This is a genomic window from Streptomyces liangshanensis, assembly GCF_011694815.1.
Taxonomy (GTDB): Bacteria; Actinomycetota; Actinomycetes; order Streptomycetales; family Streptomycetaceae; genus Streptomyces; species Streptomyces liangshanensis.
On the sequence record NZ_CP050177.1, the window covers coordinates 3,295,671 to 3,350,000 of the forward strand.

Here is a 54,330-nt window from a genome sequence, read left to right on the forward strand (position 1 = left end):
TACGCCAGCTGTACGTCAGCGGCGCGGCGCCAGCACCTCACGCAGCACGTCGTGCACGTACGTGTTCGGGTGCTTGCCCGAGAAGCGGTCCGAGAGCGGGCCGCTCGCCGTCACCGGCACGTCCACGCTGGTGTGGCCCGACGTCGTCCAGTCGATGGTGAACGTACGGTCGCTGCCGCGGATGCTGAACGGGCCGTCCTCGGCGGAGATCGCGTCGCCGGACTCGTCGGTGGCGTCGTTCTCCTCGACCGAGAGACCGCCGGTCTCGTGGTCGCCGGTCACGACGAGCAGGGTGTCGGGGTGCGTCGCCACGTAGGCGCGGGCGACCGCGACGGCCTTCTCCAGCTGCTGCACGGACTGGAGGACGCGGGCGCCGTTGTTGGCGTGCGCGAACTCGTCGGTGCCCTCCTCCTCGACCATGAGGAAGAAGCCCTTCTTGTTCTTGTCCAGGCTGCCCAGCGCCTTGCTGGTCATGGTGCCGAGGTCCACGACCGGGCTGTAGACGTCGCCCTGGCCCTCGGGGCGCTGCTGGAACAGCTCCTCGTTGGCGAACAGGCCGAGGATCTTGCCGTTCTTGGCCTTCTCCAGCTCCTTCGCGCTGGTGACGTACGAGTAGCCGGCCTTCTTGGCCTTCTGGATCAGGTTGCCCTTGGTGCCCTTGCTCGCCTCGGACGTGTCCTCGGCGGGCTTGTCCTGGAAGGCGCCCGGCGTGCCGGCGGGGAGCCACCAGTCCTCGCCGCCGCCGAGGATGACGTCGGGCTTGCTGACGTCGAGGTACTGGCGGGCGATCTCGTCCTGCTTCGAACGGTCGGCGGAGTTGGCGAAGAACGCCGCCGGCGACGCGTCGGTGACCTGGGCGGTGGTGACCAGGCCGGTGGCCTTGCCGGCCGCCTTGGCCTGCTGGCCGAGGGTCGCCAGCGGGTTGCCGTCCACGTCGACGCTGATCGCGCCGTTGTACGTCTTCTCGCCCGTGGCCCACGCGGTGGCCGCCGCGGCGGAGTCCGTCACCACGGCCTTCGGGTCGCGCGGGGTGGTGGTGAGCTGGCCGGACGCGGTGAGGCGGTCCATGGCCAACTGGCCTTCCAGGCCGGCGAGGTGCAGGCGCCCCGCCTCGCGCATCGAGGCGCCCATGCCGTCACCGTTGATGAAGATGACGTTCTTCGCGGTCGGCGTCTTCGCCTTCGCCGCGGACTGCGGAGCGGCGGCCGACGCCCCCAGCGTCGGGTTGAGCACCATCGTCGCCACGGCGGCGGTCACGGCCGCGGCGACGGGCGCGGCCCATCGCGTACCAAGCACGCGTGTGTTCACAACAGCTCCTCAGGAATCGCACAGCTTTCGCCGAGGAAGCTAAGCGGACGGACCGTCTCCGCAGTGACGGGTAGGTGGCGGCGGGGGAAACACGGGGCGGACGACGCCTGGTCCGTACAGCTACCCGGCCCGCCCGCCCCGCACTTACGTCCCGTACCGGCACACGTCGGCACACAAGGCGCCCGCCGGCGCCCGCCGGCGCTCAGTCCTCGGCGCCGTTGTCCTCCAGGTCGCCCTCGGTCTCCAGGAACACCTGCCGCAGCGCGTCCAGCACCGCCGGGTCGGGCTTCTCCCACATCCCGCGCGACTCGGCCTCCAGCAGCCGTTCGGCGATCCCGTGCAGCGCCCAGGGGTTGGCCTCCTGGAGGAACCGCCGGTTCTCCGGGTCCAGGACGTACGTCTCCGTCAGCTTGTCGTACATCCAGTCGGCGACCACGCCGGTCGTCGCGTCGTACCCGAAGAGGTAGTCGACGGTCGCGGCCAGCTCGAACGCGCCCTTGTAGCCGTGGCGCCGCATCGCCTCGATCCAGCGGGGGTTGACGACCCGGGCGCGGAAGACGCGCGAGGTCTCCTCCAGCAGCGTGCGGGTGCGGACCGTCTCGGGGCGGGTCGAGTCGCCGATGTACGCCTCCGGGGCGGTGCCCCGGAGCGCGCGCACGGTGGCCACCATCCCGCCGTGGTACTGGAAGTAGTCGTCGGAGTCCGCGATGTCGTGCTCGCGGGTGTCGGTGTTCTTCGCGGCCACCGCGATGCGCTTGTACGCGGTCTCCATCTCGCCGCGCGCCGGGCGGCCGTCGAGGTCGCGGCCGTACGCGTACCCGCCCCAGACCGTGTAGACCTCGGCGAGGTCCGCGTCCGTGCGCCAGTCGCGGCTGTCGATGAGCTGGAGGATGCCCGCCCCGTACGTACCGGGCCGGGAGCCGAAGATACGGGTGGTGGCGCGCCGTTCGTCGCCGTGCTCGGCCAGGTCGGCCTGGGCGTGGGCGCGGATGAAGTTGACGTCGGCGGGCTCGTCCAGCGAGGCGGCGAGGCGGACCGCGTCGTCCAGCAGCCCGATGGCGTGCGGGAAGGCGTCGCGGAAGAAGCCGCTGATGCGCAGGGTGACGTCGACGCGGGGGCGGCCCAGCTCGGCGGCGGGTATCGCCTCGATGCCCGTGACGCGCCGGGACGCGTCGTCCCAGACGGGCCGGACGCCGAGCAGCGCGAGCGCCTCCGCGATGTCGTCGCCCGAGGTGCGCATCGCGCTCGTACCCCACAGGGAGAGGCCGACGGAGGTGGGCCACTCGCCGTTGTCCGCGCGGTACCGCTCCAGGAGGGAGTCGGCGAGGGCCTGGCCGGTCTCCCAGGCGAGGCGGGAGGGGACGGCCTTGGGGTCGACGGAGTAGAAGTTGCGGCCGGTCGGCAGGACGTTGACCAGGCCGCGCAGCGGGGACCCGGAGGGTCCCGCCGGGACGAACCCGCCGCTCAGGGCGTGCAGGACGTGGTCGATCTCGTCGGTGGTGCCGGCCAGGCGCGGGACGACCTCGCGGGCGGCGAAGCCGAGGATGTCCGCGACCGCCGGGTCGTGCCCGGCGGCGATACGGGGCGCGGCGGCCGGGTCCCAGTCGGCGTCCTCCATCGCCTGCACCAGGGCGCGGGCCCGCTCCTCGGCCTCGTCGGCGGTGGTGCGGGTGGCGGCGGACTCGTCCAGGCCGAGGGCCTCGCGCAGGCCGGGGAGCGACGACGTGCCGCCCCAGATCTGGCGGGCGCGCAGGATGGCCAGGACCAGGTTGACGCGCGCGGGTCCGGTGGGCGCGCCGCCGAGGACGTGCAGGCCGTCGCGGATCTGCGCGTCCTTGATCTCGCAGAGCCAGCCGTCGAGATGGAGGATGAACTCGTCGAAGCCCTCGTCCTCGGGGCGGTCCGCCACCCCCAGGTCGTGGTCGAGCTTGGCCGCCTGGATCAGCGTCCAGATCTGGGCGCGGATCGCGGGCAGCTTGGCCGGGTCCATGGCGGCGATCGACGCGTGCTCGTCCAGGAGCTGTTCGAGGCGCGCGATGTCCCCGTACGACTCGGCGCGCGCCATCGGCGGCACCAGGTGGTCCACGAGGGTGGCGTGGACGCGGCGCTTGGCCTGCGTGCCCTCGCCGGGGTCGTTGACGAGGAAGGGGTAGATCAGCGGGAGGTCGCCGAGGGCCGCGTCGGGCGCGCAGGAGGCGGACAGCCCCGCGTTCTTCCCGGGCAGCCATTCCAGGTTGCCGTGCTTGCCGAGGTGGATCATGGCGTCGGCGCCGAACCCGCCGTCCTCCTGGGACGCCTGGATCCACCGGTAGGCGGCCAGGTAGTGGTGCGAGGGCGGCAGGTCGGGGTCGTGGTAGATCGCGATGGGATTCTCGCCGAAGCCGCGCGGCGGCTGGATGAGGATGAGCAGGTTCCCGCGCCGCAGGGCGGCGAGGACGATGTCGCCGTCGGGGTCGCCGCCGTGGCCGACACGGCTCTTGTCGAGGAACATCGCGCCGGGCGCCGGGCCCCAGTGCCGCTCGACCGCTTCCCGCAGGTCGGCGGGGAGCTGCCCGAACCAGCGCCGGTAGTCGGCCGCGGGTATCCGGACCGGGTTGCGGGCCAACTGCTCGTCGGTGAGCCACTCCTGGTCGTGGCCGCCGGCCTCGATGAGGGCGTAGATCAGCTCGTCGCCGTCGCCGGACTCCAGCCCGGGCACCTCCTCGTCGCCGAAGTCGTACCCGTCGTCCCGCAGCTCGCGCAGGAGGGCGACGGCGCTGGCGGGGGTGTCGAGCCCGACCGCGTTCCCGATCCGGGAGTGCTTTGTCGGGTAGGCGGAGAGCACCAGGGCGAGGCGCTTGTCCTGGTTCAGGATGTAGCGCAGGCGCCCGTGCCGGACGGCGATCCCGGCGACGCGCGCCGACCGCTCGGGGTCCGCGACGTACGACGGGAGGCCGTCCTCGTCGATCTCCTTGAACGAGAACGGGACCGTGATGAGCCGGCCGTCGAACTCCGGCACCGCGACCTGCGACGCCGCGTCCAGCGGCGACAGCCCCTCGTCGTTCTCCTCCCAGGCGGCGCGGCTGCTGGTGAGGCAGAGGGCCTGGAGGATCGGCACGTCGAGCGCGGCGAGCGCGCCCGCGTCCCACGACTCGTCGTCCCCGCCCGCCGAGGCCTCGGCGGGCCGGGTGCCGCCGGCGGCCAGCACGGTGGTGATGATGGCGTCCATGCCGCTCAGCGCCTGGAGCAACTCGGGCTCGGGGGCGCGCAGGGAGGCGACGAAGATCGGCACGGCCCGGCCGCCCGCCTCCTCGACGGCCTCGCTGAGGGTGTCGATGAACGCGGTGTTGCCGCTGAGGTGGTGGGCGCGGTAGTAGAGCACGCCGATCCGCGGCCGCTGCCCGAGGGCGTCCAGCGTCTCCACCCGGCGGTGGACCCGGCCCCAGGTCGGCGCGGGCTCGGGCGGCTCGAAGCCGTGCCCGGTCAGCAGGACCGTGTCGGAGAGGAACCGCGCCAGCTGGTCGAGGTTGGCGGGACCACCGTGGGCCAGATACGCGTGCGCCTCGGCGGCTATCCCGATGGGGACGGTCGACGCCTCCATCAGCTGTGCGTCGGGGGCCTGTTCGCCGGTGAGCACGACGAGGGGCCGGCCGTGGGCGAGGAGGAGGTCGATCCCCTCCTGCCAGGCGCGCAGCCCGCCGAGGAGCCGAACGACGACGAGGTCGGCGCCGTCGAGGAGCGCGGGCAGGTCGTCCAGCGCGAGCCGGGCCGGATTCGCGTACCGGTACGGGACCGGGCCGGCGGCCGCGTTGGCGGCGCGGGCGCTGAGCAGGTCGGTGTCGGAGGTCGACAGGAGCAGGATCATGCGGCGTCTGGCCTTCCTCGGGGTCCGCGCCCCGGGCGGTGGGAGGACGGCGGGAGTTCCTGACTCACCCGGCTGCTGCCGGGCTCACAGTGGCGGGACCGCGCCGGATTCGCACCGGGCTTCCTCCCCTGACGCCGTCGCTGACGGTGGCGGACCTGGCGGGCCGCCGTCTGCATACGTCTGCATAGTAGGTGGTGCAGGTCACGGGCGGGGAGGGCGCCTGAGCGAGCACCCGGGCGGCCGGGCGCCGACGGACCCCGCGCTCGGGGCCGGCCCCCGGGCACGTGGGTATGCTCGCCGCCATGCCGCCCACCTCGCCAACACCCGTGAACCGGGACGAAGCTCCCGTGCGGGAGCGCGGTGACGCCTGCCCGGGCGCGCTCCGGCTGCACGCCGCCGACGACGGCCGGCTGGCCCGTCTGCGCCTGCCCGCAGGGGTGCTGACGCACCACCAGGCGGGGGTCCTGGAGGCCGCGGCGGAGCGCCTGGGCGACGGGCATCTGGACATCACCTCGCGGGGCAACGTCCAGCTGCGGGGGCTGGGCGAGAGCTGTGGCGGGCAGCTCGCGCGGATGCTGTACGACGCCGGACTGCTGCCGTCCGAGGCGCACGAGCGGATACGGAACATCGTCGCCTCGCCGCTGGCCGGGCTGGACGGCCGTGACCGTGACCGCGACCTGGACCGGGCTCGATCGTCTGCGCACTCTGTGCAGTTGTGGTCGAAGGAACTGGACGAGCTGCTGTGCGCGAGCGCGGCCGCGACAGCCCTCTCCGGGCGCTTTCTCTTCGCGCTGGACGACGGCCGGGGCGATGTGGCCGCCTTGGGTGCGGATGTGACCTTGCTCGCACAACGCTACGACACCGCCACCCTGCTCATCCAGACAAATCCGTCAGGTTGGCGAGTGCCCGCCACCGACGCGGCCCGCGCCGCGCTGGTGGCGGCGGAGGCGTTCCTCACCGTCGCGGCGGCCGGCGGCTCGGGCGCCTGGCGCGTACGGGAACTGCCCGCCGGCCACGGCCTGGACGCGGCGGTGACCGCGCGGCTCGCGGAGGCCGGGATTCCGGCGGACCGCGTCCCGGCGCCCGACCACATCCCGGCGGACCGCGTCCCGGCACCCGACCACATCCCGGCGGCGGACCAGCAGCCCGGGCCGGCGGCCGGCCCCCCGGCCCTGGGAGCGGTCCGCTCCCCCGACGGGACGGTGGCCCTCTCCGTCCAGGCCCCGCTGGGCCGCCTGAGCGTGGCCCAGTGGCGGCTGCTCCGTACAGCGGCGGCAGCGGCGGCGGCGACGGCGGCGGCGGGAGGCAGCGAAACCGGAACGGCGTACGGCACCCTCCGCGTCACCCCCTGGCGCGGCGTGGTCGTGCCCGGCCTCGCCCCGGACACCGCCGGCGACCTGCTCGACCGCCTCCGTACCGCCGGACTGATCACCACCCCCGACTCCCCCTGGCACGGCGTCGGCGCCTGCACCGGCCGCCCCGGCTGCGCCAAGTCCCTCTCCGACGTACGGACGGACGCGACCCAAGTGGCCCAAGGGGCCCAGGTGGCCCAGGTGGCCCGGGCAACCCACGCCCCGCCCCCGCCACCCCCCGGACAGCGCGACCCCGGACCGCACCACCCCCACCTGCCCGTCCACTGGTCCGGCTGCGCCCGCCGCTGCGGCCACCCCCAAGGCACCTCCTGGGTGGACGCCGTCGCGACGGGCGAGGGCACCTACGACGTCACCGTCCGCACCGCCCACCAAGACCCCCGTACGACCGCGACACCCCAAGCCGTACGGGCGGCAGGACCCGCGGCAGGACAAGACCTCGCCGGCGCCGTCGCGGCGGCACGGACGACCCCCACCATGACGAGATGAGCGAGACCCCAGTGTCCACAGCGTTCGACTACGAGAAGGACGGCCCGGCGATATACCGCCAGTCCTTCGCCATGATCCGCGCCGAGGCGGACCTCACCGGGCTGCCCGCCGACGTCTCCCAGGTCGCGGTCCGGATGATCCACGCCTGCGGGATGGTCGACCTCGTGCGCGACCTCGCCTTCACCCCCGGTGTGGTGGCCCGCGCCCGCGAGGCGCTGCGCGCGGGCGCGCCGATCCTGTGCGACGTCGCCATGGTCGCCAGCGGCGTCACCCGGAAGCGGCTGCCCGCGGACAACGAGGTCGTCTGCACCCTGTCCGACCCGTCCGTGCCCGGCCTTGCGGCCGAGTTGGGGACCACCCGCAGCGCCGCCGCGCTGGAGCTGTGGCGGGACCGCATGGAGGGCGCGGTGGTGGCCGTCGGCAACGCCCCGACCGCGCTCTTCCGGCTGCTGGAGATGATCGAGGAGGGCGCGCCGCGCCCGGCCGCCGTCATCGGCGTGCCGGTCGGCTTCGTCGGCGCGGCCGAGTCCAAGGACGCGCTGGCCGCCCATCCCTCCGGGCTGGAACACCTGGTCGTACGGGGCCGGCGCGGCGGCAGTGCGATAGCGGCGGCGGCCGTCAACGCGATCGCGAGCGAGGAAGAGTAGTGAGCGAGAACAGCGCCCCCGGCACGCCCGCCACCGGCAGCCCCGCCGGCAGCCCCGCCGGCAGCCCCGCGAGCGGCATCACCGGCCGCCTCTACGGAGTCGGCCTGGGCCCCGGCGACCCCTCCCTGATGACCGTACGAGCCGTGCGGATCATCGCCGAGGCCGACGTGATCGCCTACCACAGCGCCCGCCACGGCCGGTCCATCGCGCGGTCCATCGCGGCCGAGCACCTGCGCCCCGACCACATCGAGGAACCGCTGGTCTACCCGGTCACCACCGGCACCACCGACCACCCCGGCGGCTACCAGGGCGCCATGGACGACTTCTACGCGGAGTCCGCCGCCCGCCTGGCCGTCCACCTGGACGCCGGGCGGACCGTCGCGGTCCTCGCCGAGGGCGACCCGCTCTTCTACGGCTCGTACATGCACATGCACAAGCGGCTGGCCCACCGGTATCCCACGGAGGTCGTCCCCGGCGTCACCTCGGTCAGCGCCGCCGCGGCCCGCCTCGGCACTCCGCTGGTCGAGGGCGAGGAGGTGCTGACGATCCTGCCGGGCACCCTCCCGGAGGAGGAGCTGACCGCCCGCCTCGCCTCCGCCGACTCCGCCGTCGTGATGAAGCTCGGGCGGACCTTCCCGACCGTGCGGCGGGCCGTCGAACGCTCGGGCCGGCTGGCGGACGCCCGGTACGTCGAGCGCGCCACGATGCCCGGCGAACGCACCGGCGCCCTCGCCGACATCGACCCGGAGTCCGTGCCGTACTTCTCGGTGGCCGTGCTGCCGAGCCGCGTCGACGCGGCCCCCGCGCCCGCCGCCCGCGGCGAGGTCGTGGTGGTCGGGACGGGCCCGGCGGGGCCGCTGTGGCTGACGCCGGAGGCGCGCGGGGAACTGGCCGCCGCCCAGGATCTCGTGGGCTACACCACGTACCTGGACCGCGTTCCGGTACGGCCGGGGCAGCGCCGCCACCCCTCCGACAACAAGGTGGAGTCCGAACGGGCCGAGTTCGCCCTCGACCTGGCGCGGCGCGGCCGCCGCGTGGCGGTGGTGTCGTCGGGCGACCCCGGGGTCTTCGCGATGGCCACGGCCGTACTGGAAGTGGCGTCCAAGGACCCGTACCGGGAGGTGCCCGTACGGGTGCTGCCGGGCCTGACGGCCGCCAACGCCGCCGCGTCCCGCGCGGGCGCCCCGCTGGGCCACGACTACGCCGTGATCTCCCTCTCCGACCGGCTCAAGCCGTGGGAGGTGATCGCGGAGCGGCTGCACGCGGCCGCGGCGGCCGACCTGGTGCTGGCGCTCTACAACCCCGGCTCGCGCAGCCGCACCTGGCAGGTCGGCAAGGCGCGCGAGCTGCTGTTGGAGCACCGCGCCCCGGACACGCCGGTCGTCCTGGGACGCGATGTCGGCGGCCCCGAGGAGAGCGTGCGGATCGTACGCCTGGCCGACCTCGACCCGGCGCAGGTCGACATGCGGACGATCCTGCTGATCGGCTCGACGCAGACGGTGACGGTACGTCGTGGCGAGGGCGACGGCGAACAGATCGTATGGACGCCACGAAGGTACCCGGAGGCCTGAGAGGCCGGGCCCGGCAGGCACGTCAGAGAGCCCGAGCGCCGGCTTGACCCGTAGTCACGCCGGAAAGCCCGCCAGGCGACCTGAGCGCGCCAGCCGGGCCGTCACGTGTGGACGTCCAGCCACGCCAGCGCCTCCGCGGGCGTGGCCGCCTCGGCCACCCCCTCCGGGACCGCCGGTCGGCGGACCACCACCACCGGGAGGCCGGCCTCGCGGGCGGCGGTGAGTTTGGGCGCGGTGGCCTCGCCGCCGCTGTCCTTCGTGACGACGGCGTCGATCGCGTACCGCCGGAGCACCTCGCGCTCGCCGTCGAGGGTGAACGGGCCGCGGTCCAGCAGGGTTTCCATGCGGGCGGGGTACGGCGGTTCCGGCGCGTCCACGGACCTGACCAGGAACCACGTCCCGTCGCCCCGCCCCGCGAACGCCGACAGGTCCGTCCGCCCCGTGGTGAGGAAGACGCGGCGCGCGCCCAGCGTGGTGAGCGCGTCCGCCGCCTCCTCCAGCGAGCCGACGCCGTGCCAGTCGTCCCCGTCCACGGAGGTCCAGGGGGGCCGCCGCAGGGCCAGCAGCGGTACGTGCGCGGAGGCGGCGGCGCGGGCCGCGTTGAAGCTGATCGTGCCGGCGAACGGATGCGTGGCGTCGACCAGCGCGGTCACCCGGTGCGCGCGCAACCAGTCGGCCAGCCCCTCGGGGCCACCGAACCCGCCGATCCGCACCTCGCCCGGCGGCAGCACCGGCCGCGCGACCCGGCCGGCTAGGGACGTGGTGACCCGCGTGCCGCCGCCGGGCCGGGCGGCGAGGGCCTCGGCGAGGCGGCGGGCTTCGGTGGTCCCGCCGAGGATCAGGAGGTGCGGCGGAGACGGTACGGGGCGTCCCGCGCCCGGCCCCGGTCCCGGGGGCGGTCCGGTGGGTGGCCTCATGCCTCGGCGTGCAGCGGGGCGTGGTTGGCCTTGAAGAGGCGCTCGCCGGCGACCCGGAGGGTGAGGTTCCGGAGCGGGGTGGGCAGGTTGCGGGCCTTGTCGCGGCGCTGGTTCTGGCTGAGCACCCAGCGCACGCGCTCGGCCCGCCGCGCCTGGTAGGCGGCCAGGACGGCCGCGAAGTCCGTACCGTCCGCCCCCTCCCCCGTACCCGCCCGCGCCGCCGCCTCGCCCAGCAGCTCCGCCAGGACGAGCACGTCCTCCAGCGCCATCGCCCCGCCCTGCGCCATGCTCGGCGAGCACGCGTGGGCCGCGTCGCCGACGAGCACCGCGTGGGGCCGCACCCAGTCCGTGTCGTCGATCTCCGACAGGGCCGCGAAGTACGCGTCGGCGCCCTGCTCCAGCAGGTACGGGACGGGCCCGGCGAAGTCGGCGAACAGCGCGCGCCAGTCACCCTCGGGGGCGACCGGCTCCGCGCTGTTGACGTCGGCGTAGCAGTAAAGGAGGCCGCCGCCCAGCGGGACGGTCAGGAACGTACGGCCCCCGCTTCCCAGCCGCGCCGTCCAGTCGGTGATCGGCGGGGCGGCCGGGTCCTCGCGCGCGACGAACCGCCAGCAGATCTGCCCCAGGAAGCGCGGCTCTGCCCCCTGGAACGCGGTGGCGCGCACCGCGGAACCGACCCCGTCCGCGCCCACGACCACGTCGTACGTCTCCGACGAACCGTCGGCGAAGGTGACCGTACCGCCGTCGTCCACGGACGCCACCCCCTTCCCCAGCCGCACCGAGGAGCCGCCGACCGCGGCGCGCAGGAGGTCGTGCAGGTCGGCGCGGCTGATGGCCAGGCAGCCGCCGACGTCGCCCCAGATGGCGCTGACGGGGAAGTCGGCCAGGGCGCGGCCCCGGTGGTCGAGCATCCGCTGCCGGGTGATCGGGTGGGCGCGGCGGGCCAGTTCCGTACCGAGTCCCAGGCGCTCCAGGGCGCGTACGGCGTTGGCCGGGAGGTACAGGCCGGCGCCGGTCGTCCGCCAGTCGGGGTCGCGTTCGACCACGTCGGCGTCGAGGCCTTGGTCGCGCAGGGCGCGGGCGAGGGCGAGGCCGGCGATCCCGGCGCCGACGACAAGTGTGCGGGGCTGCTTCATGACCACATCCTTAGGAGGAGCTCTTCCTCACCAGGCACACGGGGTGCGCGGGCGACCGGGTTCACCCACGACGCCCGGAGTCGTCGCCGTGCCCGTCCCCATCCCGGTGCCCGTCCCCGTGCCCGTCGTCGTCCCGGTCCCGTGCCGCCGAGTACAGGTGGCTGTCGCGGAACGTCTCCGCCGCCAGCGTCCGGCCCACCAGGATCACGGCGGTCCTGACGACCCCCGCCGCCTTCACCTGGCCGGCGATGTCGGCGAGGGTGCCGCGCAGGACCAGTTCGTCCGGCCGGCTGGCCATCGCGACCACGGCCGCCGGGCAGTCCGCCCCGTAGTGGGGCAGCAGTTCGTCCACGACGCGGTCGACGTACCGGGCGGCCAGGTGCAGCACCAGGAGCGCCCCGCTGCGTCCCAGGGTGGCCAGGTCCTCGCCCTCGGGCATCGGGGTGGCCCGCTGGGCGACGCGCGTGAGGATCACCGTCTGGCCGACCGTCGGCACGGTCAGCTCGCGCTTGAGCGCGGCGGCGGCCGCCGCGAACGCCGGGACGCCGGGCACCACCTCGTACGGCACGCCCGCCGCGTCCAGGCGCCGCATCTGTTCGGCGACCGCGCTGAAGACCGACGGGTCCCCGGAGTGCAGCCGGGCGACGTCGTGGCCCTCCGCGTGCGCGCGCACGAGTTCGGCCGTGATGCCGTCGAGGTCCATGCGGGCCGTGTCGACGAGGCGCGCGTCCGGCGGGCACGAGGCGAGCAGTTCGCGCGGGACGAGACTGCCCGCGTACAGGCACACCCGGCACTCCGCGAGGCGGCGGGCGCCGCGCACCGTGATCAGGTCGGCGGCGCCGGGCCCGGCGCCGATGAAGTACACGGTCAACGTTCTTCTCCCCACACGACGGATTCGGCGGACGCCGGTGATGCGGCGGACGCGGCGGGCGGCTCCCCGCGCCCGTCCTTGGTGACGGCCCACTGCGTGACCGGCATCGCCTGCCGCCAGCCCGTGAACCCTCCCACCGGCACGGCGTGCGCCACCGCCAGCCGGACCAGCTCGCCGCCGAAGCGCCCGTACCACCGCGCGAGCAGCGCCTCGGACTCCAGCGTCACGGTGTTCGCGACCAGCCGCCCGCCCACCGGGAGCGCGGCCCAGCAGGCGTCGAGCAGCCCCGGCGCGGTGAGGCCGCCGCCGACGAACACCGCGTCGGGCACCGGCAGTCCCGCGAGCGCGGCGGGCGCGGCGCCGGTCACGACGTCCAGGTCCGGCACGCCGAGCGCGCGCGCGTTGCGGCCGATGCGCTCGGCCCGTACCGGGTCACGTTCCACGGACACCGCCCGGCAGGAACGGTTCGTCCGCATCCACTCGACGGCGATCGACCCCGACCCGCCGCCGACATCCCACAGAAGCTCGCCGGGCGCGGGCGCCAGCGCGCCGAGGGTGGCGGCGCGGACATGCCGTTTGGTGAGCTGGCCGTCGTGTTCGTACACATGATCAGGAAGGCCTGGTACGGCTCCGACACGCGGCGTGCCCGCGTCCCTCAGGCACTCCACCGCGACGACGTTGAGCGGGTCGCCGGCCGGCCGCGCCCAGTCGTGCGCGGTGCCGGCGGTGTGGCGTTCCCGGTCGCCGCCGAGTTGTTCGAGGACGTGCATCCGGCTGGACCCGTACCCGCGGTCGCGGAGCAGCGCGGCGATCTCGGCGGGGGTGGCGGCGCCCGCGCTGAGGACCAGGATCCGGCGGCCGTCGTGGAGCGCGGCCGCCAGGCGCGCGGCGGGGCGGCCGACGAGGGTGACGACCTCGGTGTCCTCCACGGGCCAGCCGAGGCGGGCGCACGCGTACGACACCGACGAGGGGTGGGGCAGGATCCGCAGGGCCGCCGCCCCGGCCTCCTGGGAGAGGGCGCGGCCGATGCCGTAGAACATCGGGTCGCCGCTGGCCAGCACGGAGATCCGGCGTCCCGCGTGTGCGGCGAGCAGCCGGGGGACGGCGGGCCGCAGGGGCGAGGGCCAGGCCACCCGCTCGCCGGCGCACTCCTCGGGGAGGAGGTCCAACTGCCGGGGCCCGCCGATGAGTACGTCGGCGTCGCGCAGCGCGTCCTTGGACACGGCGGACAGCCCGTGCCAGCCGTCGGCGCCGATCCCGACCACGCACACGGGCGGCGCGGAGGGCTCCTGCGGCGTGGACGCGGGGGCTGCGGGGCTCACTACGGCACCTCTGAGCTGGGGGAAAGACCGAACTGGCACTCTAGCGAAGCGCCCCTCGGGGGCCACGGGCACCCTGCGCGGAGCACGGCGGGGGCACTGCGGGGGCACGGCGGTCCCCCCCCCCCCCCCCCCCCCCCCCCCCCCCCGCCGCCGGTGCGGGCGTCACGCGCGGGCCGTGCTGAACTGGGGCGACCCCAGGAAGAAGGCAGAGCCGTATGACCACCACCCGGGTACTGCTGATCGCACCGGCCCTGAGCACGGCACTGCGCGAGGCCCGCTTCGGCGAGGCCGAGGAAGCACCGCACGACCAGGACCCCACGGCCACCGGCACCGGCACCGGCACCGGCACCGGCGGGCTGGACCCGGTCGGCCTTCGTCAGGCCGAAGCGGTCCGCGAACCCTTCCCCCGCCCGTCGCGACTCCACATCTCCCCCACCCGCCGCTGCCACGCCACCGCCCGCGCCCTCGGTCTCACCACAGCCCCCGCCCCGGCCCCCGCCCCCTGCGCGATGGGCCGCTGGCAGGGCCGCACCCTGGACGACGTGGCCGCGGCGGAGCCGGAGTCGGTGGCGGCCTGGCTCTCGGACCCGGCCGCGGCCCCGCACGGCGGGGAGTCCCTGCTGACCCTGCTGACCCGCGTGGGCGACTGGCTGGACGCCCTCCCGGACGCGCCGTCGGGAAGCCCAACGCAGGACCCACACCGCAGCGGTCGCGTCCTCGCCGTGGCCGAACCGGACGTCGTCCGCGCCGCCGTCACCCACGCCCTCGGCGCACCCCCCGAGGCGTTCTGGCGGATCGACGTACGCCCCCTGTCCCTCGTCGAACTGAGCGGACGCGGCAGCCGCTGGAACCTGCTCGGCGGCCGCCCCCTGCACACCGAGACCTGATGGAACCGGCCCCTGACAGAAATGGCCCTGACCTGCACCGGAACCCCGTTGTCAGACCCGGGTCCTACAGTGCGGAACATGGACATCGAAGCATCGCCGGTACGGATCGCGCCCTGGTCGGAGGACGACCTCACGCTCCTCCACGCCGCGAACGCGCCGGAGTTGATGCGCCATCTCGGCGGCCCGGAGACCGACGAGGCGGTCGCCAAGCGGCACGCGCGCTACGTGGCGCTGAGCGCGGAGTCCATGGACAAGGGCCGGATGTTCCGCGTCGAGCTGATCCCGACGGGGGAGGCGGTCGGCACGATCGGCTTCTGGGAGCGGACCTGGCAGGGCGAGCAGGTGTACGAGACGGGCTGGGCGATCCTGCCCCCGTTCCAGGGCCGCGGCCTGGCGTCCGCCGCGACCAGGGCGGTGGTGGAGGCGGCGCGGGCCCGGAAGAGCCACCGCCACCTGCACGCGTTCCCGTCCGTGGACAACCCGGCGTCGAACGGCGTCTGCCGCAAGGCGGGCTTCCTCCTCCGGGGCGAGTGCGCCCTGGAGTACCCGGTGGGCCACGCCCCCATGCGCTGCAACGACTGGCGCCTGGACCTGGAGGCGCCCGGCATACCGTCGTCGTAGGAAGCGGAATCGAGGCGTCCGGGTGGCCGTGGCCGCTTTCCGGGGCCGTCCGCGTGGGGGCACCCGTACCCCTTACCCGTACGACCGCAATTGCCTGGCCCGATCACCGGCCCGATGACATCCTGACGGCGTGAACGGACCCGAGATCCAGCTCAGCGTCGCCCCTGAACTGCACGTGTTTGTCGCGTCCGCCCGGCGCGAGGGCGCCGTGGGCCTCGTCACCGACGGGGCGTCCACGCTGGGACACGTCGTCGAATCGCTCGGCATCCCGCTCACCGAGGCGGGCCCCGCGCTGGTCGACGGCCGGCCGGTGCCCTTCTCCCACATCCCCGCCGAGGGCGAGAGCGTGGAGGTACGGGGCGTGGCCCGGCCGCAGCGGGTGCCGGGCGCGCCCCTGCGGTTCCTGCTGGACGTCCACCTCGGCACCCTCGCCCGCCGGCTCCGGCTGCTCGGGATCGACGCGGCGTACGAGAGCGAGGACATCGGGGACCCGGCCCTGGCCACGCGCTCCGCCACCGAGCGGCGGGTGATGCTCTCGCGGGACCGCGGGCTGCTGCGGCGGCGCGAGATCTGGGCCGGGGCGTACATCTACAGCGACCGGCCCGACGACCAACTCCGCGACGTCCTGGAGCGCTTCGCGCCCACGCTCACGCCGTGGACGCGCTGCACCGCCTGCAACGGCGTGCTCGGCCCGGCCGACAAGGACGCCGTGCGGGAAGTGCTGGAGCGCGGCACGGAGCGTACGTACGACGTGTTCGCCCAGTGCGCGTCGTGCGAGCGCGTGTACTGGCGGGGCGCGCACCACACCCGGCTGGCGGCGATCGTCGAGGAGGCGGTCCGCGAGTTCGGTCACCACGCGGCGGCCTGACCGGGGGCGCCGCACGGCGAACGGCCGGCGTAGGGCGAACAACGGTCCGCGTACGGCGAACAGTCCGCGTACGCGTCAGAAGACGTACGGATCCCCGGTCGCCGGTGCCAGCACGCGGTGGCGGTTGTTCTCCGGGTTACGGTCGCTCGCGCCGCCGTTCCACGCCGTGTCGACGTCCACGACCACCTCGGCCGGCGTACCGAGCGTCCTGAGGTCGAGCGCGACGCCCCGCGCCCGTCCGCCCGCGCGCAGTTCGCCCGTACGGCACAGCACGGTCCTGTCCCCGCCCCACAGACAGGCGGGCGGCACCTCCTGGCCGGGCGCCAGCGGCACCGAGAAGTCCAGCCGCACCGTCGCGTCCGGCAGCCCCGACGGGCCGTGGTTCTCGGACCCGACCCAGACGTGCAACTGCCCGTCCCTCAACACCACCTGCCCGTGATGGGCCAGGTCGGCCTCGGGCGCGATCGGCGCGGGCGCGGCGGCCCCCGCCGTACCCGGCGCACCGGTCCCCGCCGTACGCGTACCCGTACCGGCACCCGTGTCCGTACCCGTACCCATATCAGGAGCCGGCGCGACCGCCGTACCGGAACCCGCACCCATCACCACCGCCGTGACGGCGGACACGACCACCAGGAGCGACCTACGCATGACACTCATGGCGCGAACATAATCATCATCACACCGCGATCCTGACCAACCGTCAGCCCGGCGCGCCCCCGGTCACCCGCGTGGCAGGCCGCCCCGCCCCACCGCGACCGCGGTCCCGCCCTGCCCCACCGCCCCCGGGAGGGCGCCCGGGGCCCGCCTATCCTGGGGTCCTGTCGCTCACACGCACGAAGGGTTACGCCATGACCGCCCCGGAGACCACCCGCACCGCCGTCATCACCGGAGCGAGCAGCGGCATCGGCGCCGCCACCGCGCGGCAGCTCGCCGCCGCCGGGTACCACGTGGTCGTCACGGCCCGCCGCAAGGACCGGATCGAGGCCCTCGCCGAGGAGCTCACCGCCGCCGGGCACCGCGCCACGGCCCACGCCCTGGACGTCACCGACCGCGCCGCCGTCGACGCCTTCGCCGCGGACCTCACCGCCCGGGGCCCGGTCGACGTACTCGTCAACAACGCCGGGGGCGCCCTCGGCGCCGACCCCGTGGCCACCGGCGACCCGGCGGAGTGGCGCCAGATGTTCGAGACGAACGTCCTCGGCACCCTCCACGTGACCCAGGCCCTCCTGCCCGCCCTCACCGCGACCGGCGACGGCACGGTGGTCGTCCTCTCCTCCACCGCCGGCCTCGCCACGTACGAGGGCGGCGCGGGCTACGTCGCCGCCAAGCACGGCGCGCACGTCCTCGCCGAGACACTCCGCCTGGAGATCGTCGGCACCCCGGTCCGGGTCATCGAGATCGCGCCGGGCATGGTCAGGACCGAGGGCTTCGCCACGACCCGCTTCCACGGCGACGAGGAAAGGGCGGCCAAGGTGTACGAGGGGGTCGCGGAACCCCTCACGGCGGACGACGTGGCCGACACGATCACCTGGGCCGTCACCCGCCCCAGCCACGTCAACATCGACCTCCTGGTGGTCCGCCCCCGCGCCCAGGCATCGAACCAGAAGGTCCACCGCGAACTGTGACGCAGGCGGGAAGCGACGGGAGCGGCGGCGGGGCACGTCCAGGACCGCCCGCGCGAACGGGTCGCGGCCCCGGCCGCACCCGCTCACCCCTTGACGCAGATGACCTGCTTCAACTTCGCGACGACCTCGACCAGGTCGCGCTGCTGCTCGATGACCTGCTCGATCGGCTTGTACGCCGAAGGGATCTCGTCCACCACACCGGAATCCTTGCGGCATTCCACGCCCCGCGTCTGGTCCTCCAGATCCCGGGTCGTGAATCGGCGCTTCGCCGCGTTCCGGCTCATCCGCCGGCCCGCGCCGTGCGACGCCGAATTGAACGCCTTCTCGTTCCCCAGCCCCTTCACGATGTACGAGCCGGTCCCCATCGACCCCGGAATGATGCCGAAGTCGCCGCTTCCCGCCCGGATCGCGCCCTTCCGCGTCACCAGAAGGTCCATTCCGTCGTAGCGCTCCTCGGACACGTAGTTGTGGTGGCAGGAAATGACCTCGCCGAAGGTCACGTTCGCCTTCCTGAATTCACGGCGTATCACGTCCTGCGAGAGCGACATCATGATCGCCCGGTTGTACTTCGCGTACTCCTGGGCCCAGAACAGATCGTTCCGGTACGCCGCCATCTGCGGCGTGTCGGCGATGAAGACCGCCAGGTCGCGGTCGACCAGGCCCTGGTTGTGCGGGAGCTGGTGGGCCTGTCCGATGTGATGGTCCGCCAGCTCCTTGCCGATGTTGCGGGAGCCCGAGTGCAACATGATCCAGACCGAATCGGACGTATCGATGCAAAGTTCCCAGAAGTGATTCCCCGCGCCCAGCGTCCCCATCTGCCTCACCGCCCGTTCCTGACGGAACTTGACCGCTTCCGCGATCCCCTCGAACCGGTCCCAGAACGCGTCGAACCGCGCCGCCGGGAATCCGTCCAGCCCGCCCGGGTCCACCGCGTCGTCGTGCATCCCGCGGCCCACCGGGATCGCCTGCTCGATCTTGCCGCGCAGCCGCGAGAGGTCGCCCGGCAGGTCGTTCGCCGTGAGGGACGTCTTCACCGCCGACATGCCGCAGCCGATGTCCACGCCCACCGCCGCCGGGCACACCGCGCCCTGCATCGCGATCACCGAACCGACCGTCGCGCCCTTGCCGTAGTGCACGTCCGGCATCACGGCCAGGCCCCTGATCCAGGGCAGCGTCGCGACGTTCCGCAACTGCTGCATCGCGACGTCCTCGACGCTCGTCGGGTCCGCCCACATGCGGATCGGGACGTTCTCGCCCGGTACCTCTACGTACGACATAATTCCTCGATCCCCCGAAAAGTCAGAAAGCGCAAAAACCGGAACCGCGGCAGTCAAAAGACCCACCCGACCAGCATCGACGGCGGCGCGTGCGATACACATTGTGTCCATCGACCGTCAGGCGGCGGCAAACTGTTTTCGTACGGCTCCCGCGCGCGACCACGTGCGGGAACCCGCGCGGGACGCCCGGGCAGAACAGCAGACCAGCAGACCAGCGGGACACCCGCCCAGCACCCGCCCCACAGCAAGCACCCCCTTCACAGCACCTCGTGCGGCAGCTCGTGCAGCACCTCGTACAGAACGGAGCCCGGGACCGTGCAGCGAAACGCGCGAAAGGCGTACGTACCCGGCCTGGTGGCGCTCCTCGTGGCGGTGGCCGCCGGCTGTACCGGCGCCGGGGACGGCGGCGGTTCCCCGACCGACCCCAAGCCGGGCGGCTCCACCCCAATCGCCTCGCCGGGCAAGTACCGCACGCTCCGCGAGCCCTGCGGGTCCGTGTCGCGCGCCACGCTCCAGGACCTGCTGCCCACCACGCCGGGCCTCGCCGAGGAGCAGTTGGAGAAGATCTACCGCGGCACGTCCGCCGTGACGTACGACACGGACCGCCGCGTCGGGTGCAGTTGGAAGGCCGACTCCCCGGACGCCTCCCACCAGCTGGTCATCGACGTCGAGCGGGTGGTGTCGTACGACCCCGCCGTGAGCGACGACGACCGCGCGCAGGAGGTCTACTCGCGCAAGGAGGAGGCGGCGGAGCTGCCCGCTCCCGGCGGCACGGGCTCCCCGTCCCCGGAGGGGTCCTCCTCGGGCGGCGCCTCGCCGTCCGCGGGGTCGACCGCCTCCGGCGCGACCACCCAGACGGTCTCCCCGTCGGCCACCACCACGCCCACCGCCGGCTCCACCGGCCCGTCCGGGACCCCGGGCGCGCCCGACGCGACCACCGAGGGACTGGAACCGCGGGTCCTGGACGGTCTCGGCGACGCGGCGTTCCTCGACGACGTCGTCGCCCGCTCCGGGGCGGCCGCGCGGAACCGTACCGTCAGCGTGGTGTTCCGCACATCGAACGTCATCGTGACCGTCCAGTACACCGAGCAGCCGGCCCGCCCCACCGACGTCCCCGACAGCGCGCAACTCCAGGAAAAGGCACGTGGCCTGGCCCGGAGGCTGGCCGACCAGATGAACGAGTAGCGGGTCCCGGGGCCGCCGGCCGGGCCGCGCGGGTGACGGATGTCCTCCCGGTGCGGGGGCCACGGACACGGCGCGGCGGTTAACGTGGCCGATCGGACCGTACGACCGGCGGACCGTACGACCGACCGACGGTCCGTACGGACCGTACGGAACGCACGACCGACCGACGGACCACCCGACCGACCCTGGCCGCCCCAAGGAACACTGAAGGAACCATGCGCCGATCAGCCTCGCGACTCACCCGCATACTCGCCTGCGCCGCCGTCCCGGTGATGCTCGTCGTCGCCGGCTGCTCGTCCGGCTCCGACGACAAGAGCGACGCGGACACCTCCAGCGCCCCCGCGCCGAAGGCGTCCGCCACGGTCGCGCCGGCGAAGTACAGCACCCTGCCGGACTCGTGCGACACGATCAGCCGCGCCACGGTCGACTCGCTGGTGCCGAAGGCGAAGGTCAAGAGCGGTACGGCGGGCAAGTCGAGCGACATCGCGGCGCGGAGCAGCTGCTCCTGGAACGGCCTGGAGGACAAGGGCGTCAAGGGGTCGCAGTACCGCTGGCTGGACGTCTCCCTGATGCGGTACGACTCCGACGTCACGCTCGGCACGGGTGACAAGCGCGCCGCCGCGCAGTTCACCAAGGAGGTCGCGGCGTCGTCGTCCACGGACGGTGCCGAGTCGGTCAAGGCGGCCCCGTCGACCGATGTCGGCGACCAGGCGACGGTGATCACGTACACGCTGAAGAAGACGGGCGTGAACTTCGGGTACGTCACGGTCGTGGCGCGCACGGAGAACGTCGTCATCACGCTCACGTACAACGGCGCGGGCTACGCGGGCGCGAAGTCCCCGGGCAGCGCGGACCTGACGAAGGACGCGGTGTCGGCGGCCCAGGGTGTGGTGACGGAGGTCGCCACGGCGGGTACGGGGCAGTCGTCGGACTCCGGTTCCGCGGATGGCGGTTCGCCGTCGGAGAAGTCCTCCCCCTCGGGCAAGTCCTCCCCGTCGGCGAGCGCGAAGTCCTGAGGCGGCGCGCCGCCTAAAACGGTTTGACATCGTTTCGCGGTCGCTCCGCGCCGTTATCTCCCCATTTCCGTGGAGCCCGGCCCTTACCGGACGGCCAGGCTCCACGCCACGCGCCACGCCGTCCGCACACATGTGCCAGGCTGTGCCCCGCCAGACGTCGAAGTCCCCGCGCGGTCCGTGTGACCGCCGCCGGGGGCGGCAAGCCACGGGGCCGAGTTCGGGAGGGGATCGCGGGTGGCCGCGATGCAGCTGACACGCACGCACCGGATACTCATCGGGGTGGTCGTCGCCGGAGCGGTCGTCATCGCCGCGATCGGTTTCGCGGGGTCGTACGCCGCCGTGCGCGAACTCGCCGAGGAGAAGGGCTTCGGGAAGTTCTCGCTGGTCTTCCCGATCGGCATCGACGCGGGCATCTGCGTCCTGCTCTCGCTCGACCTGCTCCTCACGTGGATCCGCATCCCCTTCCCGCTGCTGCGCCAGGCGGCCTGGATCCTGACCGCGGCCACCATCGCCTTCAACGGCGCCGCGGCCTGGCCCGACCCGCTGGGTGTCGGGATGCACGCGGTGATCCCGCTGCTGTTCATCGTCGCCGTCGAGGCGGCGCGGCACGCGGTCGGCCGGATCGCCGACATCACGGCCGACAAGCACATGGAGGGCGTGCGGCTGACCCGCTGGCTGCTTTCCCCCATACCGACGTTCATGCTGTGGCGCCGGATGAAGCTGTGGGAGCTGCGTTCGTACGAGCAGGTCATCAAGCTCGAACAGGACCGGCTCATCTACCAGTCGCGTCTCCAGGCGCGGTTCGGCCGCGGGTGGAAGCGCAAGGCGCCGATCGAGTCGCTGATGCCGCTGCGGCTGGCGAAGTACGGTGTGCCGCTCGCGGACACCGCGCCGGCGGGCCTGGCGGCGGCCGGGATCGAGCCGATGCTGCTGCCGCCCGCGCCCCGGCCGGCGGAACTCCCGCAGGGGCAGGGCGAGCCGGCCGCGGACGTGGTGCAGGCCGGACCGCCGCAGGCGCAACTCCCGCCCCAGGCACAGCTGCCCGGCCAGGCGCAGCTTCCGGGTCAGGTCCAGGCCCAACCCCAGCCCCAGCCCCAACCCCAGACGCAGCAGCAGACCCAGCCTCAGGCCCCGCTCCAGCCGCAGGCCCAACTCCCGAACCAGGCGCAGGGCCAGACCCCGCCGCAGGTCCAGGCCCAGGCCCAGCAGCAGCCCCACCCGCAACACCCCCAGCAGCCCCAGCAGCAGCCGCAGCACCCCCAGCAAGCCAACCCCCAGGAGCCGCAAGGCCCGCAGGAGCACCCCGAGGCCATCGCCGCCCAGGCGGAGCAGGCCGAGCAGGCGGCCGCCCCGGTCAGCCCGTGGTTCGCGGCGCCGCTGGTCCCGGACGGCCCGTACGAGGGGTCGTACAACCCGGCGTACGCGGACGAGCCCGAGTCCCCCCAGGTGATGATCCCGTCGGGTCCCGGCCGCAGCCGCCCGCTCGGCGGCGTACCGGGCCAACCGCTCGGCTCCGGCGCCCCGTTCGTACCGGACCCGGCCACGGACGACCTGCCCGACGCGATGGTCCAGGAGCAGCACGAGGAGCAGCCCGCTCCCACCCTGCCCGAGGGCATGTCCCGCGAGGAGGCGTACTTCGCGGCCTTCCGGCGGTACGTCAGGGAGAACGAGCACATGCCCAACCCCAGGCAGTTCTCGCTCTACTTGATGGACCTGTACGGGGTCCAGGGGCGCAACGGCGGCCCGCTCAACGAGGGTTCGCTGAAGAAGTACCTGAACGAGTTCCCGCACCGCTACGAGGAAGAGTTCGACGCGGAGCACATCGCCTGACCCGCCGTCGTGCGGCAGCCCGATGAGCGAAAAGAAGGGGGCCCTGCCCGGCGGATCGCATCCGCCGGGCAGGGCCCCCTCCCCACGCGCCTCAGGCGCCGAGCAGCCTCCGCACCCGGTCCGCCCCCACCGCGAGCAGCAGCGTGGGCAGCCGCGGCCCGGTGTCGCGCCCGACCAGCAGCCGGTACAGCAGCGCGAAGAACGTGCGCTGCGCGACCTTCAGCTCCGGCGTCGGCTTCGCGTCGGCCTCCAGGCCCGCGAGGACCTTCGGCACGCCGTACACGAGGGTTGTCAGCCCGTCCAGCGACCAGTGGCTGTCCAGCCCGGCCAGCAGCAGCCGCAGCGACTCGGCGGACTGCTCGTCCAGCGAGCCCAGCAGCTCCTTGTCCGGCTCGTCGCGCACGACGGTCCGCGCCTCGGCCGGCACCTGGGTGGTGATCCAGTTCTCCGCGCGGTCCAGCCGGGGCCGTACCTCGTCCAGCGAGGCCAGCGGCCGGTCCGGGTCCAGCTCGCTGAGGATCCGGACGGTCTGCTCCTCGGCGCCCGCCGTGATGTCCACGACGGAGGCGAGGGTGCGGTACGGCAGCGGCCTCGCCGTCCTCGGCAGCTCCCCGGCCGCCGTGCCCGTGGCGCGCCCGTACGCGGCGGCGTCGGCGGGCAGCACGGAACCGTCGGCGACCTTGCGCTCCAGGGCGTCCCACTCGTCGTACAGCCGCTGGATCTCCTGGTCGAAGGCGATCTTGAAGGACTGGTTGGGGCGGCGGCGCGCGTACAGCCAGCGCAGCAGCGGGGCCTCCATGATCTTCAGGGCGTCGGCCGGGGTCGGCACCCCGCCCTTGCTGGACGACATCTTCGCCATCCCCGAGATGCCCACGAAGGCGTACATCGGGCCGATCGGCTGGACGCCGTCGAAGATCTCGCGCACGATCTGGCCGCCGACGACGAAGGACGAGCCGGGCGAGGAGTGGTCGACGCCCGAGGGTTCGAAGATCACGCCCTCGTACGCCCAGCGCATCGGCCAGTCGACCTTCCAGACGAGCTTGCCGCGGTTGAACTCGCTGAGCAGGACCGTCTCGGAGAAGCCGCACGCGGTGCAGGTGTACGTCAGCTCGGTCGTGTCGTCGTCGTAGGCGGTGACGGTGGTCAGGTCCTTGCCGCAGCCGCCGCAGTACGGCTTGTACGGGAAGTAGCCGGCGGACCCGCCGCTGCCGTCGTCCTCCTCCGCCGCGCCGGAGCCCTCGGCGGCCTCCAGCTCGCCGTCCTCGGGCTTCTTCTGCTGCTGCTTGGCGGAAGTCTTCGCGGTCCCGTCCCCGGCCGCCTTGTCCTTCGTCCGGTACCGGCCGAGGATCGCGTCGATGTCGGCGCGGTGCCGCATCGCGTGCAGGATCTGGTCGCGGTACGTCCCGGCCGTGTACTGCTCGGTCTGGCTGATCCCGTCGTACTCGATGCCCAGCTCGGCGAGCGAGCCGATCAGGGCGGCCTTGAAGTGCTCGGCCCAGTTCGGGTACTCGGAACCGGCGGGGGCGGGCACCGAGGTCAGCGGCCTGCCGATGTGCTCGGCCCAGGACGCGTCGATGCCCGGGACGCCGTTCGGCACCTTGCGGTAGCGGTCGTAGTCGTCCCAGGAGATCAGGTGCCTGACCTCGTACCCCCGGCGGCGGATCTCGTCCGCGACCAGGTGCGGGGTCATGACCTCGCGGAGATTGCCCAGGTGGACGGGGCCCGAGGGGGAGATTCCGGACGCGACGACGACGGGTTTCCCAGGCGCACGCCGCTCCGACTCGGCGATGACGTCGTCCGCGAAACGGGAGACCCAGTCGGCCTCGGTGCTCTGAGCCACGATCGGCACGTCCTTCTTTCGGCTACGCCCCATAAAAACCGGCGACGGCCATTGTCCCAGGTCCCCGCGACAGAGCGAAAACCGATTGATCGCCCATGGGATACTTGGGACGACTCCCCGTACCCGACAGGAACGGCTCCCCGCCATGGCCCCGGTCACTTCCCTCGCCTCGACCGTCGATCAGCGCATCGCGGACGCTCTCTCGGCAGCTCTGCCGGAGGCCGGCTCCGCCGATCCGCTGCTGCGTCGAAGCGACCGGGCGGACTTCCAGGCCAACGGCATCCTGGCGCTCGCGAAGAAGCTCAAGGGCAACCCGCGGGAGCTGGCGGGCCAGGTCGTCGCCGCGCTCGCGGACAACGACGTGATCAAGGAGATCGAGGTCTCCGGCCCCGGCTTCCTCAACATCACGCTCACCGACCGGGCGATCGTCGGGACGCTGGCCGCGCGGGCCGCCGACGACCGGCTCGGCGTGCCCTTCGCGGCCCACCCGGGCACGACGGTGATCGACTACGCGCAGCCGAACGTGGCCAAGGAGATGCACGTCGGCCACCTCAGGTCGGCCGTGATCGGCGCCGCGATGGTGGAGATCCTGGAGTTCACCGGCGAGAAGGTGGTCCGGCGCCATCACATCGGCGACTGGGGCACCCAGTTCGGCATGCTCATCCAGTACTTGACCGAGCACCCGCACGAACTGGACCACCAGGGCGGTGACATCGACGGCGAGACGGCGATGTCGAACCTGAACCGGCTCTACAAGGCGTCCCGGGCGCTCTTCGACTCCGACGAGGAGTTCAAGGCCCGGTCCCGGGACCGGGTGGTGGCGCTCCAGGCCGGTGACAAGGAGACGCTCGCCCTCTGGCAGAAGTTCGTGGACGAGTCGAAGATCTACTTCTACTCGGTCTTCGACAAGCTCGACATGGAGATCCACGACCCCGACGTCGTGGGCGAGTCGGGCTACAACGACATGCTGGAGGAGACCTGCCGGATCCTGGAGGAGACCGGGGTCGCGGTCCGCTCCGAGGGCGCGCTGTGCGTGTTCTTCGACGACGTGCTGGGCCCGGACGGCAACCAGGTCCCGCTGATCGTCAAGAAGTCGAACGGCGGGTACGGGTACGCCGCCACGGACCTCTCGGCGATCCGGGACCGGGTGGGCCGGCTGGACGCGACGACCCTGCTGTACGTGGTCGACGCCCGGCAGGCGCTGCACTTCAGGATGGTCTTCGAGACCGCGCGGCGGGCCGGCTGGCTGGGCGAGGGCACGAAGGCCGTCCAGCTCGCGTTCGGCACGGTGCTCGGCAAGGACGGCAAGCCGTTCAAGACGCGTGAGGGCGAGACCGTACGGCTGGAGGACCTGCTCGACGAGGCCGTCGAGCGGGCGACCGCGGTGGTACGGGAGAAGGCGCGCGACCTGACGGAGCAGGAGATCGCCGAGCGGGGCGGGCAGGTGGGCATCGGCGCGGTGAAGTACGCGGACCTGTCCACGTCGGCCGTCCGGGACTACAAGTTCGACCTCGACCAGATGGTCTCGCTCAACGGCGACACCTCCGTGTACATCCAGTACGCGTACGCTCGGATCCAGTCGATCGTCCGCAAGGCCGGGGATGTCCGCCCCGCCCCGCACGCGGAGGTCGAACTGGCCCCGGCGGAGCGGGCGTTGGGACTGCACCTGGACCGGTTCGGCGAGGCACTCGCCGAGGTGGCGGCCGCCTACGAGCCGCACAAGCTCGCCGCGTACCTCTACCAACTGGCCTCGCTGTTCACGACGTTCTACGACCAGTGCCCGGTCCTCAAGGCGGAGTCGCCGGCCCTGGTGGAGAACCGCCTGTTCCTCTGCGACCTCACGGCCCGGACCCTGAAGCAGGGCCTGGCCCTGCTCGGCATCCGGTCGCCCGAGCGTCTTTGAGAACCCGAGCGTCTTTGAGAAGTCACCCGGACGGGGTGCCCGGGACCGGGCACCCCGGACAGCCGGCCGCAATATCCTGGTCGGTACGCGCGTTGGCGAACAGGGGACGCACCACGACGGTGTGACGCCGAGGCTGGGGGCCGAAGTGACCACGGTGACCGTGCAGTTGCCCGACCCGGGAGCGCCGCGCCCGGACGATCCCCCGCCGCGCCCGAGGCTGCTGCACCTGGGCCCGGGCCAGAGCGCGGACTTCGGCCGCGGAGCGCCGCGCGACCCGGTGGCCGTACCGCTGCGGGACCCCGGGGTGTCGCGCAGGGCCGGGCTGATCACGGCGGCGGAGGACTACTGGCGGCTGTCCAACTTCAGCCGTACGAGCACGTATGTCGTGGAGAACCTGGAAGGCGCCGGGGAGTACGTGAAGGTCCCGCCGGGGCGGCTCGGCGCCCCCGTACCGTTCGAGTTCTCCCGGGTGGTCCTGCCGTCGGCGGCGGGCTCCGCGCACTTCAAGGTCTTCGCGCCGCAGCACACGTATCTGACCGGTGAACCGGGGCCCGACCAGGGCGAGCCCACGACCAGCCCGTTCTCCCTCGACCCGACGTCCAAGTACTTCCTGGTGCTGCTGGCGCTGTGCGAGCCCCGGCTGCGTTCGCCGTCGAGCGCGGCCGTGCCCGGGGTCGGGGACGTGGTCGAACGGCTGCGCCCGCTGGAGTCGTGCCGGGACCTCACGCGGTCGGCGGCCAACTACCACATCGACTATCTCGCGTCGGCGAAACTGCGCCTGCGCGACGGCGGCGGGGACGCGGAGCCGGGCGGGAAGCGGGAGGCCCTGGTGGCGTTCGCGGTCCGCTTCGACCTCGTCCGCGAGGAGCACCTCGGCCTGCTTCCCCCACGGAGCAGGCACTGACCGGGACGAAGCAGGCACTGACCCGAAAGGCCCCACGCGAATGGATCAGCGCACAAGACCGCCGCTCGACCTGCCCGCGGGATACCGCGTCGGCGACTGGACCCTGACCGGGCTGATCGGGTCCGGCGGGTGGGGCAGCGTGTACGGCGCGCGGCGCACGGACGACAGCCCGTCGGACGGTCCGGCGGACCACCCGGCCGGCGACCGTCCCGCAGCCGTGAAGTTCCTCCGTACCGACGTGCTGACCCCCGGCCAGCGGACCTCGATGGACGAGCTGATCCACCGGGAGATCCGGTTCAGCCAGGAGGCCGACCACCCGCATCTGGTACGGACCCACGCGGCGATCACGGTCAGCGACCCGGACGGCGCGGGCGGCCCCGGTCTCGACGGGGCGATCGCCCTGGTGATGGACCGGGCCGACCGCAGCCTCCAGGACGTGTTCACGGCCGCGGAGCCCGGCACCCCGCTGCCGGACGCCCCGGCCGTCCTGCGCGGCGTCGCGTCCGGGCTCGCCCACATGCACGGCGGCGGCTGGGTGCACGGCGACCTCAAGCCGGCCAACATCCTGCTGACGGACCGCGGGAACGTATGGCTCGCCGACTTCGGCCTCACGGCCGAACTGGACGGCACCCACGCCTACATGCCGCCGCTGGGCTCGCTCGACCACGTACCGCCGGAGTGGTGGACGGAGCGGACCGGCGAGCGCGGCACGCTCGTCCGGCCGACGGCGGACCTCTGGGCGTTCGGCGTCCTCGCCCACCAGGTCTTCACCAGCGGACTGCACCCGTTCGTCGGCGGTACGGCCAGGGCCCGCGCGCTGGCCGCCCAGGCGTACGCGTCGGGGGCGGCGCCGCTGCGGCTGGACGAGCGGGTGCCCGAGCGGTGGCGGGAGCTGATCACCGAGTGCCTGGCGCCCGACCACGCGGCGCGGGCCGCGCTGACGGCGGAGGGGCTCGCCGCGCGGGTGGAGGCGCTGTGCGCGGTCCCGCGGCCGGGGCGGCTGCGGCGCCCGGCGGTGCTGCTGGCGGCGGCCGTGGCGCTGGTGACGGCGGTGGCGGCCGGGGTGGTCATGGCCGGGGACGACACGGACGAGTCGGGCGGTCCCGGCGCCTCGGTGAGCGGGGCGGGAGCGGGGGCGACGGCGTCCGAGGCGGCGTCGACCGGGGACGCGGCGCCGGGCGGCCCCGCCGACGCGCTGCCCGGCGCCATCCCGGCGGACTCCGACGTCCCGGCCGGGCTGCGGGGCATCATCACGCAGGCCGCGCAGCGGTGCACGCAGGAGAACATCACGCCCGCGCTGATCGCCGCGATGATCAAGGCGGAGAGCGGCTTCGACCCGGCGGCGGAACACCCCTCCTCCGACGAGTACGGCATCGCCATGTGGACCCCGACGGTCTTCAACGCGTGGGCGGTGGACGGGGACCGGGACGGCGACAAGGACTACATGTCACCGCCGGACGCGATCCCCAGCATGGCCGTGTACGTGTGCTGGCTGGGCCAGCGCTTCACGGCGGAGGGGCTGACGAAGAACATGCCGGCCCTCGTGGCGGCCGGGTACCGGACGAGCGACAAGGCGGTCGTCGACGCCCGGGGCGTACCTCCGCGCGTACAACCGCATGTGGACGAGGTCCTGCGGTACTTGGCGGAGTACACGAGGTGACCACCGCCCGCCGCCGGTCCTGACATCTGTCAGGACCCCCGCCGGGCCGGTCCCCCTACCGTTCGGGGCAGCACCACGGGCAGCCGCGCCGCCCGTCGGGCCGTGCCGTGGACGGGGGTCTCGGCACGGCCCGCCGCCCGCTCGGCCCCGCACGCGCCATCCGAGGGGGAGATCACGTGCCCGTACGACGACACGGCAGACTCGCTTCTGTCCTGACGTGCCTGGCGGCGGCCGCCGCCCTGCTGACCCTGACGGGAACCCCGTCCGCCACCGCCGCCCCACCCGTACCCCAGGCACCGCCGACGGCCGCCGCCGCCGCCGTCGCCGTACCGCCCGGCGTCACCGCGGGGATCGCGGTCTTCGACCGGCAGACCAACACCTTCACCGAACAGCAGGGCGCCACGGCCCGGTTCCGCTCGGCGTCCGTCGTCAAGATCCTGCTGGCCCTGGACCACGTCTGGGACCTCGGCCCCGCGTACCAGCTCCCGGCGGCCGACCGGGCACGGCTGGACACCATGCTGCGCAGCAGTGACGACGACGCGGCCAACTACTACTGGGAGCGCAACGGTTCCGGGGCGATCATCGACCGGATGGTCTCCCGGCTGGGCCTGGCCGACACGGCGCGCCCGCCGGCGGCCTACCCCGGCTTCTGGGGGTACACCGCCCTGTCGGCCAACGACACGGTGCGGATCTACCGGTACGTGCTCGACGCGCCCGCGCCCCTCCGGGAGCTGATCATGGGCAACCTGCGGCAGTCGACCCGGTGCGCCTCGGACGACTTCGACCAGCACTTCGGGATCCCGGGCTCGTTCGCGCGTCCTTGGGCGGTGAAGCAGGGCTGGTCGGGCTTCGCGTCGGGCGGCTGCGGTACGGCTCCGGCGCCCGCGGCGGCCCGGGGCGTCGCGGCGCCCGCGGGCGCGGCGGCCGTCGACCTGGCCCGGCCCGCCCTCCACACCACCGGCACGGTCGGTACGAACGACCGCACCGTCGTCGCCGTGTACACGCTGCACCCGGAGGGCACCCCGTACGGCAAGGCGTACACCGACGTGAACCGGCTGACGCGCTCCCTGGACGTCCCGGGCGCCGTCCGCCCGTCGGGCACCTGGTTCACCACGTGGGGGACGGGCGTCAGCGTCCGCCCGGGCGCGGCGGCCGGGGGCACCAAGGTGACCTCGCTGCCGCCGGGGGTGGAGGTGCTGGTGGACTGCCAGAAGGAGGGCCAGGTGGTGAACGTGCCGCCGTACACGAACCAGTGGTGGGCCCATCTCCCGCAGTACGGCGGCTACATGACGAACATCTACCTCAACTCACCCGGCAACGAACTGCCGGGCGTGCCCGTCTGCTGACCACCGGCGGGCAGCGCGGGGCCGTTCACCTTCTCGTTCTGGCGCGCGGTGATCCTGCGGACCACCAGGATCGCCGCGACCGCCGCGACGATGTCGAGGACGTCGGACGACATCAGGACGACGAGCGCCTGCTGGATGGCGGCGCCGTCCTCCGCGTCCTCGTACAGCCGGGACGCGAGGTTCCCGTAGGCCCGGCTGACGAGCCAGAGCGCCCACCAGAGGTTGATCAGGCCGCTGGAGGCGCGCCTGGCGAGCGCGAGGTGGGGTTCCGGCGCGCTGGCGGTCCAGATGTCGAGGGCGACGCGGCGCGGGTACCAGAGGCTCAGGATGGGCACGATCCAGCCCCACACGGCCCAGCTGGGCCCCTTGCTGTGCGCGTCGGGGGCGAAGGTCTGCGCGTTGCCGCGCACCCGGTGGAACCAGATGACGAACACGACGGCGCAGGCCACGAGCGTCAGGATCTGCATCACACCGGTCACGCCGTAGAGGCTCTCGGCACGCTCGTACGAGTCGTCCGGCGCCTCGTCGTAGCTGCCCGACAGCAGGGACCCCCACGCGGAGTGCAGGTCGAATCCGACGACCAGCGAGAACAGGTCGGCCGCGATGACCACTCCGAGCATCACGACGACGGCTTGCGAGAGGCCGTTGGGCGAGCGCAGCGGGCCCGTTCCCGGCAGCACGGGATTGATGGACATGAAAGTGGACCCCCCACAGGAAAAAGCCACCGACCGGCGGCCACCGCCGGAACATACGTGGGGTGACCACCAGCTGTCCACGGAGATCATCGAGCCGGGCGGCCGCGTGACGCACCCTCCCGGACGGGTCGCCGAGCAGCCGCACCGCCGACGCGGGTCTCAGCCGGGGTCGCCCGCGGCCCGGTACCGCACTTCGTCGTGAGAGTCCCGGCCGAAGCGCTCGACCAGCTCGTCCGTCGACTCCGGGTCGTCCCCCTACCCCGCCGCGACCCCCACGGGCCATGTCCCCATCCTGGCGGACATGGCCCGTCCACGAGGTTGGCATCACCCCGACACCACTCGGCGCCACCTGGTGCCACCCGGCGCCATTCCAGGTCCCCCAGCCCCCGCCGAACACGCTTGGCGCCACTCCCGCCAGGGCGGCGCCATCACGTTTCCGCAGGTCAGAGCCGCCCCAGCGACCCCCTCCGGGCAAGTGCCGCCAGACTGGTTGCGCGTGGCGCCACTTTGATGCCATGATGACGTCATGGACCTCACCCCGTATGTCGACTCCCTCCGCCGCGAACTCGCGGTGGCCGCCGAAGCCGGTGGCGACGACGCTCGTGCGTTGGCCGATCGGCTCACCGCTCCGCTGGAGTCGGCGGCCCGGCTGACCATGCTCAACGTGCTCTCCGCCGCGACGGACGAGATCACCCGCGACCTCGCGCCCGGTTCGGTCGACGTACGGCTGCGCGGGGTCGACCCCGACTTCGTGGTGACACGGCCGCCCGCCGAGACCGCCGCCCCGGCCGAGCCGGCCGCACCCGTGGAGCCGCTCAAGGCGCACGCGCCCGCCGACGGCGACGAGGGGGGCACCGCCCGCGTCAACCTGCGCCTGCCCGCGCCCCTCAAGGCCCGCGCCGAGGAGGCCGCGAACCGCGAGGGCCTGTCGGTCAACGCGTGGCTGGTACGGGCGGTGTCGGCCGCGGTCGACGGCGGCGCCCGGCCCCGTACCCCGCAGAAGCCCCAGACCGTCGGACAGAGCATCACGGGCTGGGTCCGCTGACGGTCCGCCAACGGCCGCCGACGACACCCGCACCCCACGCCCCGTACCACTCCCTCACCCACCCATCACGTCCCCACCAGCGGGGACGCACCCCAGCCCCAAGAGGACGGGACCACCATGCCTTCTTTCAGCACCCCCCTGCCGATCTCCGTGACCGCCCGCGTGGACGCCGGATCCATCCAGTTCACCGCCACCGACCGCACCGACACCGTGGTGACCGTGGCCCCCCGCGACCCGAAGAAGGACCAGGACGTACGGACCGCCGAGCAGACCGAGGTCACGTACACGAGCGGAGTCCTGACCATCAGGACGCCCAAGCAGCGCTACCTCCTCGGCCGCACCGGCACCGTCGACGTGAGCGTCGACCTCCCCGCGGAGTCCGCCGTCGACATGACCGGCTCCTGGGCGCAGGTGCTCGGCGAGGGCCGGCTCGGCGAGGTGCGGGTGAAGACGTCGTCCGGCGACGTCCGCCTCGACACCACCGGCCCGCTCCACCTCACCGCCTCCCACGGCTCGATCACCGTCGAGCGGGTCGAGGGCCCGGCGGAGATCACCACCAGCTCCGGCAGCATGCGCGTCGGTACGGTCGCGGGCGCCGCCGTCCTGAAGAACTCGCACGGCACCACCACCGTCGGCACCGCCACCGGCGACCTGCGCGTCAGCGGCTCCAACGGCGACATCATGATCGAGCACGCCGAGGACTCCGTCACCGCCACCACGGCCCACGGCACCCTGCGCGTGGCCGAAGTGGTGCGCGGCACGGTCCAGTTGGAGACCGCCTACGGGGCCATCGAGGTCGGCATCCGCGAGGGTACGGCCGCCTGGCTCGACGTCAGCGCGGCCTCGGGCCAGGTACGCAACACGCTCACCCCGTCCGACGCCCCCGAGCAGAGCGAGGACAAGGTCGAGGTCCGCGCCCGTACCCGCTACGGCAACATCGACATCCGCCGCGCCAGGGCCTGACCGTCCCGCACTCCACTCCGCATTCCCGCCCCCTCCATCCACTGAGCCTTCGATCGGGAGGACCCCATGCCTGAATCTGTCATGCCCATGCCCACCCCTGCCGCCGCAGGGACCGACCGCGCCGGCCACCCGTCCCCCGCCGCCATCTCCACCCTCGGCCTGCGCAAGTCGTACGGCGACAAGACCGTCCTCGACGGCATCGATCTCCGTATCCCCGCCGGGTCCGTCTTCGCCTTGCTCGGGCCGAACGGCGCCGGCAAGACGACCGTCGTGAAGATCCTGTCCACCCTCATCGGCGCCGACGGCGGACAGGCCCAGGTCGCGGGCCACGACATCGCCACCGCACCGGACAAGGTCCGTGCCGCGATCGGCGTCACCGGCCAGTTCTCCGCCATCGACGGCCTGATCACCGGCGAGGAGAACATGCTCCTCATGGCGGACCTGCACCACCTCCCCCGGCACGAGGGGCGGCGGGTCGCCGCCGGACTCCTCGACCGGTTCGACCTCACCGAGGCGGCGAAGAAGCCCGCCTCGACCTACTCCGGCGGCATGAAGCGCCGCCTCGACATCGCCATGACCCTCGTCGGCGGCCCGCGCATCATCTTCCTCGACGAGCCCACCACCGGCCTCGACCCCCGCAGCCGTCACACCATGTGGGGCATCATCCGCGAGCTGGTCTCCGACGGCGTCACCGTCTTCCTCACCACCCAGTACCTGGACGAGGCCGACGAACTCGCGGACCGGATCGCGGTGTTGAACGACGGCAGGATCGCCGCCGAGGGCAGCGCCGACGAGTTGAAGCGGCTCGTCCCCGGAGGACACGTACAACTCCGCTTCTCCGACCCGTCCGCCCACCGCGCCGCCGCCACCGCCCTGGACGGCGTCACCCGGGACGACGAGGCGCTCACGCTCCAGATCCCCCACGACGGCAGCCAGCGGGCCCTGCGCTCGGTCCTCGACCGGCTGGACGCGGCCGGCGTCGAGGCGGACCAACTCACCGTCCACACCCCCGACCTCGACGACGTCTTCTTCGCCCTGACCACCCCGACCACCCCCGCCGCCCCCCACGCCGCCACCGGCTCCCCCGCCGCCACCACCCAGGAGACATCCCGATGAGCGCCCTCGCCCTCGCCGTACGCGACTCGACCACGATGCTGCGCCGCAACCTCCTGCACGTGCGCCGCTACCCGTCCCTGACCCTGAACCTGCTGCTCACCCCGGTCGTTCTGCTGCTGCTCTTCGTCTACGTCTTCGGCGACGTGATGAGCGCCGGCATCGGGGGCGGCGGCGCCGACCGCTCCGCGTACCTCGCCTACCTCTTCCCCGGCATCCTGATGCTGACGATCGGCGGCACCACGATCGGCAGCGCGGTGTCCGTCTCGATGGACATGACCGAGGGCATCATCGCCCGCTTCCGCACGATGGCGATCCACCGCGGCTCGGTGCTCATCGGGCACGTCGTGGGAAGTGTGATCCAGTGTGTGATGAGCGTGGTCCTCGTAGGGGCCGTCGCGGTGGCGATCGGCTTCCGGTCCACGGACGCCACCGCCGTCGAATGGCTCCTGGCGATCGGCCTGTTGACGCTCGTCTCGCTGGCGCTGACCTGGATTGCGGTCGGGATGGGCCTGTCCAGCCCCACCGTGGAGGCGGCCAGCAACAACGCCATGCCGCTGATGATCCTGCCGCTGCTCTCCAGCGCGTTCGTCCCGCTCGACTCGATGCCGGGCTGGTTCCGCCCGATCGCCGAGTACCAGCCCTTCACCCCGGCCATCGAGACCCTGCGCGGCCTCCTGCTCGGCACGGAGATCGGCCACAACGGCTGGCTGGCCGTGGCCTGGTGCCTGGCCCTCGCCGCCCTCGGCTACATCTGGTCGACGTCGCTCTTCAACCGCGACCCGAAGTAACCGCGGCCCGAAGTAGCCCCGGCCCGAACAACCTCCACACGAATAGCCCCGGCCCGAAGCGATCCCGCCCCCCGGCGATCGCCCCCCGCACCGCCCGACGGGCGGCGTACCCCGACCCCGTGTCGGCGTACGCCGCCCGCCGCCCGTTCCGCGCGACTCAGCGCGCGGCCCGCAGCTTCTGCGCGACCTCCGTCGCCCAGTACGTCAGGATCGTCGACGCCCCCGCGCGCTTGATGCCCGTCAGGGTCTCCATGATCGCCGCGTCCCGGTCGATCCAGCCCCGCTCGGCCGCCGCCTCGACCATCGCGTACTCACCGGAGATCTGGTACGCCGAGACCGGCACGGCCACCTCGGCCGCGATCGCCGCCAGGATGTCCAGGTAGGGCCCGGCCGGCTTGACCATGACGATGTCGGCGCCCTCCTCCAGGTCCAACGCCAACTCCCGCAGCGCCTCACGGGCGTTGGCCGGGTCCTGCTGGTACGTCTTGCGGTCGCCCTTGAGCGACGACCCGACGGCCTCCCGGAACGGGCCGTAGAACGCCGACGAATACTTCGCGGTGTACGCGAGGATCGACACGTCCTCCCTGCCGATCGTGTCCAGCGCGTCCCGTACGACACCGACCTGACCGTCCATCATGCCGCTGGCCCCCACCATGTGGGCGCCGGCGTCCGCCTGGACCTGGGCCATCTCCGCGTACCGCTCCAGCGTCGCGTCGTTGTCGACCCGGCCCTCCGCGTCCAGCACCCCGCAGTGGCCGTGGTCCGTGTACTCGTCGAGGCACAGGTCCGACATGACGACCAACTCGTCCCCGACCTCGTCCCGCACCGCGCGCAGCGCGATCTGGAGGATCCCGGCCGGGTCGGTGCCCGCCGTCCCCACCGCGTCCTTCTTCGCGTCGTCGGGCACGCCGAACAGCATGATCCCGGAGACCCCGGCCTCCACCGCCTCCACCGCCGCCTTCCGCAGGGTGTCCAGCGAGTGCTGCACGACCCCCGGCATGGCGGCCAGCGGCACCGGCTCACTGGCCCCCTCCCGTACGAACGCGGGAAGGATCAGGTCCGCCGGGTGCAGCCGCGTCTCGGCGACCATCCGCCGCACCGCCGGGCTGACCCGCAGCCGCCGAGGGCGCGCGCCGGGGAAGGATCCGTACACAGTCATCGTCCATCGCCTCTTGCTTGTTCAGTTCTGATGTCGTCCGGGATGTCGTCCGGTACGACCACGGTCCCGGCCGCCCCCGGACAGCGGGACAGCCGGGACCGTGACCCCACCTACGTCGTACGCCGCCTGCGGCTGCCCGGGCGCCGTTCGCTCGGCCGGGTGACCGGGTCGCCGGCCTCCTTCGCCGCCTCACGGCGCTGCGTGCCGAACGCGGCGAGCGCCTCGGCCAGCTTGTGCACCGACGGCTCGGGCGAGAGGACGTCGACCCGCAGGCCGTGCTCCTCGGCGGTCTTCGCCGTGGCGGGGCCGATACACGCGATCACCGTCACGTTGTGCGGCTTGCCCGCGATCCCGACCAGGTTCCGCACCGTGGACGACGACGTGAACAGCACGGCGTCGAAGCCGCCGCCCTTGATCGCCTCCCGGGTGTCGGCAGGCGGCGGCGAGGCGCGCACGGTGCGGTACGCCGTGACGTCGTCCACCTCCCAGCCCAGCTCGATCAGCCCGGCCACCAGGGTCTCGGTGGCGATGTCGGCACGCGGCAGGAAGACGCGGTCGATCGGGTCGAACACCGGGTCGTAGGGCGGCCAGTCCTCCAGCAGGCCGGCGGCGGACTGCTCGCCGGACGGCACGAGGTCGGGCTTCACCCCGAACTCGACGAGGGAGGCGGCCGTCTGGTCGCCCACCGCGGCGACCTTGATCCCGGCGAAGGCGCGGGCGTCGAGCCCGTACTCCTCGAACTTCTCCCGCACCGCCTTCACCGCGTTGACCGACGTGAAGGCGATCCACTCGTAGCGCCCGGTGACCAGGCCCTTGACCGCGCGCTCCATCTGCTGGGGCGTACGCGGCGGTTCGACCGCGATGGTCGGGACCTCGTGCGGGACCGCGCCGTACGACCTGAGCTGGTCGGACAGCGAGGCGGACTGCTCCTTGGTCCGCGGGACGAGGACCTTCCAGCCGAACAGGGCCTTGGACTCGAACCAGGCGAGCTGGTCGCGCTGGGCGGCCGAACTGCGCTCGCCGACGACGGCTATGACGGACTGGTGCCCGTCCGGGGACGGCAGCACCTTCGCCTGCTTGAGGGTCTGCGCGATGGTGCCGAGCGTGGCGGTCCAGGTGCGCTGCCGGGTGGTCGTACCGGCGACGGTGACGGTCATCGGGGTGTCCGGCTTGCGGCCGGCCGCGACCATCTCGCCGGCGGCGGCGCCCACCGACTCCAGGGTGGTGGACACGACGACCGTGGCGTCGCTGGCGCCGATCTCCGTCCAGCACCGCTCGCTGGCGGTCCTGGCGTCGACCATGCGGACGTCCGTGCCCTGCGCGTCCCGCAACGGCACCCCGGCATAGGCCGGGACGCCGACCGCGGCCGCGACACCGGGCACGACCTCGAAGGCGATGCCCGCGGCGGCGCACGCGAGCATCTCGGCGCCCGCGCCACCGTCCAGGCCCGGGTCACCGGTCACCGCACGGACCACCCGCTTGCCGCCGCGCGCGGCCTCCATGACAAGATTGGCCGCATCCCGGATCGCGGGGATCCCGGCGGCTGTTGACGCCTCGTCGACGACCGTCAGTGCCGGTGTGCTCACCCCCGCCCTGGCATGGGCGCGTACTACTTCGAGCACATCAGGCTCGGCGATCAGTACATCCGCCCCCGCGAGCGCCTCGACGGCGCGAAGTGTCAGCAGACCCGGATCTCCGGGTCCGGCACCGAGGAAGGTGACGTGCCCCGATGCGGAGTAGGCCGTTAGGTCATAGGTGGTGGGGCTCAAGGTCGCTCCCCCATAAGACCGGCCGCACCCTTGGCAAGCATGTCGGACGCGAGTTCGCGACCGAGCGCGATGGCATCCCCGTGCGATGTGGGTACGGGACCGGTGGTGGACAGCTGCACCAACGTCGAGCCGTCGGTCGTGCCGACGACGCCGCGCAGGCGCATTTCGTTGACAACCTGCTCCTCGGCCAGCAGGTCGGCCAGGGCACCCACAGGTGCGCTGCAACCGGCCTCCAGGGCGGCGAGCAGGGATCGCTCGGCGGTCACGGCGACCCGCGACCGCGGATCGTCGAGCCCGGCGAGCACAGCGGCGAGGTCCACGTTGACCGCGGCGCACTCCACTGCCAGGGCCCCCTGACCGGGGGCGGGCAGCACGGTGTCGACCGACAGGAACTCGGTCACCTCACCGATCCTGCCGATCCGGTGGAGCCCCGCGGCGGCGAGCACGACGGCGTCGAACTCCCCGCTGCGGACGTGTTCGAGGCGGGTGTCGATGTTCCCGCGGATCGGCGCCGTCCTTATGGACAGGCCGTGGTTGCGCGCGTACGCGTTGAGCTGCGCCGCCCGCCGCGGCGACCCCGTACCGACCCGGGCGTCCGGGGGCAGTTGGTCGAGCCGCAGTCCGTCCCGCGCGACCAGGACGTCCCTCGGATCCTCCCGGACCGGCACGGCGGCCAGCGTGAGGTCGTCGGGCTGCCCGGTCGGCAGGTCCTTGAGGGAGTGCACGGCGAAGTCGACCTCGCCGCGCAGCAGCGCGTCCCGCAGCGCGGTGACGAAGACGCCCGTGCCGCCGATCTGCGCGAGGTTCTCCCGCGAGGTGTCGCCGTACGTGGTGATCTCCACCAGCTCGACCGGTCGCCCGGTCAACTCCGTCACGGCCCGGGCGACTTGCCCGGACTGCGCCAGGGCGAGCTTGCTGCGTCGGGTACCCAGCCTCAGCGGCCGTCCGGGCCCGGGGGCCTTGTCGGGCCGCAGAGGCCTCTCGGGCCTCAGTGCCTTCTCGGTCATACTCGCCCTCTGCCTACACCGTCGGTGTCATTCAGGTCGGCCCGGCTGACGGCGGCGACCGTCTGCGGGTCGAGGTCGAAGAGTTCACGCAGCGCGTCCGCGTATCCGGCGCCGCCGGGCTCGCTCGCCAGCTGCTTGACCCGCACGGTGGGCGCGTGCAGGAGTTTGTCGACGACACGGCGCACCGTACGCGTGATCTCGGCGCGCTGCTTCTCGTCCAGGTCGGGGAGCCTGCCTTCGAGGCGGGCCACTTCGGTGCTGACCACGTCCGCGGCCATGGCGCGCAGGGCGACCACGGTCGGAGTGATGTGCGCGGCGCGCTGAGCGGCGCCGAAGGCGGCCACCTCGTCGGAGACGATCGTGCGCACCAGTTCGACGTCGGCGGCCATGGGGGCGTCGGCGGAGGCCTCGGCGAGCGACTCGATGTCCACGAACCGGATGCCGCCGAGGCGGTGCGCGCCGGCGTCGATGTCACGGGGCATGGCGAGGTCGAGCAGGGCCAGGGGTGCGGTACGGCCGGTCAGGGCGGCCTCGACGGTGTCGGCGGCGAGGACCAGGCCCGTCGCGCCCGTACAGGACACGGCGATGTCGGCACGTGTCAGTTCGCCGGGGACGGCGCCCATGGTCACGGCCCTGGCGCGGACGCCGGTGCCGCCGGGCTCGGTGAGGATCTGGGCGAGCCGCTCGGCGCGGGGCGCGGTGCGGTTGGCGATGACGATCTCCTCGACGCCGGCCCGCGCGAGGGTGGCGGCGGCGAGCGAGGACATCGAGCCGGCGCCGATCACCAGGGCCCGCTTGTCCTTGGCCCAGGCCTCGACGGCCGCGCCGGCGGCGAGCTGTTCGAGCCCGAAGGTGACCAGGGACTGTCCGGCCCGGTCGATGCCGGTCTCGCTGTGGGCGCGCTTGCCGACCCGCAGGGCCTGCTGGAACAGGTCGTTGAGCAGCCGGCCCGCGGTGTGCAGCTCCTGCCCGAGGGCCAGCGCGTCCTTGATCTGCCCGAGGATCTGTCCCTCGCCGACGACCATGGAGTCCAGGCCGCAGGCCACCGAGAAGAGGTGGTGGACGGCCCGGTCCTCGTAGTGCACGTAGAGGTAGGGGGTGAGCTCGTCGAGCCCGACACCGCTGTGCTGCGCGAGCAAGGTGGACAGCTCGGCGACCCCGGCGTGGAACTTGTCGACGTCGGCGTACAGCTCGATGCGGTTGCAGGTGGCGAGGACGGCCGCCTCGGTGGCGGGCTCCGCGGCGAGCGAGTCCTGCAACAGCTTGATCTGCGAGTCGGTGGAGAGCGACGCGCGCTCCAGCACGCTCACCGGCGCGCTGCGGTGGCTCAGTCCGACGACGAGGAGACTCATGCGGGCATCACCGCCGGTACGTCCCCCTCGGGTCCCTTCCTGCCGGCGGCGCCCGGCGGGGCGGTGTCCCGGGGGGCGTCGGCGGGCAGCGCGCGCTCGCCGGCCGGCAGGGCGGCCTCGGCCGCGGCTTCCTCGCCGGCCTTGCGCTGCTCGTGGAAGGCGAGGATCTGGAGCTCGATGGAGAGGTCGACCTTGCGGACGTCCACGCCGTCCGGCACGGACAGCACCGTCGGCGCGAAGTTGAGGATCGAGGTCACCCCGGCGGCGACGAGCCGCTCGCAGACCTGCTGGGCGGCGCCCGCGGGGGTCGCGATGACCCCGATCGAGACACCGTTGTCGCTGATGATCTTCTCCAGCTCGTCCGTGTGCTGGACGGGGATCCCGGCGACCGGCTTCCCGGCCATCTCAGGGTCCGCGTCTATCAGCGCGGCGACCCGGAACCCGCGGGACGCGAACCCGCCGTAGTTGGCGAGCGCGGCGCCGAGGTTACCGATTCCGACGATCACGACCGGCCAGTCCTGCGTCAGGCCCAGCTCGCGGGAGATCTGGTAGACGAGGTACTCGACGTCGTAGCCCACCCCCCGCGTCCCGTACGAACCGAGGTAGGAGAAGTCCTTGCGCAGCTTCGCGGAGTTGACCCCGGCCGCGGTCGCCAGTTCCTCGGAGGAGACAGTGGGTACGGACCGCTCGGACAGAGCGGTCAGAGCCCGCAGATACAGGGGAAGCCGGGCGACGGTGGCCTCGGGGATTCCTCGGCTACGGGTCGCCGGTCGGTGAGTTCGGCCAGTTGCCACGGTGCTCCTGCGGGATGAGCGAGGCTGTAGGCGGCCGTATGTCCCAGGACCGCCCCGTCGAATGCAGGCTATGTCTTTGTGAACGCGTGCACAAAGATGGTGTCCGCTTTGTCCGAGCAAAGTGACCGGGGTCACGCACCCCGATCCCGTCACCCCGGGACCGCCGGCCACGTCAGCCTGATGCACACACGAAGGGGGCAAAACCGCACACACTCCTCACGACATACGCCCCCGAGACCGCTTCGGCCGATGAAATGCCCGGCAAAGCGCCCATGATGTTAACCGCCTTTCCGTTCAGTTCCCCAGTTCACGACGGAGCCGGCCCTCGTCCACCCGCCAGAACGTGTGCTGCTCGCCGTCGACCAGGACCACCGGGATCTGCTCCCAGTACGCGCGGTGCAGCGCCTCGTCCTGAGTGATGTCCTTCTCCTCCCACGCCGCCCCCGTCTCGGCACACACCGACGCGATCACCGCCCGGGCGTCGTCGCACAGATGACACCCCGGCTTCGACACGAGCGTGACCACCCGCTCCGCCGCCTTCTTCTTCGTACGCCGCAGCAAAGGACTCATGAGGCCATTCTCCGCCCGCGCCGCGCCTCCCGGTGCCGGACGTCCACAGGCCGCCCCTGGTTGCCCGATTAACAGACCGGTCGTGGAGAGTTCACCCCACGGCATCCCGGCCCGTCGGGAAGCACCGAACAGAATCGCTATGCTCACGGCATGGCCGCACTGGGATGGCTCACCCCCCGTAGGCGCTCCGCGACAGCCCGGAGCGTCCTGGCGGGCGAGGCCGCAGCCGAGGCAGGACTGAAGTCCACGCAGGAATCTCAGGACGCGCTCGCCGCCGGCACCACCACCGCCGACGACGCCGACCGCGCCCCCGACTTCCCCGTCTTCGGCGACGCCCGCGCCGCCGCCTTCTTCGACCTCGACAACACCGTCATGCAGGGCGCCGCGATCTTCCACTTCGGCCGCGGCCTCTACAAGCGCAAGTTCTTCCAGCGCCGCGAACTCGCCCGGTTCGCCTGGCAGCAGGCGTGGTTCCGGCTGGCCGGCGTCGAGGACCCCGAGCACATGCAGGACGCCCGCGACAGCGCGCTGTCCATCGTCAAGGGCCACCGCGTCGCCGAGCTGATGTCCATCGGCGAGGAGATCTACGACGAATACATGGCCGACCGCATCTGGCCCGGCACCCGCGCCCTCGCCCAGGCCCACCTCGACGCGGGACAGCAGGTCTGGCTGGTGACGGCCGCGCCCGTCGAGACCGCCACGATCATCGCCCGCAGGCTCGGCCTCACCGGCGCCCTCGGCACCGTCGCCGAGTCCGTGGGCGGCGTCTACACCGGCAAGCTCGTCGGGGAACCCCTCCACGGCCCCGCGAAGGCCGAGGCCGTCCGCGCCCTCGCCGCCGCCGAGGGCTTCGAGCTGGACCGCTGCGCCGCGTACAGCGACTCGCACAACGACATCCCGATGCTCTCGCTCGTGGGGCACCCGTACGCGATCAACCCCGACGCCAAGCTGCGCAAGCACGCCCGCCGGCTCGACTGGCGGCTGCGCGACTACCGGACCGGCCGCAAGGCGGCCAAGGTCGGCATCCCGGCGGCCGCCGGCGTGGGCGCCCTGGCGGGCGGCACGGCCGCCGCCGTCGCCCTGCACCGCCGCCGCCGCTGACCTCTCCCGCGACGACGACCTCCACCACACCCCGGGCGGCCCGCCCGGGGTGTTTCGCGATCCCGGCGTTCTACCCGGGCGCTCCTCCCCGTAGTCACCGTGACGACATCCCGCCACAACCCATCACCGCATCACGCAGATCTTGACCAAATCCGATCAGCAAATGGTCACGATGTGCTACTTGATCCGCCGCTTAGCCGCTACAGAAGCGACGTAATCGATGATTTGAGCAACTGGGTGTAGCGCTGCCTGTACGAAGCGTTATTCTCCTCAGACGCATACCGGACCCCACCCGTCACCACGGCGAGTGAACGGTCCCGCACTGCACGTGATGGAAGCTCTGCCTCTGGGAGTCCCGTGTACCCACACGTCGGGGTTGACGCCTCGGGCCTGGCTACGCTGCGCGCAACGGTCCTCGACCATTTGCGCGGCTTCGTCCCCACCGCGTACGCCGTCCCCGCCTTCGCCGCAGCGGCCCCTGCCGTGAGCGGCCCTATCGGACCTTGTTATGCCCTGGCGAGCGGCGGTGCGGCGGTCGGCAGACGGGGAAGCAGAAGCAGCACCCCCGCCTCGACCACCGCCCGCCGGCCCACCGCCGACAGCGACAGCGCCCGCATGATGGAACTCGTCGAGCGCGCCCAGGCCGGTGAGGCCGAGGCCTTCGGCCGGCTGTACGACCAGTACAGCGACACCGTCTACCGCTACATCTACTACCGCGTGGGCGGAAAGGCGACCGCGGAGGACCTCACCAGCGAGACGTTCCTGCGCGCCCTGCGCCGGATCTCCACCTTCACCTGGCAGGGCCGTGACTTCGGCGCCTGGCTGGTCACGATCGCCCGCAACCTGGTCGCCGACCACTTCAAATCGAGCCGGTTCCGGCTCGAAGTGACCACAGGCGAAATGCTCGACGCCAACGAGGTCGAGCGCAGTCCCGAGGACTCCGTCCTGGAGTCCCTCTCCAACGCGGCGCTGCTGGAAGCCGTACGGAAACTCAACCCCCAGCAGCAGGAGTGCGTCACCCTGCGCTTCCTGCAAGGCCTCTCCGTCGCCGAGACGGCCCGGGTCATGGGCAAGAACGAAGGAGCGATCAAGACCTTGCAATACCGAGCCGTACGCACCCTGGCCCGGCTCCTCCCGGAAGACGCCCGCTGACAGCCGACGACTCAACTCACTTTCGGTGACGCCCCGATGACGCACTGGTCCGATCATCCTCCGCGCGTAACCCAAGTGCCGAGCCGCTCGTTGTCCGGGATGCAGGCTCCCTGCGGTCACGTCACGCTCGCGGCCATTCACCCGATGGTGTGGATGCGCTCAAGGTGTGCAACCTTCCGGACCCCCAGGGGAGTCGATCGTCATGACGAGAGGAGGTGCCGCCAGTGATCGCGAACGTTTCGGCACACCGGCGGGCGAACGCCTTCGCCCAGGCCCTGGACGACCGGACGGTTCAGGGCGAGGCGGCCGAACAGCCCGCCGAGTCGGCCGAACCGGCCGAACAGGGGCGGCTGTTGGCCCTGGCAAGCGGTCTCGGTGACCTACCGAGGCCCACGCTGGACCCCGAGGTCAAAGTGGTGCAGCGAGCACAGCTCGTGGCCGCCATGGAGGCCATGCTGATGGAAGGCACAGTCGGCGGAGGTATGTCCTCGGGCACCACGGTGCCCGAGCAGCGGACGTCCGGCCGGGGTGCCCACCGGGCCTCCCCGCTCCGGAAACTGCGGCCCAGGTCCCGGTGGTCGAAAGGCCTCGCGGCCGGCGGCCTCACGGTCGGGGTGGCGGCCGGCGCGTTCGGCGGAGTGGCCGCGGCCAGCTCCGACGCCCTGCCCGGCGACTCGCTCTACGGGCTCAAGCGCGGCATGGAGGACCTCAAGCTCAACCTGGCGGACGACGACTCCAGCCGGGGCGAGCTGTACCTCGACCACGCCTCGACCCGGCTGAACGAGGCACGCAGGCTGATGGAGCGCGACCGCTCCGGACACCTCGACCACGAGTCCCTGAGCGAGATCAGGCGCGCCCTGAGCGGGATGAAGCACGACGCGACCGAAGGTCACCGGCTGCTCCACCAGGCGTACGAACGGGACGGCTCCCTCGGCCCGATCGCCACCCTCTCCTCGTTCTCCGCCTCGCACCGCCAGGCCTGGGACGGACTCCGCGAACGCCTGCCCGTCCAGCTGACGGACGTGGGCGACGAGGTCAGTTCGGTGTTCGACGCGATGGACGAAGAGGTCGCCCCGCTCCAGGCGATGCTGCCACGAGCCCCGGAGAGACGCAGGACCGAGACCCGGCCCAGCACCCCACAGGACTCCACGGGGACCGCCCGCACCTCCCCCACCAGCGCCCCCGCCACACCCGGCACCGGCGAAAGCGGTTCGCACACCAGCGGCACACCGCGCCCCTCGGGCTCCGGTTCGGACCACGCCTCGGAGGAGGGCCTGCTCGGCGGCAGGACCGGCGGCCTGCTCGACCCCCCGCCGAACAGCGTCTTCCCGTCGCCGTCCGCACCCAAGGACAGCACCGACCGCCCAGGCCCCGACGTCACGATCCCGCCGCTGCTGCCCGACCTGCTCCCCGGGCTCGGCATCAACGCGGAGGACACGGACAAGCCCTAGCACGGACACAACTGAGGCGGGGCTCCCACCAGGAGCCCCGCCTCAGCCATGAGCCACTCATCAGGGCAACGCCTCAGAAGAACACCGACCGCCGCTGCACCAACAGCTTGTACAGCGTGTGCTGGATCTGCTCCCGCACCTGATCCGTCAGGTTGAACATCAGCATCGGGTCCTCCGCCGCCTCCGGCGGATACCCGTCCGTCGGGATCGGCTCCCCGAACTGGATCGTCCACTTCGTCGGCAGCGGCAGCGCCCCCAACGGCCCCAGCCACGGAAACGTCGGCGTCAGCGGGAAGTACGGGATGCCCAGCAGCCGCGCCAGCGTCTTCGAGTTCCCGACCATCGGGTAGATCTCCTCCGCCCCGACGATCGAGCACGGCACGATCGGCACCCCCGCCCGCAGCGCCGTCGACACGAACCCGCCCCGGCCGAACCGCTGGAGCTTGTACCGGTCGCCGAACGGCTTCCCGATGCCCTTGAAGCCCTCCGGCATCACCCCGACGACCTCGCCCCGCTCCAACAGCCGCTCCGCGTCCTCCGCGCACGCCAGCGTGTGCCCGGCCTTCCGCGCCAGCTCGTTGACCACCGGCAGCATGAACACCAGATCCGCCGCCAGGAGCCGCAGATGCCGGTCCCCGGGATGGTTGTCGTGGACGGCGACCTGCATCATCAGCCCGTCCAGCGGCAGGGTCCCCGAGTGGTTGGCCACCACGAGCGCCCCGCCCTCCGACGGGATGTTCTCGATGCCCTTCACGTCGACCCGGAAGTAGTTCTCGTAGATCGGCCGGATCAACGACATCAGGACCTGATCGGTCAGCTCCTTGTCGTACCCGAACTCGTCGATCTCGTAGTCCCCGGTGACCCGGCGGCGCAGGAACGCGAGACCGCCCGCGATCCGCCGCTCCCAGCCGCTCCGCCCACCGTCCGCGCCGTCCCCGGCCTCCGCGCCCGCCGCGCCGCCGCCCGCGCCCGTACCGCCGCCGGCCGCCCCCTCGGGGCCACCGCCCGCCGCCCGCACCGCGTCGTCCGCCTCGGCCCCCGCCGCCGCGGCCGCCGTCCCCGACAGCCCGCCCAGCGGATCGTCGTCGTCCGGCAGGCCACCCGGCACGGAAGCCTCCGGCTCCGGTACGGGCGTCAGCGGACCCGGCTTGCGCCCCTGCCCCGCTCCCGTACCCGCACCCGCACCCGGCCCGGAACCGGCGGCGCCGTGCCCGCGCTTCCCCGCCCCGTCCTTACCCTGCTTGGGACGGCCGCCCGGCCCCCGCCTCCTCGGCTCGTCGCCGAAAGGAATCACCTTGGCATCGGCCATGTCAGCTGCGCTCCTTGCTCGCGAGGGTGCGGACGGCGGTGGAGAGCCGGTCGACCGCGTGGGCCGCCACCTCGGGCGGCAGCAGCCCCGCACCCCGGCTGCGGGCGAAGTCCGCGAAGGCCTGCGCCGTGGTGTACGTCGGTTCGAATCCCAGTGTCCCGCGCATCTGGTCCGTGCTGACGACCCGGCCGTGGGTCAGCAGCCTGATCTGCTCGGGCGAGAAGTCCGTCATGCCGACGGTACGGAGCGCGGAGCCGACCCAGGTAACGGCGGGCAGCGGCACGGGCACGGTGGGCCGCCCCAGCCGTCGCGAGCACTGCGAGAGCAGCAGCACGCCCTCGCCCGCCACGTTGAAGGTGCCGCTGTTGAGCGTCCCGCGCCGCGGCTCGTCGGCCGCGATCAGCAGGACGTCGATGACGTCGTCCTCGTGGACGAACTGCAACCGCGGGTCGTAGCCGAAGACCGTCGGCAGGACGGGCAGCGCGAGGTACTCGGCGAGCGGCGAATCCGCCGCGGGCCCCAGGATGTTCGCGAACCGCAGCACACACACCGCCACGTCGGGCCGGCGCCGCGCGAAGCCCCGGACGTACCCCTCGACCTCCACGGCGTCCTTCGCGAAACCGCCGCTCGGCAGGGACTTGGGTGGGGTGGTCTCGGTGAAGACCGCCGGGTCGCGGGGCGCCGAACCGTACACACTCGTACTGGACTTCACGACGAGCCGTCTGACGGTCGGTGACTTCTGGCAGGCGCCGAGCAGCTGCATCGTGCCGATGACGTTGGTCTCCTTGACCGACGTACGGCCACCGGTGCCCAGCGGCGTACCCGTCACGTCCAGGTGCACCACCGTGTCCACGCGGTGCTCGGCCAGCACCCGCGCTATGGCGGGCTGCCGGATGTCGGCGCGGACGAACTCGGCGCCACCCAGACGGTGCTCGGGAGGGACCGCGTCGACGGCGATCACCCGGTCGACGCCGGGATCGCGTTGAACGCGCCGTACGAAACGGCCTCCCAGCTGCCTGGCCGCTCCCGTCACGAGCACGACCTTGCCCAAGATCAGCGCCTTCCCTAGCCCCAGGTGGTCTTCCGACGTCACCGTAGCGGGTCGGTATTGCCCGGGCGTGACCGCACGACATGCCGGACGGCTCTTTTGGCCGAAGAAACACCAACGGGCCCGGGAAACGGTGAACGGCCCGGGAAACGCCGTCGGGCTCCGGAAAGCACCAACGGCCCTCCCGCCATGTTCTGGCGGAAGAGCCGTGAATGCACGAACAGCTGTCGCGGAACGCCCCCGCCGGAGCGGGAACGAACTACTTCTTGTTACGACGCTGAACGCGGGTGCGCTTGAGCAGCTTGCGGTGCTTCTTCTTGGCCATCCGCTTACGCCGCTTTTTGATAACAGAGCCCACGACTACCCTCGCTCACTTCTCTTCACTCGGTGCGGGGCGTCTGGGCCCACACGACCTACGTCGGCCTAGCCTACCCGTCACCGAGTGAGAGACGTAATCCGAGTGCAAGCCCTAGGCGGGCTGGACCCCCACAAATGACTCGCGGAGGTACTCGTGAACCGCTTGCTCCGGAACCCGGAAGGACCTGCCCACCCGGATCGCCGGCAGATGACCGCTGTGCACCAGCCGGTACACCGTCATCTTCGACACTCGCATCACCGAGGCGACCTCCGCCACGGTAAGGAACTTGACCTCGTTGAGAGGCCTCTCGCTGCCAGCAGCCATGACCCACCTGTACCTTCCGCACGCGGCGGCCACCGGCTTCCCCTCCGGTGACTCTTCGTCGCTGTGCGCTCACGCCCCAGACTAGGGGCGGGTGGTGCGAGTGGGGAAGAGGAGCAGCCTTCGGCGGCCTACTGTGACAGACACGCCCGATTGAGTACATAGCGAGTAAGCGGCAGGTAGTAAGCGGACCGGACGCCGTCATCGAGCGGTACGGCCACCGACACCCGCCCCTCCGCCTCGCCGACGAACAGCGCGGGATCGTCCGTGTCGGCCAGCCCGATGGCCTCGAAACCCAGCTGACCTGCCCCGCAGACCCATCCGTGGTCCCCCACCACCAGCCCCGGCAGGGGCCCGCCGGCCTCCACCAGACCGTCCAGCGCCACCCGTACCGGCAGCGGCGAATGGGTGTGTGCGCCGGTCTCACTCCCGGCGTACGACACGGGCTGTTCGCACATCAACGCAACACCCCGTACGTAGTCCAGGCGGTACGTGCGTAGCCCGAACCGGGTCGTTATGTCGATACATCTCCCCTGCGCCGGGGTGAGGACGAGACATCCCGCCGACGACAAAGCGTCTGCCAGAGCCGCGTAGAAACCGAGCAACCGCCCCGGGTGACCCGTCCCGAACAGCACCGGAACCCGGTCCGCCGCCGCCTCCCGCAACCGCTCCGCGAAGACGTCCAGCGCGGCCAACGTCCGCTCGGGATCGATGACATCGGCGCCCGACACCTCACCGGGATCGGACGATACGCCGCAGCGCTCCGCCATCAGCCCCAGCACGTCCCGCTCGCTCCAGGCCCGTTCGGGATCGAGTCCGAGCAACACCCGCGGATCCCGGGCCGCGAAGAGCCGGTAACTGCGCAGGCTCCTCTCCCGTGACGTGGCCACGGGACCGGCCAGCCTGGCCGCCAGCAGATGCGCCCGCAGGGCTCCGACGCTCAACACCCCGCCGATGCTGCCCGTTCCGGCGCCGCGAGGGGCCGGAACGGGGACACCACCCCACGGTTGGCGTAACGCCCCCGAGCCCCGCACGCACCGGAGCTCCCGCTCCCGCTCCCGATGCCGCCAGGCCCCAGGGCCGGCCGCCCTAGGGCAGCAACCCCCGCAGGGGGAACACCGCCTTGCGCGTCGCCAGGATCAACTGGTCCAGCCGGTCGGCCGGATCGTACCCGGCGTCCCACGCCCGCCACTGCGGCGTCCGCCCGTCCGTCATCCGCCCAGGACCCAACTGCCGCGTCAGCGCGTACACCTCGTCCCGCCACGCGACCGGCACCACCGACTCCGGATCGATCGGCGCGTGCGCCGCGATCGCCACCAGATGGGTCCAGGACCGCGGGACGACGTCCACCACCGCGTACCCGCCCCCGCCCAGCGCCACCCAGCGCCCGTCCTCGACGTACTCGTGCGCCAGGTCGTGGCAGGCGGCCTGCACGGCTCGCTGCGCGTCCACGGACACCGCGATGTGCGCCAACGGGTCCTCGAAGTGCGTGTCGGCGCCGTGCTGCGTCACCAGCGCCTGCGGCCGGAACTCCGCGAGCAGTTCGGGTACGACGGCGTGGAACGCCCGCAGCCACCCCTCGTCACCGGTCCCGGCCGGCAGGGCGATGTTCACCGCGCTGCCCTCGGCGCCCTCGCCCCCGGTCTCCTCCGCCCAGCCGGTGCCGGGGAACAGCGTGTGCGGGTGCTCGTGCATCGAGATCGTCAGCACCCGCGGATCGTCCCAGAACGTCTCCTGGACCCCGTCCCCGTGATGCACGTCCACGTCGATGTACGCCACCCGCTCCGCGCCCAGCTCCAGCATCCGCGCGACCGCCAGCGAGGCGTCGTTGTAGATGCAGAACCCGGACGCCGACCCGGGCATCGCGTGGTGCAACCCGCCCGCGAAGTTCACCGCGTGCGCCGCGTCCCCGCGCCACACCGCCTCGGCGGCCCCCACGGACTGCCCGGCGATCAGCGCCGACGCCTCGTGCATCCCGGCGAACGCCGGATCGTCGGGCGTCCCGATGCCGTACGACCCGTCGGCGTCCCCGGGATGCGCCGAGAACCGCCGTACGGCGTCCACATAGGCCTGTTGGTGGACGAGCCGAAGGGTCGAGTCCCCCGCGGCCGGCGCGGACACCACCTCCGCCACCTCGTCCAAGCCGTACGCCCGCACCAACCCCATGGTCAGCGCGAGCCGTACGGGATCCATGGGGTGGCTGGGTCCAAAGTTGTAACCCGTTACCCCGTCATCCCACATCAGCAGTGCGCGAGCGCTCATGCCCGCCACCGTATCGGGCCGGGTCGGCCTCGAACGAGCGGGTGTATACAAAAGTCACCAGGACCATGACCATCGGCACGAGCATCGCGCCCCGGTAGCTCCAGGCGTCGCCGAGCGCCCCCACCAGCGGCGATCCGACCAGGAATCCCACGTAGTTGAAGATGTTGAGCCGCGCCACCGCGGCGTCACTCGCGCCCGGGAACAGCCGCCCGGCCGCCGCGAACGTCTGCGGCACGATCACACAGAGCCCCAGACCCAGCAGCGTGAACCCGGCGATCCCCGCCCAGGCGCCCGGCGCCACCGCGACCACCCCGAACCCGAGGCCCGCGAGGAACGTCCCGCACCGCACGACGGCCACGGCCCCGAACCGCCGCACCCCGAAGTCACCGACGGACCGCCCGAGGAGCGTGGTCACCATGTACGCGTTGTACGGGACGGTCGCGAGCTCCTCCGAGCCGCCGAGGACGTCGTGGAGGTACTTGGCGCTCCAGTTCGACACCGTCGAGTCACCGATGTACGCGAACGCCATGACCAGGCAGAGCGGCAACAGCAGCTTGAAGACAAGGGGCTGGGCGACCACACCCCCGGCCTTGTCCTCGCCGGCCTCCCTCCCCTTCGACACGGCCTCGGCGGCCCCGAACCACCGCCCGCCGATCAGCGCGGCCGGCACGAGCACGGCCACCACCGGCAGGTAGGAGACCAGCAGCGACAGGTCCAGGTGCACACCCAGCCAGGCGAGCGAGGCACCGGCGATCCCGCCGAGGCTGTACGCGGCGTGGAAACCGATCATGATGCTGCGGCCGTACGCCCGTTGGAGGCGGACACCGAGCATGTTCATCGAGGCGTCCAACGCCCCCATCGCCAGCCCGAACGCGGCCAGGGCGAGCACGAGCTGCCACAGCTCGCGCCCGGCGCCGACGCCGAGGAGCGCGAGGAGAAGCACGGGCTGGGTCCCCCGCAGCAGCGCTCCGGGCCGCACGCGGAGGACCAGCTTCTCGGTGACCACGCTGCCGACCCCGGCGAGGATCGGCACGGCGGCGAGGAAGACCGGCAGCACGGCGTCGGATATCCCGTACCGGTCCTGGATGCCGGGGATACGGGTGACGAGCAGGGCGAAGGCCACCCCCTGGACGAAGAAGCCCAACGCCAGCGAGGCCCGCCCGTGCCGCAACCGCACATCTGTCATGGCCGGACAGCGTAGGACGCTCCCCTACCCATGGGTAGATAGATCACATGGATATATGAATCAGGCGAGCAATCCCGGCAGTTCGTCCATGGCGGAGAAGAAGCCGTCGGCGCCGGCGAGCCGCGAAGCGGGCGTCATCGCCGTGAACGCGTACACCGGCATGCCCGCGGCCCGCGCGGCCGCGACGCCCAGCGGGCTGTCCTCGACCACCACGCACCGGTCAGGGGTCACGCCCATGCGGGCGGCGGCGTGGAGGAAGAGGTCCGGCGCGGGCTTCCCGCGGCCGACGTCCTGGGCGCTGAAGACGACGGCGTCGTCGAACCACCGGTCCAGCCCGGTCTTCCGGTGCCCGACCCGGATGCGCTCGTGGCTCCCGGAGGAGGCGACGCAGTACGGCACGCCCTCGGCGGTCAGCTTCTCCAGCAGCTCCTGGACCCCGTCGACCGGCTTCAACTCCCGCTCGAAGGCGGCGAAGACACGGGCGTGCAGGACATCATCGAAGTCCGCGGGCAGCAGTTGCCCGGTGCGCTCCTTCACCAGGTCGTGGACGCGGTGCACGGCGGCCCCCATGTAGTCGCGCAGGGAGTCCTCGTAGGAGGTGGGGTGCCCCAACTCGGTGAGGTAGCCGGCCAGGATGGTGTTGGAAAGGGGCTCGCTGTCGACGAGCACACCGTCGTTGTCGAAGATGACCAGTTCGTAGCGCATGCCCCTGAGCCTAAACCGGTCCGGACAGGCCCTGAACGCGGAAAAGCCCCGCACCATAAATGGTGCGGGGCGATCCCACAAAGATTGTTCGGCGGCGTCCTACTCTCCCACAGGGTCCCCCCTGCAGTACCATCGGCGCTACGAGGCTTAGCTTCCGGGTTCGGAATGTAACCGGGCGTTTCCCTCGCGCAATGACCACCGAAACACTATGAAGATATCGAAAAGCTGGATGACAACACGGCTCTTCGTTACTTCAGAACTAACACAGTGGACGCGAGCAACTGAGGACAAGCCCTCGGCCTATTAGTACCAGTCAGCTTCAACCGTTACCGGTCTTCCACATCTGGCCTATCAACCCAGTCGTCTACTGGGAGCCTTAACCCCTCAAAGGGGGTGGGAGTTCTCATCTCGAAGCAGGCTTCCCGCTTAGATGCTTTCAGCGGTTATCCCTCCCGAACGTAGCCAACCAGCCATGCCCTTGGCAGAACAACTGGCACACCAGAGGTTCGTCCGTCCCGGTCCTCTCGTACTAGGGACAGCCCTTCTCAAAACTCCTACGCGCACAGCGGATAGGGACCGAACTGTCTCACGACGTTCTAAACCCAGCTCGCGTACCGCTTTAATGGGCGAACAGCCCAACCCTTGGGACCGACTCCAGCCCCAGGATGCGACGAGCCGACATCGAGGTGCCAAACCATCCCGTCGATATGGACTCTTGGGGAAGATCAGCCTGTTATCCCCGGGGTACCTTTTATCCGTTGAGCGACGGCGCTTCCACAAGCCACCGCCGGATCACTAGTCCCGACTTTCGTCCCTGCTCGACCCGTCGGTCTCACAGTCAAGCTCCCTTGTGCACTTACACTCAACACCTGATTACCAACCAGGCTGAGGGAACCTTTGGGCGCCTCCGTTACTCTTTAGGAGGCAACCGCCCCAGTTAAACTACCCATCAGACACTGTCCCTGATCCGGATCACGGACCCAGGTTAGACATCCAGCACGACCAGAGTGGTATTTCAACGACGACTCCACCTGAACTGGCGTCCAAGCTTCACAGTCTCCCACCTATCCTACACAAGCCGAACCGAACACCAATATCAAACTATAGTAAAGGTCCCGGGGTCTTTCCGTCCTGCTGCGCGAAACGAGCATCTTTACTCGTAGTGCAATTTCACCGGGCCTATGGTTGAGACAGTCGAGAAGTCGTTACGCCATTCGTGCAGGTCGGAACTTACCCGACAAGGAATTTCGCTACCTTAGGATGGTTATAGTTACCACCGCCGTTTACTGGCGCTTAAGTTCTCAGCTTCGCCACACCGAAATGTGACTAACCGGTCCCCTTAACGTTCCAGCACCGGGCAGGCGTCAGTCCGTATACATCGCCTTACGGCTTCGCACGGACCTGTGTTTTTAGTAAACAGTCGCTTCTCGCTGGTCTCTGCGGCCACCCCAAGCTCAGGAAGTAAATTCCTTCACCCAAGATGGCCCCCCTTCTCCCGAAGTTACGGGGGCATTTTGCCGAGTTCCTTAACCATAGTTCACCCGAACGCCTCGGTATTCTCTACCTGACCACCTGAGTCGGTTTAGGGTACGGGCCGCCATGAAACTCGCTAGAGGCTTTTCTCGACAGCATAGGATCATCCACTTCACCACAATCGGCTCGGCATCAGGTCTCAGACTCAATGTGTGACGGATTTGCCTATCACACGCCCTACACCCTTACCCCGGGACTACCACCGCCCG

The 54,330-nt window shown here is 72.1% G+C and carries 45 protein-coding genes, 2 rRNA genes and 1 riboswitch (1 of these 48 cut by a window edge); of the genes, 21 read left to right on the forward strand and 26 right to left on the reverse strand.

Going from position 1 to position 54,330, the window contains the following annotated elements:
- Positions 1-15 precede the first annotated feature (15 nt).
- Complete coding sequence (locus HA039_RS14180; protein ID WP_243869416.1) at positions 16-1,308, reverse strand: alkaline phosphatase; 1,293 nt, start codon at positions 1,306-1,308, stop codon at positions 16-18.
- Positions 1,309-1,510: 202 nt separating this feature from the next.
- Complete coding sequence (gene cobN / locus HA039_RS14185) at positions 1,511-5,152, reverse strand: cobaltochelatase subunit CobN (protein ID WP_167028991.1); 3,642 nt, start codon at positions 5,150-5,152, stop codon at positions 1,511-1,513.
- 53 nt (positions 5,153-5,205) lie between these two features.
- A riboswitch (cobalamin riboswitch) is annotated at positions 5,206-5,278 on the reverse strand.
- A 176-nt stretch (positions 5,279-5,454) separates the two neighbouring features.
- On the opposite strand from cobN, the gene HA039_RS14190 reads away from it, so the two are divergent.
- From HA039_RS14190 to HA039_RS14200, 3 genes are all read left to right on the forward strand, one after another.
- Positions 5,455-7,011 (forward strand): cobalamin biosynthesis protein CobG, encoded by a 1,557-nt coding sequence (locus HA039_RS14190; RefSeq protein WP_243869418.1) that lies wholly within the window; start codon positions 5,455-5,457, stop codon positions 7,009-7,011.
- Complete coding sequence (locus HA039_RS14195) at positions 7,008-7,658, forward strand: precorrin-8X methylmutase (RefSeq protein ID WP_167028997.1); 651 nt, start codon at positions 7,008-7,010, stop codon at positions 7,656-7,658. The genes HA039_RS14190 and HA039_RS14195 overlap by 4 nt, the downstream gene beginning before the upstream one ends.
- Before the next feature lie 77 nt (positions 7,659-7,735).
- On the forward strand, positions 7,736-9,229 hold the full coding sequence (locus HA039_RS14200) for a precorrin-2 C(20)-methyltransferase (protein WP_243870101.1): 1,494 nt from the start codon (positions 7,736-7,738) through the stop codon (positions 9,227-9,229).
- Positions 9,230-9,330: 101 nt separating this feature from the next.
- On the opposite strand, the gene HA039_RS14205 is transcribed toward HA039_RS14200, so the two are convergent.
- The 4 genes from HA039_RS14205 to cbiE form a co-directional block, all read right to left on the reverse strand.
- Positions 9,331-10,146, reverse strand: coding sequence for a cobalt-precorrin-6A reductase (locus HA039_RS14205; RefSeq protein WP_167029003.1), 816 nt, complete (start codon positions 10,144-10,146; stop codon positions 9,331-9,333).
- Positions 10,143-11,282, reverse strand: coding sequence for an FAD-dependent monooxygenase (locus HA039_RS14210; protein ID WP_167029007.1), 1,140 nt, complete (start codon positions 11,280-11,282; stop codon positions 10,143-10,145). The genes HA039_RS14205 and HA039_RS14210 overlap by 4 nt, the downstream gene beginning before the upstream one ends.
- Positions 11,283-11,343: 61 nt before the next feature.
- Positions 11,344-12,153, reverse strand: coding sequence for a precorrin-4 C(11)-methyltransferase (gene cobM / locus HA039_RS14215; RefSeq protein WP_243869420.1), 810 nt, complete (start codon positions 12,151-12,153; stop codon positions 11,344-11,346).
- A complete protein-coding gene (gene cbiE, locus HA039_RS14220) occupies positions 12,150-13,475 on the reverse strand; it encodes a precorrin-6y C5,15-methyltransferase (decarboxylating) subunit CbiE (protein ID WP_167029010.1) in 1,326 nt (441 codons plus the stop codon). The genes cobM and cbiE overlap by 4 nt, the downstream gene beginning before the upstream one ends.
- Positions 13,476-13,690: 215 nt before the next feature.
- Between cbiE and HA039_RS14225 the strand changes: the two genes are divergently transcribed.
- The 3 genes from HA039_RS14225 (at position 13,691) to HA039_RS14235 (ending at position 15,851) form a co-directional block, all read left to right on the forward strand.
- Entirely contained in the window at positions 13,691-14,362 is a 672-nt protein-coding gene (locus tag HA039_RS14225) for a histidine phosphatase family protein (protein WP_167029013.1), read from the forward strand.
- Between the two features lie 78 nt (positions 14,363-14,440).
- Entirely contained in the window at positions 14,441-14,983 is a 543-nt protein-coding gene (locus HA039_RS14230; RefSeq protein WP_167029016.1) for a GNAT family N-acetyltransferase, read from the forward strand.
- A gap of 130 nt (positions 14,984-15,113) precedes the next feature.
- The gene (locus tag HA039_RS14235; protein WP_167029019.1) at positions 15,114-15,851 is read left to right on the forward strand and encodes a Mut7-C RNAse domain-containing protein; all 738 of its coding nucleotides are present in this window, start codon (positions 15,114-15,116) and stop codon (positions 15,849-15,851) included.
- A gap of 75 nt (positions 15,852-15,926) precedes the next feature.
- On the opposite strand, the gene HA039_RS14240 is transcribed toward HA039_RS14235, so the two are convergent.
- On the reverse strand, positions 15,927-16,508 hold the full coding sequence (locus HA039_RS14240) for a hypothetical protein (RefSeq protein ID WP_243869422.1): 582 nt from the start codon (positions 16,506-16,508) through the stop codon (positions 15,927-15,929).
- 191 nt (positions 16,509-16,699) lie between these two features.
- Between HA039_RS14240 and HA039_RS14245 the strand changes: the two genes are divergently transcribed.
- Positions 16,700-17,476 carry an SDR family NAD(P)-dependent oxidoreductase gene (locus HA039_RS14245; protein ID WP_167029023.1) on the forward strand — a complete coding sequence of 259 codons (777 nt, stop codon included), beginning with the start codon at positions 16,700-16,702 and terminating at the stop codon, positions 17,474-17,476.
- A gap of 83 nt (positions 17,477-17,559) precedes the next feature.
- Here the strand turns inward: HA039_RS14245 and HA039_RS14250 are convergent, their stop codons facing one another.
- The gene (locus tag HA039_RS14250; protein ID WP_167029026.1) at positions 17,560-18,753 is read right to left on the reverse strand and encodes an RtcB family protein; all 1,194 of its coding nucleotides are present in this window, start codon (positions 18,751-18,753) and stop codon (positions 17,560-17,562) included.
- Positions 18,754-19,068: 315 nt separating this feature from the next.
- Between HA039_RS14250 and HA039_RS14255 the strand changes: the two genes are divergently transcribed.
- The 3 genes from HA039_RS14255 (at position 19,069) to HA039_RS14265 (ending at position 22,784) form a co-directional block, all read left to right on the forward strand.
- The gene (locus HA039_RS14255; RefSeq protein ID WP_167029029.1) at positions 19,069-19,938 is read left to right on the forward strand and encodes a DUF3558 domain-containing protein; all 870 of its coding nucleotides are present in this window, start codon (positions 19,069-19,071) and stop codon (positions 19,936-19,938) included.
- A gap of 215 nt (positions 19,939-20,153) precedes the next feature.
- Positions 20,154-20,954: a DUF3558 domain-containing protein gene (locus HA039_RS14260; protein WP_167029032.1), complete on the forward strand. Its 801-nt coding sequence runs from the start codon at positions 20,154-20,156 to the stop codon at positions 20,952-20,954.
- Between the two features lie 234 nt (positions 20,955-21,188).
- Entirely contained in the window at positions 21,189-22,784 is a 1,596-nt protein-coding gene (locus HA039_RS14265) for a DUF2637 domain-containing protein (protein ID WP_167029035.1), read from the forward strand.
- A 91-nt stretch (positions 22,785-22,875) separates the two neighbouring features.
- Here the strand turns inward: HA039_RS14265 and lysS are convergent, their stop codons facing one another.
- A complete protein-coding gene (gene lysS, locus HA039_RS14270) occupies positions 22,876-24,633 on the reverse strand; it encodes a lysine--tRNA ligase (RefSeq protein WP_243869424.1) in 1,758 nt (585 codons plus the stop codon).
- A gap of 136 nt (positions 24,634-24,769) precedes the next feature.
- On the opposite strand from lysS, the gene argS reads away from it, so the two are divergent.
- The 4 genes from argS (at position 24,770) to HA039_RS14290 (ending at position 30,437) form a co-directional block, all read left to right on the forward strand.
- Positions 24,770-26,527 carry an arginine--tRNA ligase gene (argS, locus tag HA039_RS14275; protein ID WP_167029041.1) on the forward strand — a complete coding sequence of 586 codons (1,758 nt, stop codon included), beginning with the start codon at positions 24,770-24,772 and terminating at the stop codon, positions 26,525-26,527.
- A gap of 145 nt (positions 26,528-26,672) precedes the next feature.
- Positions 26,673-27,431, forward strand: coding sequence for a serine/threonine protein kinase (locus tag HA039_RS14280; protein ID WP_388338997.1), 759 nt, complete (start codon positions 26,673-26,675; stop codon positions 27,429-27,431).
- A 40-nt stretch (positions 27,432-27,471) separates the two neighbouring features.
- A complete protein-coding gene (locus tag HA039_RS14285) occupies positions 27,472-29,091 on the forward strand; it encodes a serine/threonine-protein kinase (protein WP_167029044.1) in 1,620 nt (539 codons plus the stop codon).
- A 176-nt stretch (positions 29,092-29,267) separates the two neighbouring features.
- Positions 29,268-30,437, forward strand: coding sequence for a hypothetical protein (locus tag HA039_RS14290; RefSeq protein ID WP_243869426.1), 1,170 nt, complete (start codon positions 29,268-29,270; stop codon positions 30,435-30,437).
- Here the strand turns inward: HA039_RS14290 and HA039_RS14295 are convergent.
- Complete coding sequence (locus tag HA039_RS14295) at positions 30,389-31,132, reverse strand: DUF4328 domain-containing protein (RefSeq protein WP_167029046.1); 744 nt, start codon at positions 31,130-31,132, stop codon at positions 30,389-30,391. The two genes, HA039_RS14290 and HA039_RS14295, sit on opposite strands and share 49 nt — an antisense overlap.
- A 526-nt stretch (positions 31,133-31,658) precedes the next feature.
- On the opposite strand from HA039_RS14295, the gene HA039_RS14300 reads away from it, so the two are divergent.
- From HA039_RS14300 to HA039_RS14315, 4 genes are all read left to right on the forward strand, one after another.
- A complete protein-coding gene (locus HA039_RS14300) occupies positions 31,659-32,177 on the forward strand; it encodes a hypothetical protein (RefSeq protein WP_167029049.1) in 519 nt (172 codons plus the stop codon).
- Positions 32,178-32,294: 117 nt separating this feature from the next.
- Positions 32,295-33,140 carry a DUF4097 family beta strand repeat-containing protein gene (locus HA039_RS14305; RefSeq protein WP_167029052.1) on the forward strand — a complete coding sequence of 282 codons (846 nt, stop codon included), beginning with the start codon at positions 32,295-32,297 and terminating at the stop codon, positions 33,138-33,140.
- 87 nt (positions 33,141-33,227) lie between these two features.
- Positions 33,228-34,256 (forward strand): ATP-binding cassette domain-containing protein, encoded by a 1,029-nt coding sequence (locus tag HA039_RS14310; protein WP_167036771.1) that lies wholly within the window; start codon positions 33,228-33,230, stop codon positions 34,254-34,256.
- Positions 34,253-35,044, forward strand: a complete 792-nt coding sequence (locus HA039_RS14315) for an ABC transporter permease (protein WP_167029055.1) — start codon at positions 34,253-34,255, stop codon at positions 35,042-35,044. The genes HA039_RS14310 and HA039_RS14315 overlap by 4 nt, the downstream gene beginning before the upstream one ends.
- A gap of 157 nt (positions 35,045-35,201) precedes the next feature.
- Here the strand turns inward: HA039_RS14315 and hemB are convergent, their stop codons facing one another.
- From hemB to HA039_RS14345, 6 genes are all read right to left on the reverse strand, one after another.
- Positions 35,202-36,203, reverse strand: a complete 1,002-nt coding sequence (gene hemB, locus HA039_RS14320; RefSeq protein WP_167029058.1) for a porphobilinogen synthase — start codon at positions 36,201-36,203, stop codon at positions 35,202-35,204.
- Between the two features lie 110 nt (positions 36,204-36,313).
- The gene (locus HA039_RS14325) at positions 36,314-37,972 is read right to left on the reverse strand and encodes a bifunctional uroporphyrinogen-III C-methyltransferase/uroporphyrinogen-III synthase (RefSeq protein ID WP_167029061.1); all 1,659 of its coding nucleotides are present in this window, start codon (positions 37,970-37,972) and stop codon (positions 36,314-36,316) included.
- Positions 37,969-38,979: a hydroxymethylbilane synthase gene (gene hemC, locus HA039_RS14330; RefSeq protein WP_167029064.1), complete on the reverse strand. Its 1,011-nt coding sequence runs from the start codon at positions 38,977-38,979 to the stop codon at positions 37,969-37,971. Before hemC ends, HA039_RS14325 begins: the two co-directional genes overlap by 4 nt.
- Positions 38,976-40,331: a glutamyl-tRNA reductase gene (locus HA039_RS14335; protein WP_167029067.1), complete on the reverse strand. Its 1,356-nt coding sequence runs from the start codon at positions 40,329-40,331 to the stop codon at positions 38,976-38,978. The genes hemC and HA039_RS14335 overlap by 4 nt, the downstream gene beginning before the upstream one ends.
- Positions 40,328-41,125, reverse strand: a complete 798-nt coding sequence (locus HA039_RS14340) for a redox-sensing transcriptional repressor Rex (protein WP_167029070.1) — start codon at positions 41,123-41,125, stop codon at positions 40,328-40,330. Before HA039_RS14340 ends, HA039_RS14335 begins: the two co-directional genes overlap by 4 nt.
- A 294-nt stretch (positions 41,126-41,419) precedes the next feature.
- A complete protein-coding gene (locus HA039_RS14345; RefSeq protein WP_167029073.1) occupies positions 41,420-41,695 on the reverse strand; it encodes a glutaredoxin family protein in 276 nt (91 codons plus the stop codon).
- 150 nt (positions 41,696-41,845) lie between these two features.
- Between HA039_RS14345 and HA039_RS14350 the strand changes: the two genes are divergently transcribed.
- The 3 genes from HA039_RS14350 (at position 41,846) to HA039_RS14360 (ending at position 45,399) form a co-directional block, all read left to right on the forward strand.
- Positions 41,846-42,796, forward strand: a complete 951-nt coding sequence (locus tag HA039_RS14350) for an HAD family hydrolase (protein ID WP_167029075.1) — start codon at positions 41,846-41,848, stop codon at positions 42,794-42,796.
- A gap of 357 nt (positions 42,797-43,153) precedes the next feature.
- Positions 43,154-43,948, forward strand: a complete 795-nt coding sequence (locus HA039_RS14355) for an ECF subfamily RNA polymerase sigma factor, BldN family (protein WP_167029078.1) — start codon at positions 43,154-43,156, stop codon at positions 43,946-43,948.
- 224 nt (positions 43,949-44,172) lie between these two features.
- A complete protein-coding gene (locus HA039_RS14360) occupies positions 44,173-45,399 on the forward strand; it encodes a DUF5667 domain-containing protein (RefSeq protein ID WP_167029082.1) in 1,227 nt (408 codons plus the stop codon).
- A 73-nt stretch (positions 45,400-45,472) separates the two neighbouring features.
- Here HA039_RS14360 and HA039_RS14365 read toward each other — a convergent pair whose 3' ends face one another.
- The 10 genes from HA039_RS14365 to HA039_RS14410 form a co-directional block, all read right to left on the reverse strand.
- Entirely contained in the window at positions 45,473-46,708 is a 1,236-nt protein-coding gene (locus HA039_RS14365; RefSeq protein ID WP_167029085.1) for a lysophospholipid acyltransferase family protein, read from the reverse strand.
- 1 nt (position 46,709) lies between these two features.
- Positions 46,710-47,759 (reverse strand): NAD-dependent epimerase/dehydratase family protein, encoded by a 1,050-nt coding sequence (locus HA039_RS14370; protein WP_167029089.1) that lies wholly within the window; start codon positions 47,757-47,759, stop codon positions 46,710-46,712.
- A 256-nt stretch (positions 47,760-48,015) separates the two neighbouring features.
- Positions 48,016-48,114: a 30S ribosomal protein bS22 gene (locus HA039_RS14375; RefSeq protein WP_003948845.1), complete on the reverse strand. Its 99-nt coding sequence runs from the start codon at positions 48,112-48,114 to the stop codon at positions 48,016-48,018.
- A 111-nt stretch (positions 48,115-48,225) separates the two neighbouring features.
- On the reverse strand, positions 48,226-48,438 hold the full coding sequence (locus HA039_RS14380) for a helix-turn-helix domain-containing protein (RefSeq protein WP_161312241.1): 213 nt from the start codon (positions 48,436-48,438) through the stop codon (positions 48,226-48,228).
- A 128-nt stretch (positions 48,439-48,566) separates the two neighbouring features.
- Positions 48,567-49,382 (reverse strand): phosphatase, encoded by an 816-nt coding sequence (locus HA039_RS14385; RefSeq protein WP_167029092.1) that lies wholly within the window; start codon positions 49,380-49,382, stop codon positions 48,567-48,569.
- Between the two features lie 142 nt (positions 49,383-49,524).
- Positions 49,525-50,697: an acetoin utilization protein AcuC gene (locus tag HA039_RS14390; RefSeq protein WP_167029095.1), complete on the reverse strand. Its 1,173-nt coding sequence runs from the start codon at positions 50,695-50,697 to the stop codon at positions 49,525-49,527.
- The gene (locus HA039_RS14395) at positions 50,666-51,883 is read right to left on the reverse strand and encodes an MFS transporter (protein WP_167029098.1); all 1,218 of its coding nucleotides are present in this window, start codon (positions 51,881-51,883) and stop codon (positions 50,666-50,668) included. The genes HA039_RS14390 and HA039_RS14395 overlap by 32 nt, the downstream gene beginning before the upstream one ends.
- A 60-nt stretch (positions 51,884-51,943) precedes the next feature.
- Entirely contained in the window at positions 51,944-52,588 is a 645-nt protein-coding gene (locus tag HA039_RS14400; protein WP_167029101.1) for an HAD family hydrolase, read from the reverse strand.
- Positions 52,589-52,674: 86 nt separating this feature from the next.
- Positions 52,675-52,791 (reverse strand): 5S ribosomal RNA (rrf, locus tag HA039_RS14405).
- Between the two features lie 80 nt (positions 52,792-52,871).
- A 23S ribosomal RNA gene (locus HA039_RS14410) occupies positions 52,872-54,330 on the reverse strand (it continues 1,666 nt past the right edge of the window).

What these genes read in the sequence shown, in the direction of transcription:
- cobN (WP_167028991.1), bottom strand. Translation starts at nt 5,152, where the DNA reads ATGATCCTGCTCCTGTCGACCTCCGACACCGACCTGCTCAGCGCCCGC.
- HA039_RS14190 (WP_243869418.1), top strand. Translation starts at nt 5,455, where the DNA reads ATGCCGCCCACCTCGCCAACACCCGTGAACCGGGACGAAGCTCCCGTG.
- HA039_RS14195 (WP_167028997.1), top strand. Translation starts at nt 7,008, where the DNA reads ATGAGCGAGACCCCAGTGTCCACAGCGTTCGACTACGAGAAGGACGGC.
- HA039_RS14205 (WP_167029003.1), bottom strand. Translation starts at nt 10,146, where the DNA reads ATGAGGCCACCCACCGGACCGCCCCCGGGACCGGGGCCGGGCGCGGGA.
- HA039_RS14210 (WP_167029007.1), bottom strand. Translation starts at nt 11,282, where the DNA reads ATGAAGCAGCCCCGCACACTTGTCGTCGGCGCCGGGATCGCCGGCCTC.
- HA039_RS14225 (WP_167029013.1), top strand. Translation starts at nt 13,691, where the DNA reads ATGACCACCACCCGGGTACTGCTGATCGCACCGGCCCTGAGCACGGCA.
- HA039_RS14230 (WP_167029016.1), top strand. Translation starts at nt 14,441, where the DNA reads ATGGACATCGAAGCATCGCCGGTACGGATCGCGCCCTGGTCGGAGGAC.
- HA039_RS14240 (WP_243869422.1), bottom strand. Translation starts at nt 16,508, where the DNA reads ATGAGTGTCATGCGTAGGTCGCTCCTGGTGGTCGTGTCCGCCGTCACG.
- HA039_RS14245 (WP_167029023.1), top strand. Translation starts at nt 16,700, where the DNA reads ATGACCGCCCCGGAGACCACCCGCACCGCCGTCATCACCGGAGCGAGC.
- HA039_RS14250 (WP_167029026.1), bottom strand. Translation starts at nt 18,753, where the DNA reads ATGTCGTACGTAGAGGTACCGGGCGAGAACGTCCCGATCCGCATGTGG.
- HA039_RS14260 (WP_167029032.1), top strand. Translation starts at nt 20,154, where the DNA reads ATGCGCCGATCAGCCTCGCGACTCACCCGCATACTCGCCTGCGCCGCC.
- argS (WP_167029041.1), top strand. Translation starts at nt 24,770, where the DNA reads ATGGCCCCGGTCACTTCCCTCGCCTCGACCGTCGATCAGCGCATCGCG.
- HA039_RS14285 (WP_167029044.1), top strand. Translation starts at nt 27,472, where the DNA reads ATGGATCAGCGCACAAGACCGCCGCTCGACCTGCCCGCGGGATACCGC.
- HA039_RS14295 (WP_167029046.1), bottom strand. Translation starts at nt 31,132, where the DNA reads ATGTCCATCAATCCCGTGCTGCCGGGAACGGGCCCGCTGCGCTCGCCC.
- HA039_RS14300 (WP_167029049.1), top strand. Translation starts at nt 31,659, where the DNA reads ATGGACCTCACCCCGTATGTCGACTCCCTCCGCCGCGAACTCGCGGTG.
- HA039_RS14305 (WP_167029052.1), top strand. Translation starts at nt 32,295, where the DNA reads ATGCCTTCTTTCAGCACCCCCCTGCCGATCTCCGTGACCGCCCGCGTG.
- HA039_RS14310 (WP_167036771.1), top strand. Translation starts at nt 33,228, where the DNA reads ATGCCCACCCCTGCCGCCGCAGGGACCGACCGCGCCGGCCACCCGTCC.
- HA039_RS14315 (WP_167029055.1), top strand. Translation starts at nt 34,253, where the DNA reads ATGAGCGCCCTCGCCCTCGCCGTACGCGACTCGACCACGATGCTGCGC.
- hemB (WP_167029058.1), bottom strand. Translation starts at nt 36,203, where the DNA reads ATGACTGTGTACGGATCCTTCCCCGGCGCGCGCCCTCGGCGGCTGCGG.
- hemC (WP_167029064.1), bottom strand. Translation starts at nt 38,979, where the DNA reads ATGACCGAGAAGGCACTGAGGCCCGAGAGGCCTCTGCGGCCCGACAAG.
- HA039_RS14335 (WP_167029067.1), bottom strand. Translation starts at nt 40,331, where the DNA reads ATGAGTCTCCTCGTCGTCGGACTGAGCCACCGCAGCGCGCCGGTGAGC.
- HA039_RS14345 (WP_167029073.1), bottom strand. Translation starts at nt 41,695, where the DNA reads ATGAGTCCTTTGCTGCGGCGTACGAAGAAGAAGGCGGCGGAGCGGGTG.
- HA039_RS14350 (WP_167029075.1), top strand. Translation starts at nt 41,846, where the DNA reads ATGGCCGCACTGGGATGGCTCACCCCCCGTAGGCGCTCCGCGACAGCC.
- HA039_RS14365 (WP_167029085.1), bottom strand. Translation starts at nt 46,708, where the DNA reads ATGGCCGATGCCAAGGTGATTCCTTTCGGCGACGAGCCGAGGAGGCGG.
- HA039_RS14380 (WP_161312241.1), bottom strand. Translation starts at nt 48,438, where the DNA reads ATGGCTGCTGGCAGCGAGAGGCCTCTCAACGAGGTCAAGTTCCTTACC.
- HA039_RS14390 (WP_167029095.1), bottom strand. Translation starts at nt 50,697, where the DNA reads ATGAGCGCTCGCGCACTGCTGATGTGGGATGACGGGGTAACGGGTTAC.
- HA039_RS14395 (WP_167029098.1), bottom strand. Translation starts at nt 51,883, where the DNA reads ATGACAGATGTGCGGTTGCGGCACGGGCGGGCCTCGCTGGCGTTGGGC.
- HA039_RS14400 (WP_167029101.1), bottom strand. Translation starts at nt 52,588, where the DNA reads ATGCGCTACGAACTGGTCATCTTCGACAACGACGGTGTGCTCGTCGAC.